Annotated in this window: 53 protein-coding genes, 2 pseudogenes, 1 riboswitch and 1 other annotated feature (2 of these 57 only partly in view); of the genes and pseudogenes, 46 read left to right on the top strand and 9 right to left on the bottom strand. The window is 34.2% G+C overall.

Annotation, left to right across the window (positions count from 1 at the left end; all coding sequences use genetic code 11):
* Both HMPREF0446_RS07065 and HMPREF0446_RS07060 read right to left on the bottom strand, forming a co-directional pair.
* Positions 1 to 1,381 carry the 5' portion of a fibronectin-binding SSURE repeat-containing protein gene (locus HMPREF0446_RS07065; RefSeq protein WP_020991427.1) on the bottom strand. It extends 242 nt beyond the left edge of the window, so 1,381 of the gene's 1,623 nt are visible here — the first part of the coding sequence; it begins with the start codon at positions 1,379 to 1,381; the stop codon falls past the left edge of the window.
* A gap of 220 nt (positions 1,382 to 1,601) precedes the next feature.
* Complete coding sequence (locus HMPREF0446_RS07060) at positions 1,602 to 3,389, bottom strand: glycerophosphoryl diester phosphodiesterase membrane domain-containing protein (RefSeq protein WP_006703181.1); 1,788 nt, start codon at positions 3,387 to 3,389, stop codon at positions 1,602 to 1,604.
* A 169-nt stretch (positions 3,390 to 3,558) separates the two neighbouring features.
* Here HMPREF0446_RS07060 and HMPREF0446_RS07055 point away from each other — a divergent pair, with 169 nt between their 5' ends.
* The 8 genes from HMPREF0446_RS07055 (at position 3,559) to HMPREF0446_RS08520 (ending at position 9,693) form a co-directional block, all read left to right on the top strand.
* On the top strand, positions 3,559 to 4,695 hold the full coding sequence (locus HMPREF0446_RS07055) for an acyl-CoA dehydrogenase family protein (RefSeq protein ID WP_006703182.1): 1,137 nt from the start codon (positions 3,559 to 3,561) through the stop codon (positions 4,693 to 4,695).
* Positions 4,696 to 4,807: 112 nt separating this feature from the next.
* A riboswitch (PreQ1 riboswitch) is annotated at positions 4,808 to 4,854 on the top strand.
* Positions 4,855 to 4,859: 5 nt separating this feature from the next.
* A complete protein-coding gene (locus tag HMPREF0446_RS07050; protein WP_006703183.1) occupies positions 4,860 to 5,369 on the top strand; it encodes a QueT transporter family protein in 510 nt (169 codons plus the stop codon).
* A 167-nt stretch (positions 5,370 to 5,536) separates the two neighbouring features.
* Complete coding sequence (locus tag HMPREF0446_RS07045) at positions 5,537 to 6,175, top strand: MBL fold metallo-hydrolase (RefSeq protein WP_006703184.1); 639 nt, start codon at positions 5,537 to 5,539, stop codon at positions 6,173 to 6,175.
* A gap of 21 nt (positions 6,176 to 6,196) precedes the next feature.
* Positions 6,197 to 6,979: a TatD family hydrolase gene (locus HMPREF0446_RS07040; RefSeq protein ID WP_006703185.1), complete on the top strand. Its 783-nt coding sequence runs from the start codon at positions 6,197 to 6,199 to the stop codon at positions 6,977 to 6,979.
* Positions 6,976 to 7,527, top strand: coding sequence for a ribonuclease M5 (rnmV, locus tag HMPREF0446_RS07035; protein ID WP_006703186.1), 552 nt, complete (start codon positions 6,976 to 6,978; stop codon positions 7,525 to 7,527). The genes HMPREF0446_RS07040 and rnmV overlap by 4 nt, the downstream gene beginning before the upstream one ends.
* Positions 7,528 to 7,531: 4 nt before the next feature.
* A complete protein-coding gene (gene rsmA / locus HMPREF0446_RS07030) occupies positions 7,532 to 8,416 on the top strand; it encodes a 16S rRNA (adenine(1518)-N(6)/adenine(1519)-N(6))-dimethyltransferase RsmA (protein ID WP_020991426.1) in 885 nt (294 codons plus the stop codon).
* Positions 8,417 to 8,487: 71 nt separating this feature from the next.
* Positions 8,488 to 9,477 (top strand): YeiH family protein, encoded by a 990-nt coding sequence (locus HMPREF0446_RS07025; RefSeq protein WP_006703188.1) that lies wholly within the window; start codon positions 8,488 to 8,490, stop codon positions 9,475 to 9,477.
* Positions 9,478 to 9,498: 21 nt separating this feature from the next.
* Complete coding sequence (locus HMPREF0446_RS08520; protein WP_020991425.1) at positions 9,499 to 9,693, top strand: hypothetical protein; 195 nt, start codon at positions 9,499 to 9,501, stop codon at positions 9,691 to 9,693.
* A gap of 290 nt (positions 9,694 to 9,983) precedes the next feature.
* On the opposite strand, the gene fni is transcribed toward HMPREF0446_RS08520, so the two are convergent.
* Genes fni through mvk form a run of 4 tightly spaced genes read right to left on the bottom strand, consistent with a single transcriptional unit; the run spans position 9,984 to position 14,244 of the window.
* Complete coding sequence (gene fni / locus HMPREF0446_RS07020) at positions 9,984 to 11,066, bottom strand: type 2 isopentenyl-diphosphate Delta-isomerase (RefSeq protein WP_006703189.1); 1,083 nt, start codon at positions 11,064 to 11,066, stop codon at positions 9,984 to 9,986.
* Positions 11,063 to 12,175 carry a phosphomevalonate kinase gene (locus HMPREF0446_RS07015; RefSeq protein WP_006703190.1) on the bottom strand — a complete coding sequence of 371 codons (1,113 nt, stop codon included), beginning with the start codon at positions 12,173 to 12,175 and terminating at the stop codon, positions 11,063 to 11,065. The genes fni and HMPREF0446_RS07015 overlap by 4 nt, the downstream gene beginning before the upstream one ends.
* 2 nt (positions 12,176 to 12,177) lie before the next feature.
* Positions 12,178 to 13,203 (bottom strand): diphosphomevalonate decarboxylase, encoded by a 1,026-nt coding sequence (gene mvaD / locus HMPREF0446_RS07010; protein ID WP_006703191.1) that lies wholly within the window; start codon positions 13,201 to 13,203, stop codon positions 12,178 to 12,180.
* Positions 13,204 to 13,215: 12 nt separating this feature from the next.
* Positions 13,216 to 14,244, bottom strand: a complete 1,029-nt coding sequence (gene mvk, locus HMPREF0446_RS07005; protein WP_006703192.1) for a mevalonate kinase — start codon at positions 14,242 to 14,244, stop codon at positions 13,216 to 13,218.
* Between the two features lie 168 nt (positions 14,245 to 14,412).
* Between mvk and coaA the strand changes: the two genes are divergently transcribed.
* The 12 genes and pseudogenes from coaA to rhuM form a co-directional block, all read left to right on the top strand.
* Entirely contained in the window at positions 14,413 to 15,336 is a 924-nt protein-coding gene (gene coaA / locus HMPREF0446_RS07000; protein WP_006703193.1) for a type I pantothenate kinase, read from the top strand.
* A gap of 176 nt (positions 15,337 to 15,512) precedes the next feature.
* Positions 15,513 to 17,066, top strand: coding sequence for a glutamine-hydrolyzing GMP synthase (gene guaA, locus HMPREF0446_RS06995; RefSeq protein ID WP_006703195.1), 1,554 nt, complete (start codon positions 15,513 to 15,515; stop codon positions 17,064 to 17,066).
* 150 nt (positions 17,067 to 17,216) lie between these two features.
* Positions 17,217 to 17,474 (top strand): DUF4177 domain-containing protein, encoded by a 258-nt coding sequence (locus tag HMPREF0446_RS06990; protein ID WP_006703197.1) that lies wholly within the window; start codon positions 17,217 to 17,219, stop codon positions 17,472 to 17,474.
* 196 nt (positions 17,475 to 17,670) lie between these two features.
* Positions 17,671 to 17,799 (top strand): annotated as a pseudogene (locus HMPREF0446_RS08880) (HTH domain-containing protein); the annotation flags it as partial.
* A 294-nt stretch (positions 17,800 to 18,093) separates the two neighbouring features.
* The gene (locus tag HMPREF0446_RS06980) at positions 18,094 to 18,861 is read left to right on the top strand and encodes a Hachiman antiphage defense system protein HamA (protein WP_006703201.1); all 768 of its coding nucleotides are present in this window, start codon (positions 18,094 to 18,096) and stop codon (positions 18,859 to 18,861) included.
* A 10-nt stretch (positions 18,862 to 18,871) separates the two neighbouring features.
* Entirely contained in the window at positions 18,872 to 21,319 is a 2,448-nt protein-coding gene (locus HMPREF0446_RS06975) for a DEAD/DEAH box helicase (protein WP_006703202.1), read from the top strand.
* Between the two features lie 239 nt (positions 21,320 to 21,558).
* The gene (locus HMPREF0446_RS06970) at positions 21,559 to 21,996 is read left to right on the top strand and encodes a GNAT family N-acetyltransferase (RefSeq protein ID WP_006703203.1); all 438 of its coding nucleotides are present in this window, start codon (positions 21,559 to 21,561) and stop codon (positions 21,994 to 21,996) included.
* 192 nt (positions 21,997 to 22,188) lie between these two features.
* Positions 22,189 to 22,446 (top strand): DeoR family transcriptional regulator, encoded by a 258-nt coding sequence (locus HMPREF0446_RS06965; protein WP_006703204.1) that lies wholly within the window; start codon positions 22,189 to 22,191, stop codon positions 22,444 to 22,446.
* Between the two features lie 194 nt (positions 22,447 to 22,640).
* Complete coding sequence (locus tag HMPREF0446_RS06960) at positions 22,641 to 22,841, top strand: MerR family transcriptional regulator (RefSeq protein WP_040507646.1); 201 nt, start codon at positions 22,641 to 22,643, stop codon at positions 22,839 to 22,841.
* Positions 22,834 to 23,598 (top strand): phospholipase D-like domain-containing protein, encoded by a 765-nt coding sequence (locus HMPREF0446_RS06955; protein ID WP_006703206.1) that lies wholly within the window; start codon positions 22,834 to 22,836, stop codon positions 23,596 to 23,598. Before HMPREF0446_RS06960 ends, HMPREF0446_RS06955 begins: the two co-directional genes overlap by 8 nt.
* Positions 23,599 to 23,630: 32 nt before the next feature.
* Positions 23,631 to 24,173, top strand: coding sequence for a GNAT family N-acetyltransferase (locus HMPREF0446_RS06950; protein ID WP_006703207.1), 543 nt, complete (start codon positions 23,631 to 23,633; stop codon positions 24,171 to 24,173).
* A gap of 144 nt (positions 24,174 to 24,317) precedes the next feature.
* A pseudogene (gene rhuM, locus HMPREF0446_RS08510) lies at positions 24,318 to 25,043 on the top strand (RhuM family protein); the annotation flags it as partial.
* A 137-nt stretch (positions 25,044 to 25,180) separates the two neighbouring features.
* On the opposite strand, the gene HMPREF0446_RS06940 reads toward rhuM, so the two are convergent.
* Positions 25,181 to 25,465: a hypothetical protein gene (locus HMPREF0446_RS06940; protein ID WP_006703210.1), complete on the bottom strand. Its 285-nt coding sequence runs from the start codon at positions 25,463 to 25,465 to the stop codon at positions 25,181 to 25,183.
* Positions 25,466 to 25,681: 216 nt separating this feature from the next.
* Here HMPREF0446_RS06940 and HMPREF0446_RS06935 point away from each other — a divergent pair, with 216 nt between their 5' ends.
* From HMPREF0446_RS06935 to tyrS, 4 genes are all read left to right on the top strand, one after another.
* Complete coding sequence (locus HMPREF0446_RS06935) at positions 25,682 to 26,458, top strand: EcsC family protein (protein ID WP_020991423.1); 777 nt, start codon at positions 25,682 to 25,684, stop codon at positions 26,456 to 26,458.
* Positions 26,459 to 26,928: 470 nt separating this feature from the next.
* The gene (locus tag HMPREF0446_RS06930; protein ID WP_006703212.1) at positions 26,929 to 29,298 is read left to right on the top strand and encodes a phosphoketolase family protein; all 2,370 of its coding nucleotides are present in this window, start codon (positions 26,929 to 26,931) and stop codon (positions 29,296 to 29,298) included.
* 213 nt (positions 29,299 to 29,511) lie between these two features.
* Positions 29,512 to 30,357, top strand: a complete 846-nt coding sequence (locus HMPREF0446_RS08175) for an N-acetylmuramoyl-L-alanine amidase family protein (protein WP_169816069.1) — start codon at positions 29,512 to 29,514, stop codon at positions 30,355 to 30,357.
* Between the two features lie 51 nt (positions 30,358 to 30,408).
* Positions 30,409 to 30,605, top strand: a binding site (T-box leader).
* Positions 30,606 to 30,683: 78 nt separating this feature from the next.
* Entirely contained in the window at positions 30,684 to 31,949 is a 1,266-nt protein-coding gene (gene tyrS / locus HMPREF0446_RS06920) for a tyrosine--tRNA ligase (RefSeq protein WP_006703214.1), read from the top strand.
* Between the two features lie 187 nt (positions 31,950 to 32,136).
* On the opposite strand, the gene HMPREF0446_RS08385 is transcribed toward tyrS, so the two are convergent.
* Positions 32,137 to 33,500 (bottom strand): IS3 family transposase gene (locus HMPREF0446_RS08385; RefSeq protein ID WP_156902340.1). Its coding sequence is split into 2 segments (ribosomal slippage): positions 32,137 to 33,059 and positions 33,059 to 33,500, totalling 1,365 coding nucleotides; the frame shifts between segments, so codons are not numbered across the junction.
* A gap of 285 nt (positions 33,501 to 33,785) precedes the next feature.
* On the opposite strand from HMPREF0446_RS08385, the gene HMPREF0446_RS08170 reads away from it, so the two are divergent.
* The 16 genes from HMPREF0446_RS08170 (at position 33,786) to HMPREF0446_RS06835 (ending at position 47,417) form a co-directional block, all read left to right on the top strand.
* Positions 33,786 to 35,087 carry a coiled-coil domain-containing protein gene (locus tag HMPREF0446_RS08170; RefSeq protein WP_020991422.1) on the top strand — a complete coding sequence of 434 codons (1,302 nt, stop codon included), beginning with the start codon at positions 33,786 to 33,788 and terminating at the stop codon, positions 35,085 to 35,087.
* Between the two features lie 345 nt (positions 35,088 to 35,432).
* Positions 35,433 to 36,644, top strand: coding sequence for a tRNA epoxyqueuosine(34) reductase QueG (gene queG / locus HMPREF0446_RS06900; protein ID WP_006703218.1), 1,212 nt, complete (start codon positions 35,433 to 35,435; stop codon positions 36,642 to 36,644).
* Positions 36,634 to 37,143 (top strand): tRNA (uridine(34)/cytosine(34)/5-carboxymethylaminomethyluridine(34)-2'-O)-methyltransferase TrmL, encoded by a 510-nt coding sequence (gene trmL / locus HMPREF0446_RS06895; protein ID WP_006703219.1) that lies wholly within the window; start codon positions 36,634 to 36,636, stop codon positions 37,141 to 37,143. Before queG ends, trmL begins: the two co-directional genes overlap by 11 nt.
* A gap of 12 nt (positions 37,144 to 37,155) precedes the next feature.
* Positions 37,156 to 37,338 carry a hypothetical protein gene (locus HMPREF0446_RS06890; protein ID WP_006703220.1) on the top strand — a complete coding sequence of 61 codons (183 nt, stop codon included), beginning with the start codon at positions 37,156 to 37,158 and terminating at the stop codon, positions 37,336 to 37,338.
* 13 nt (positions 37,339 to 37,351) lie between these two features.
* A complete protein-coding gene (locus HMPREF0446_RS08505) occupies positions 37,352 to 37,522 on the top strand; it encodes a hypothetical protein (protein WP_006703221.1) in 171 nt (56 codons plus the stop codon).
* 119 nt (positions 37,523 to 37,641) lie between these two features.
* Positions 37,642 to 39,312 (top strand): glycoside hydrolase family 13 protein, encoded by a 1,671-nt coding sequence (locus tag HMPREF0446_RS06885; protein ID WP_020991421.1) that lies wholly within the window; start codon positions 37,642 to 37,644, stop codon positions 39,310 to 39,312.
* Positions 39,313 to 39,540: 228 nt separating this feature from the next.
* Positions 39,541 to 40,020, top strand: a complete 480-nt coding sequence (locus HMPREF0446_RS06880) for a hypothetical protein (RefSeq protein ID WP_006703223.1) — start codon at positions 39,541 to 39,543, stop codon at positions 40,018 to 40,020.
* 50 nt (positions 40,021 to 40,070) lie between these two features.
* Entirely contained in the window at positions 40,071 to 40,547 is a 477-nt protein-coding gene (locus tag HMPREF0446_RS06875; RefSeq protein WP_006703224.1) for a hypothetical protein, read from the top strand.
* 12 nt (positions 40,548 to 40,559) lie between these two features.
* Positions 40,560 to 41,771, top strand: coding sequence for an efflux RND transporter periplasmic adaptor subunit (locus tag HMPREF0446_RS06870; RefSeq protein WP_006703225.1), 1,212 nt, complete (start codon positions 40,560 to 40,562; stop codon positions 41,769 to 41,771).
* Positions 41,764 to 42,456 carry an ABC transporter ATP-binding protein gene (locus tag HMPREF0446_RS06865; protein ID WP_006703226.1) on the top strand — a complete coding sequence of 231 codons (693 nt, stop codon included), beginning with the start codon at positions 41,764 to 41,766 and terminating at the stop codon, positions 42,454 to 42,456. Before HMPREF0446_RS06870 ends, HMPREF0446_RS06865 begins: the two co-directional genes overlap by 8 nt.
* Complete coding sequence (locus HMPREF0446_RS06860; protein WP_006703227.1) at positions 42,446 to 43,669, top strand: ABC transporter permease; 1,224 nt, start codon at positions 42,446 to 42,448, stop codon at positions 43,667 to 43,669. The genes HMPREF0446_RS06865 and HMPREF0446_RS06860 overlap by 11 nt, the downstream gene beginning before the upstream one ends.
* Positions 43,670 to 43,769: 100 nt before the next feature.
* Entirely contained in the window at positions 43,770 to 44,264 is a 495-nt protein-coding gene (locus HMPREF0446_RS06855) for a hypothetical protein (protein ID WP_006703228.1), read from the top strand.
* A gap of 28 nt (positions 44,265 to 44,292) precedes the next feature.
* Complete coding sequence (gene rpiA, locus HMPREF0446_RS06850; protein WP_006703229.1) at positions 44,293 to 44,973, top strand: ribose-5-phosphate isomerase RpiA; 681 nt, start codon at positions 44,293 to 44,295, stop codon at positions 44,971 to 44,973.
* Positions 44,974 to 45,322: 349 nt separating this feature from the next.
* Positions 45,323 to 45,796: an S-ribosylhomocysteine lyase gene (locus tag HMPREF0446_RS06845; RefSeq protein ID WP_006703230.1), complete on the top strand. Its 474-nt coding sequence runs from the start codon at positions 45,323 to 45,325 to the stop codon at positions 45,794 to 45,796.
* A gap of 52 nt (positions 45,797 to 45,848) precedes the next feature.
* The gene (locus HMPREF0446_RS06840; protein WP_006703231.1) at positions 45,849 to 46,724 is read left to right on the top strand and encodes a MetQ/NlpA family ABC transporter substrate-binding protein; all 876 of its coding nucleotides are present in this window, start codon (positions 45,849 to 45,851) and stop codon (positions 46,722 to 46,724) included.
* A 3-nt stretch (positions 46,725 to 46,727) separates the two neighbouring features.
* Positions 46,728 to 47,417: a 5'-methylthioadenosine/adenosylhomocysteine nucleosidase gene (locus HMPREF0446_RS06835; RefSeq protein ID WP_006703232.1), complete on the top strand. Its 690-nt coding sequence runs from the start codon at positions 46,728 to 46,730 to the stop codon at positions 47,415 to 47,417.
* Positions 47,418 to 47,469: 52 nt separating this feature from the next.
* Here the strand turns inward: HMPREF0446_RS06835 and HMPREF0446_RS06830 are convergent, their stop codons facing one another.
* On the bottom strand, positions 47,470 to 48,627 hold the full coding sequence (locus tag HMPREF0446_RS06830; RefSeq protein WP_006703233.1) for an aminotransferase class I/II-fold pyridoxal phosphate-dependent enzyme: 1,158 nt from the start codon (positions 48,625 to 48,627) through the stop codon (positions 47,470 to 47,472).
* 217 nt (positions 48,628 to 48,844) lie between these two features.
* Here HMPREF0446_RS06830 and HMPREF0446_RS08500 point away from each other — a divergent pair, with 217 nt between their 5' ends.
* The 6 genes from HMPREF0446_RS08500 to HMPREF0446_RS06800 all read left to right on the top strand — a co-directional run.
* On the top strand, positions 48,845 to 51,601 hold the full coding sequence (locus HMPREF0446_RS08500; protein ID WP_020991419.1) for a DEAD/DEAH box helicase: 2,757 nt from the start codon (positions 48,845 to 48,847) through the stop codon (positions 51,599 to 51,601).
* Between the two features lie 248 nt (positions 51,602 to 51,849).
* Positions 51,850 to 53,238, top strand: coding sequence for a tRNA uridine-5-carboxymethylaminomethyl(34) synthesis GTPase MnmE (gene mnmE / locus HMPREF0446_RS06820; RefSeq protein ID WP_020991418.1), 1,389 nt, complete (start codon positions 51,850 to 51,852; stop codon positions 53,236 to 53,238).
* 33 nt (positions 53,239 to 53,271) lie between these two features.
* Positions 53,272 to 53,751: an NUDIX hydrolase gene (locus HMPREF0446_RS06815; RefSeq protein WP_006703236.1), complete on the top strand. Its 480-nt coding sequence runs from the start codon at positions 53,272 to 53,274 to the stop codon at positions 53,749 to 53,751.
* Positions 53,752 to 53,766: 15 nt separating this feature from the next.
* Complete coding sequence (mnmG, locus tag HMPREF0446_RS06810; RefSeq protein WP_006703237.1) at positions 53,767 to 55,665, top strand: tRNA uridine-5-carboxymethylaminomethyl(34) synthesis enzyme MnmG; 1,899 nt, start codon at positions 53,767 to 53,769, stop codon at positions 55,663 to 55,665.
* 9 nt (positions 55,666 to 55,674) lie between these two features.
* On the top strand, positions 55,675 to 56,388 hold the full coding sequence (gene rsmG, locus HMPREF0446_RS08630) for a 16S rRNA (guanine(527)-N(7))-methyltransferase RsmG (protein WP_006703238.1): 714 nt from the start codon (positions 55,675 to 55,677) through the stop codon (positions 56,386 to 56,388).
* Between the two features lie 208 nt (positions 56,389 to 56,596).
* A protein-coding gene (locus HMPREF0446_RS06800) for an N-acetylmuramoyl-L-alanine amidase family protein (RefSeq protein WP_006703239.1) crosses the window boundary here: on the top strand, positions 56,597 to 57,671 show its 5' portion. It continues 14 nt past the right edge of the window; the window shows 1,075 of its 1,089 coding nt (coding positions 1–1,075); the start codon lies at positions 56,597 to 56,599; its stop codon lies beyond the right edge, outside the window.

The following is a 57,671-nucleotide window of genomic DNA, read 5'->3' as shown; positions in this document are numbered from 1 at the left end:
TCATTTGTTGAGAGTGCTCCATAGTTGTTGGTTTCATCTCATCTTTTGCAGCATGTTCTTCTTTCATTGTAGATGTAGTATTTGTAGTTGAAGAAGATTGATTGGTTGCCATGCTTTCTTTATGCAAAGTAATACGAACTTCACGTGTAGCAATAACATTAGATAAATCAGCTTTACCGTCTTTATTACCGTACACTTTTACAGTAGCTTGATAAGTTTGAGTACCATTGGCACGAAGTTGATCAAGAAGAGCTTGTCCTTCTTTACCAGTAGTGTTTCCGTTTAAGTCAACTTCATAGAAATATTGCCCTTTAGTAAGACCTTCAAGAGGAAGTAATGCAGGATTTTTAGCAGTTCCATTATCAGACCAAGGTGCATTTTCAGAAGATTTAAGTAATAGACGAGTTAACATACCGTCACCACCGAAAGCTTCGTAAGGAATCACTTGGTTAACCCCAGCAAGGAAAGGTCCAGGAACATTTGCTTTTTCAAGATAGCTAGCAGGTACTTCAGTTTGAGCTTTAATATTGTTCGTTACAGATTCGTTTACTTTTTGAGCAGGAGTTAAGCCGTTTAAGGTAACTGAAATGTTTTTAGTAGCAACAACATTAGATAAGTCAGCTTTACCATCTTTATTACCGTAAACTTTAACAGTAGCTTGGTAAGTTTGAGTACCATTAGCACGAAGTTGATCAAGAAGAGCTTGTCCTTCTTTGCCAGTAGTATTTCCATTTAAGTCTACTTCATAGAAATATTGACCTTTAGTAAGACCTTCAAGAGGAAGTAATGCTGGATTTTTAGCAGTTCCATTATCAGACCAAGGTGCATTTTCAGAAGATTTAAGTAATAGACGAGTTAACATACCGTCACCACCGAAAGCTTCATAAGGAATTACTTGGTTAACCCCAGCAAGGAAAGGTCCAGGAACATTCGCTTTTTCAAGATAGCTAGCAGGTACTTCAGTGTTTGGTTTAATATTATTTGCTACGGAATCCTTTACTTGTTGAGGTGAAGTAACAGGAGTAGTTTCAGCTGGAGTTGCAGCTCTATTTTCTGAGACTTCTTTTGGAGTATTTGCAGCATCTCCTTTATTTTCAACAGCTGGTTTGTTATTGCTGCTTTGAGATGTAGTTTCTTTTGGTGCAGCTAAAGCTGTATCAACTGCTTTATTGATAAGTTGATTCACATCCTCTTGTTTGTCCTTTTGACTTTTTTCGGCTTTCGTTTGAGAAACCGGTGTAGCAGCAACTTCATTTGCTAGAACAGACTGTACTGGAGAGGTAAGGATAAAAAATCCACTAGCAACGACGACGGATGCTACACCGACACTTAAACGACGAATTGACCAACGAGTATAATTTTGATGAACATTATTTTTCATAGTAAAACCTCCTAAGTTTTGTATGTGTTTACTATAAGAGGTAAAAATAAAGTGAGTATAATGAAAAGTTAAAATAATTCTTAAATATCCGTTATGAAATACTTATATACGAAAAAAATAGTAGAAATAATGCTGGAATAACTTTATTTAGAGAATAGAATAGGAGTTTTTCTAACTAAAAAAGGAATTAACAAAGTATATGCATGTTAATTCCTTTTTCTTATTTTTTCACACTAACATTAATAGCATCTAACACACGTTCGACAGGAGTACTTTCTTCGAGTAAGTGTTTTTGTTCTTCTTTTGCAATATCAGGGTGGTCAGTAATGATGCCTGAAACGGAACTATGAAGATATTTATTAATTTCGTCTGGTTCATTAATTGTCCAAACATAAACTTCATGACCTTGTTGCTGAGCAGCAATAGTTGTTAAGTCATGGTAAGAGAAATCTTCTACCACGTAAAAGTCTACTGCAGGGTTTCCAAATCCACCGAATTGGAGCGGAATGACATATCCGGTGTCCATCTCAGGAGCTTTTCGTTCAATTTCTTCAATAACGTTTAAGTTGATAGACATTACTTTATAAGTTTGGTCAACACCTAATTCTCTCATTTTTGCAATAAAGAGGTCGGTGTAGTCAGCTCCTTCAAAACCATGTGGTTTTAATTCAACGAGTAGTTTGACATTGAGCTCTTTTGCTTTTGCAACAAATTCTTCAAAAGAAGGAATGTGACTTTCATACCCGTTTTGGTAAATTGGAAGTCCAACGAGTTCGTCATAAGTCATATCTTTTACTTTTTTATTGAGATGCGCTAGTCGCTTCAAATTATAATCATGCATGACAATAAAGCGATTATCTTTTGTGAGTAAAATATCCATTTCGACATAATCAGCACCTTCTTTTGCAGCAGCTTCTAATGCCTCAAGAGAATTCTCTACTCCGTATTCGGTAAATCCGCGGTGAGCGATGATAGCAGCTGACGAAGAGTTTTCCCAGTGATATTTTGTAATAGCTTCACTAGAATAGTAAATCGTTAAACCAATAAAAGCAGCCACTGTAATAATGGTACTTTTAAAAGGAATTTCAGGAATATGATGCTTGATTGTTACATCTACAGCATCTTGATCATCTGCTAGTTTTACTAAAATAATAATAAGCGCAATTTTTGTATAAATTGCCATAAAGAAAATAACTAGTTTCGATAAGACAAATAAACTTGTTACAATAAAGACATTATCCATTATAGAAGATAAGTAGCCTAAAGTAATCGTAAGAATAAACGTCACTAAAAATCCGATAAGGGATAGGACGATTTCAACAAGTAAGAAGATACCAATATGTCTCCATAATTTCTTCTTTGTGAGAGACCAACTTGTTTTCAGATTTTCTAAAAAACAATGGTTCGTCAAAATTTGTAGTGGAATAGCATAAATGAATCGAAGATGAAAATATGCTAGTACTACAAATAAAAGGATAGAACCGATAGCTCCAGCAGTCGTTTTTTGAATTTCTTCTGTAATAAAGTTTGGAATATACAATTGTTCGGTTAAAAACGAAGTCATTCCAAATTTTCCTAGAGGTAATAGTGTTAATAAATACAATAAGAAATAAATAAATTGGGGGCTAAAAAACTCTCTCACTTCTCCAAATGCATTTTTTAAACTGGTTCGCCATGAGAAATGTGTTTTAGAAATCGTTCCATAAACCATAAAGGTAAGAATCGAAAATTCAATAAAGACAAATAAAATGACGGCAAATAAATACGCAATAAACGCTAAAATAATAATGGGTGAGGAGAAGAATAATTTCATATTGCTGAAATTAAAATTACTTTGCCCCGATAAAAAAATAATGCCTTTAAATAAGGTTGATAAAATTCGAAAGCCAACAAAGGATACAAAAAATTGTAAGAAGGCAGCATTTCGAACATACATAATTTTGTTGGAAAATAAATTATTCAATACGAATCGAACGGTTTTCCAAACAGGTAAAGTTTGATTTTCCATAAAGCCTCCTTATAGAAAGATTGAGAATATTGTAGCACAGATTATAAGAAAATTCTTGTAGAAATTTGCAAAAGAAGTCCTTAAGAAAGATGCAAGCTTTCTTCATTGTAACAAGAGGAAGATTGCCGTATACTTAAAGCGTAGTTATGATTTTATTAGGAGGGGTTTTATGTTTTTATCAGAGGAATTACTCGAACAAATTCATCAAAGAGCAGCACAATATGATTTGGAAAATGCGTGGCCAAAGGAAGATTATGAGGCATTAAAAGAAGCAGGGTATTATAAAGCTTTTGTGCCAAAAGAATATGGGGGATATGGCTTATCTCTTCAAGAAATCGCCCAAGAACAAACTAGATTAGCAATGGCCGCACCAGGAACAGCGCTTGGGATTAATATGCACCAAATTATTGTTGGGTTAGCCAAACATATGGTTCGATTTGGCAATAAGAAGGGTGAACAAATTTTACGAGATGCAGCTGATGGGAAGTTATTAGCGTTTGGTATTTCTGAACCAAGTAATGACCGAGTTTTATTTGGATCAATTTCAAAAGCGGAGCCACAAGAAGATGGAGGCTATCGTTTTTATGGAAAAAAAGTTTTCCTATCAATGGGAAAGTATTGCGATAAATTAGTTTCATTTGGGTCAGATACTTCTGGAGAATCTCCATTGTCTGTCTTTGCTTATTTAACACCTGATGCAGAAACATTCGAAGTAAAAGATGATTGGAATACATTAGGAATGAAAGCAACTCAATCAAATACTGTCGAATTAAAAGGTATTTATGCTGCAGAAGAGCAAATTTTAACAAAAGTAGCTCCTGGTCCAAGTTTTGATCCAGTTGTGTTTGGTATTTTTGCTTATTTTGAAATTTTATTAGCAGCTACTTACCATGGAATTGGAAAACGTGCGTTAGAAATCGGAATTGAGACGGTAAAAACTCGTCATTCTGTATCGAATGATGCGCCGTATTCTCAAGATAAAAATATTCGTTGGAGAATTGCTGAAGCAGCTATTATTTTAGATGGCATTCAACCACAAATTAATGAATTAAGTCAAACATTGGAATCAAGCGAAGAATATAGCTTTATTTGGTTACCACGTTTATCATCAATTAAAAATCGTTCGGTTGAAGTGTCTAAAAAGGCAGTGGAAGAAATTGTACGTGCTAGTGGAGGAAGTTCTTATTATAATACAACAGAACTTTCACGCTTATATCGTGATGTATTAGCTGGTTTATTCCAACCATCTGATCAAGAATCTCTTCATGATGCATGGGCAAATATTTTATTAGGACCTATTGTGTAGTTAGTTGGCAGGAGAATGAGTTTTGTTTGAATTTCTTCTCTTTCAATGGTTCACTTAGGATAATCCTAGTATTTTTAAGAGGTTTATAGTATAATCGTTCGTGGCGTTTTGAACGCTCGAGGTTCGCAACCATCCCTCGATTCAAAAAACTAGGAGGAAAAGAAATGAAACAAAACAATGTAAAAGTATTGATTATCAATGCGATTGTAGCAGCATTATATGTGGTAATTACAACAGTATTTGCCTTTATGTCTTTTGGGAATATCCAATTCCGTATTTCAGAAATGTTAAACCATTTATTTGTCTTTGATAAAAAGTATGGGTATGGGATCATTGCGGGTGTTATTTTAGCCAATACTATTTTTATGTCTAGCTCTGGTTTAGGAGTGTATGATTTAGTATTTGGTTTAGGACATTCTATTTTATCTTTAGTGATTGGTTCATTCGTGTTCCGATTTGCTAAAGATTTAAAAGGCAAAATGTTATTATTATCCATCGTATTTAGTGTGATGATTTTCTTAGTAGCTATTGAGTTAAAACTTGTATTAGAATTACCATTTTGGTTAAGCTACTTTGAAACTTTTGTTGGTGAAATTGTCGTTATGCTAGTGGGAATTCCAGTCATGTTAGTAGCCGACAAAGCAATTGGTTTTACAAAACAAATGAATGCATAATTTATGTTTTAAAAGGTATATTCGAGAAATCGGGTATGCCTTTTATTGTTGTGGAAAAAGTTGCTGGTTTGTTGATTAAAAAAGGCATTTCGTAACCTCATGACTTGTAAAAAAGCATAAAAGCATCTAAACTATAGTAGACTATGAATCAGAAAAGAGGAATTTCAATGGAATTATTAAGTTTAACAGTAGGACGCCTACAAGAGAACGTGTATTTTTTAATTGATGAAAATAAAGAAACATTAATTTTTGACCCAGGTGCACAAGCAGAGGATATTAAAGAATTAATTGAAGAAGAAGGATTGAAGCCAATTGCGATTGTGTTAACACATGCGCATGGAGACCACATTGGAGCAGTAGATGAATTAAGAAAAGCATACAATATTCCAATGTATATGAATGAAATTGAAAAAGAATTTTTAACGAATACAGATTTCAATCGTTCATTATATTCAAACGAAAATATTACGGTAGAGCCTGCTGACGGATACTATCCGGCAGAATTAGGAAAATGGAAAATTGGAAGTTTTGAACCTGAATTAGCGTTAATTCCAGGACATTCTCCAGGTAGTACAGTCTTTATCTTCAAAGATAATGGATTTGTGATCGGAGGAGACGTTTTATTTAAAGGTAGCGTAGGACGTAGCGACTTCTCATATGGTAGTCATATGACATTAATGGAAGGAATCGAACGTTATTTATTACCATTACCAGGAAATACAGTTGTGTTCCCAGGACATGGTGAGCCAACAACTTTACAAGATGAAATTGCAAGTAATCCGTTTTTAAATGGAGCAACTAGATAGAACTCAGTAGGAGAATTCAAAATGATTTTTGACACACATACACATTTAAATGTAGAGCAATTCGAAGGAGAAGAAGCAGAAGTTATTAAACGTGCAAAGGAATTAGCCGTTACTCGTTTTGCGGTTGTCGGATTTGATACACCAACGATTGAAAAAGCTCTCCAATTAAGTGAAACATTTGAAGAAGTAGTGGCGATTGTAGGATGGCATCCGGTTGAAGCACATGCCTATACACCAGAAATTGAGAAAACATTAATCACACAATTAACCCATCCAAAAGTAGTGGCAATGGGGGAAATGGGATTAGACTATTACTGGGATGACTCTACACCTGAAGAACAAGAACGAGTATTCCGTCGTCAAATTGCCATTGCTAAAGAAATGAAATTACCGATTGTCATTCATAATCGTGATGCGACAGAAGATTGCTATCGTATTTTAAAAGAAGAAGATATTCGAGATATCGGTGGAATAATGCATAGTTATAATGGCGATGTGGAATATATGAAACGCTTCTTAGATTTAGGAATGCATATTTCTTTTAGTGGAGTTGTGACGTTTAAAAATGCTCCTCAAGTTCGTGAGTGTGCGAAAATCGTTCCACTAGATCGTTTTTTAGTAGAAACAGATGCCCCTTATTTGGCTCCTGTTCCGTATCGTGGAAAGAGAAACGAAACAGGCTATACTCGCTATGTTGTTGAAACAATTGCTAAGGAAAGAGAAATGGCTTGGGAAGAAATTGCTAAAGCATCGACAGCAAATGCAATGAAGCTATTTCAATTTGAAGAAAGAGGATTAAAATGAATCCAATTATAGTAGTAGAAGGGCGAGATGACACTCGTCGATTAAAGGAAGTTTTTCCAGAAATTGAAACGATTGAAACGAATGGTTCAGCTATTGATGATGAAACACTTGCATTAATTAAAAAAGCAAGTGAAATTCGAGAAGTCATTGTGTTTACAGATCCAGATTATCCAGGTCAAAGAATTCGTTCGATTATTCAAGAAGCGATTCCGACGGTAAGTCATGCTTTTATTGAAAGAGAAGAAGCCGTTCGAAAAACGAATCATAAAAGTCTTGGAGTAGAACATGCTAGCGATGAAAGTATTCAAAAAGCATTGGAGCATGTGTATAAGCCAGTAGCAGACCTTCAAGAAGAGATTTCTCAATCTGTGATTTTAGAACTAGAACTAATTGGCTATCCTCACTCGTCTTATTTAAGAAAAGAAGTGTCTAAAGAATTACGAATTGGACATACGAATGGAAAACAATTAACGAAACGATTGAAATTATTTGGCATTTCAGAGCAACAATTACGAAATGCGGTACAAATTGTACAGGAAAGGAGCTAAAAAGATGTTTGAAAAAGATATTGCTACACCGACTCGAACACGTGAAATTATGGAACGCCATGGTATAAAAGTGAAAAAGAGTTTAGGGCAAAACTTTTTGATTGAACCGAATATTTTAACGAAAATGTTAGATGTGGCAGATGTTAATAAGGAAACAAATGTCATTGAAATTGGGCCAGGGATTGGCGCATTAACGCAACGATTAGCAAGAGCTGCTAAAAAAGTGTTAGCCTTTGAAATTGATGGACGTTTAATTCCAGTATTAGAAGATACTTTATCAGATCATGATAATGTCACTGTGATTCATGAAGATATTTTAAAAGTTGATTTAGAAACAGTGATTCAAGAACACTTCGATGTGGAGGAGAGATTACTAGTCGTTGCAAACTTGCCGTATTATATTACGACACCGATTATTATGGATCTCTTAGAATCAGGCTTACCAATTGATGGGTTTGCAATGATGATGCAAAAAGAAGTGGCAGAAAGAATGACGGCTCAACCAAATTCAAAAGCTTATGGCTCATTAACGGTGGCGATTCAATATTGGTGCCATGCCAAAATCGGATTTATTGTTCCTAAAACAGTTTTTAATCCAGCACCAAATGTAGATTCAGCCATTTTAGTATTGGAACGTAGAGAAGAACCTCTAGTAACAGTGAAAGATGAAGCGTTCTTCTTTGATTTAGTAAAAAATAGTTTTGTCCAACGTAGAAAAACATTATGGAATAATTTGGTAAAAGCTTATGTGCCAGGAAAACTAACAAAAGAACAAATTCAAGAAGCATTGGACTCTGTTTCGATTGAACCAAATCGTCGAGCAGAAACACTAACCATTGAAGAATTTGCAGCCTTATCCAATCAATTACAACAATTTGTAGGAGAGTAACAATTGTTCACGGAAAAAGAACGAAGACGTGATACATTTGTGTGTAATTGTTTTTGAAAGGATGGAGAAAAATGGAACAATGGGTTCAACGAAGTAAAGGAATTTTATTAACTTTTGGATTAGCAGTATTAGCTGTTATTTTAGGAGATGTAATGCCGGTTATTGGAAGTGCGGTATTTGCGATTATTTTTGGGATGTTAGTAAGTAATTTCTATACATTACCAAGTGATTTTAAACCAGGAATTAATTATTCCGCTAAAAAATTATTACATTATTCGATTATTGCATTAGGGTTTACAATGTCATTTGCTCAAGTGCAACAAACAGGATTAGAGTCTTTACAAGTAACGCTTGTTACGATTGTGGCAGCTTTCTTAACAGCAGCTCTTGTAGGAAAATGGTTAGGCTTGTCTGATCATTTACGAACATTAGTAGGATTTGGGACAGCCATTTGTGGAGGTTCTGCAATTGCAGCAGCTTCGCCAATTATTAAAGCAGATGATGAAGAAATTGCTTTATCGATTTCAACGATTTTCTTATTTAATATTATTGCAGTTTTCTTATTCCCGTTTTTAGGACATGTGTTACAAATGACAGATGCACAATTTGGTTTATTTGCAGGGACAGCAATTAATGATACTTCAAGTGTCGTCGCAGCTGGTTATAGTTATAGTAGTGGAGCAGGGGATATTGCTACCATTGTAAAATTAACCCGTGCGTTAATGATTTTACCAGCTTGTTTAATTTTGTCACTTATTGAGGCAAGACGTCAAAAGAAATCTGGGGAATCTGTAAATTGGAAGAAAATTTTCCCAATGTTTATTTTATGGTTTTTAGTTGCTTCTGTTGTGACAAGTGTGGGAATTTTCCCTAAAGAATTTATCCCATATGCAAAATTAGCTTCTAAATGGTTAATGGCAATGGCATTAGCAGGAATTGGTTGCCAAGTATCATTTAAGAGTTTCCGTGAAGCGGGAGCTAAACCGATTGCTACAGGGTTGGCAACTTGGTTTGTGGTAGGAGCGACTAGTTTATTTATTCAATATTTTGTAATGAAGTAATCCCTGAATAAAGGAGAGTTTATGAAGCGCCTATTAAGTTTAGGATTTTGGATAGGTTTGATTTATATTTTGATTTTTACGAAAGTAAATGCGGTTCAATCGTTTGTAAATACTTCGATGGTTGGAGTTTATTTGCATGTGGTGATGATTTGCTTGTTGATAATCGGATTTTTCGCCTATCTATTAAGAATCATTCATTTCTTATTTGTGTCGTAGAATAGAAAAACAAAAAAATTGTTATGAGTAGCAACGGACGCCAGCAGCTTCGCAAAAGCGAATCTCATGGCTAAAATTTGAGCCTGAGGTCTCAAATTTTCCGGTAACTAAAACCGCTATTGCGGTTTTGGTTGCTTGTGCTATTATGACAATTTTTTTGTTTTTCTATTTACTTTTTGAAGTAGCAACGGACGATGGCAGACTTGCGAGTCTCATTGCTAAAATTTGATCCTAGGTCTCAAATTTTCCGGCAACTAAAACTGCTAGTGCGGTTTTAGTTGCTTCTGCTATTATGAAAAGTTCTTTGTTTTTCTATTTGCGAAGGTTGTCCAGTCTATGTGGCGGGCGTTGCACCAGTGAGCGGTTGTGTGTGGAAGAATGATGTCTGTTTGACGTAATGCTTCGGTTTTTGAAACGCCTAATAAGGTGTAAATATTCTTCAATTGATTCTTCCAGTCATTAACGGTTTGAATGGCTGTTGGGAGGGAGTCTTGTGGGCGAATTAAGTGTAAAAATTCTCCAGACATTCCTACAGCACTTGCTCCTAGTGCAAGACATTTTACGATATCTAATGGTGAATGAATGCCCCCAGAAGCAATGAGTTCACAAGGTAAATCATAACCTTCTACTAAGGACTGAACCGTTGTTTGTCCCCAGTCTTCTAATTCATCAAATAAAGTATCTTCTCTTCGAGCATTTTCAATGGCTGCAAAATTTGTGCCTCCACGTCCACTAATATCAATCGTTTGAACTCCGATATTGATTAGTTCTTGCATGGCTTCTCTACTAAATCCAAATCCGACTTCTTTAACAATAACAGGAACGTCTACATGAGAGACGATTTCCTCAATATTTTTTAACCAATGATGGAAAGAGCGATCGCCTTCTGGCATCACTAATTCTTGTAACGTATTCACATGAATTTGAATCCCATTTGCTTCAATAAGGTCAATTGCTTTTTTAGCAGATTCAACGGTATAATGTGCTCCTAAATTCGCCAATACAATTCCGTTAGGATTTTCTTTTCGAATAATGGTGAAGCTTTCTGCAGTAGAAGGGTCTTTCATGGCAATACTCATCGATCCAGTTGCCATCGCAATTCCTGTTTCATGCGCCAATTGCGCTAGTCGTTGATTAATAAGAGTTGTTCGAGGACTTCCACCAGTAATCGCATTAATGAAAAATGGAGTTTCTAAAGTGAATCCTGCCATTTTTGTTTGAAGAGAAACTTCATCTACAGCCATTTCAGATAGAGGATGATGGACAAAACGAGTTTGTCGTAATTCTAAATGCGACTGTGATTGATATTGTTGAGTCGCATGCCCCACATGTTCATCTTTTCTTTTCATTTGTTGTGTATAGGCTTGTGTCATGAGAGCTCCTTTCTAATAGCACCTTTTGTAGGGGCTATTTCTAAGTTTAGTGGAAGAATACCAGCTTTTTCCCATTGGGTCGTAATGGATTCTTCTTGTTGAGGTTTTGTAATAAAGCAAATTCCACAATCGCCTCCGCCAGCTCCAGAAGTTTTGGCACTAGCATTTTCTTGAAGCCCAATTTGGCAAAGTTTTGTAAGAGATGGAGTTTCGAGGATGATATTCATCTCTTTAGCAAAGTCTAATAAGAGAGCTCGGTTATCCGTAATTCCTTGTAGAAATGCTTCTGTATTTTCTTCTGTTAAAGCAGTCGTTATCTGGTTTAAAATGGTTGTGTTTTGTTTTAAAAATTGTTGGTAATACGCATCCTTTTCTGCTTGCGTTCTTGTATGAGTGACAGATGATACGAACGAAGAAGTGTCGGCTTTTTCCTTTGTCCATCCAACAAGCATTTTTAGAGTTGTTGGTAAAGATAATGGTTGAATGACTAAGCCTGTCCATTCTTTGTTGACAACTTCTGCAATGGAATGCTGTTGCAATTGTTCTTTGATCCATGTTGTATCTATTCGCTGATATAAAATGATGCCACCAAAGGCACTGGAAGCAATATCTCCTAAGGAACCGTTACTGCCGAGAAGAGTATTCGTAATAGCTGCTAATTTATAAACGAGTAGAGGTTCAACAGGAATATGATGCCACTGTAAAATAGCGTCAATAGTTGCGACAACGACAGCTCCACTAGAGCCGAGACCAAATTTGATATTCGAGTGAACATCGTCTAATTGGCTTGTGACTTTTAAATGATAGAGTTCTTCATTCCAAGAGTTTCGTTGTTTCGCATAAGTTTCAGCAACTTCAATCGCAGTAGTCATCAAGGTAAATGGATGATTTTCTTCGATGATTTGTAAAAGTCCTTGTTTTCTTTTCCAATGAAGCGTCAAATCCGGTTGTTGAGTGGAATAAATTGTTCCAACTTCTTCAAGGGAAAGAGTTAAGTCAACCGTTAAATAGCGATTGACCGCTGCAATGAGTGCCGGTTGTCCTGGAGTAACGACTGCGTATTCACCAGCGATAAATAATTTTCCAGGAGCTGTAGCTTGTATATTCATAGTTAAAATCCTTTTTGATTGAAATGTTGAATGCTTTCTTGCCATTCTTCTTCTGTTAAAGTTCTCATTGCTTCTCCTGGATGAGAGGTAATAAGTTTTTCAGAAGCAAAATACTGTTCGAAATGGTCACGGACTTTGTCTAAATCACTCGCTTTACAAAGCACTTTTATATTCGGACCAGCATCCATTGTGTAATAAGCAGGAATTCCTAATACTTCACGTAAGTAAACGACTTGTTGCTGAGCAATCAGGCTATCTGGTTCAAAATAACAAAATGGAGGTTGACTTGCAAGCATTGTCGCATGCATTTTCATTCCGTTAAATTCGGCAATTTCTCCCATTCGAGTAAAGTTTTTCTCTTGGATGGCTATTTTAATCTCTTCTAAATCAGTTTTTGCACTTTCTACCCATGCAGGATAGAAAGGAGAAGTGGCAACTGTTTGTTCCATTCCAACTCGACTAGAGATTTTTTTAGCAGCACCATTAACAACGACGATGAGCATTCCAATATCCCAAGAAGCATCGTCAATCGGAATTGCCATACTATCTTCTGAATTCGTTCCTTGATTCCATTCAACGAAGCCACCAAATAAACTTCTCGTAGAACTTCCACTTCCACGACGAGCATATGTTGATAATTCACTTCTTGATAAATCCCATCCCATTGCTTGATGCATCGCTCCTGCTAAAGCTGCAAAAGCTGAAGCAGAACTTGCTAAACCAGCTGCAGTAGGAACAAAGTTATAACTCTCAATACGAGCAAATCGTGTTTCCTTTGCAGGGATACGGAATAAATCTAAAAATTTTGAAATTTTTTGTATTTCAGCTTCTTGTTGCAAAACATTATTTAAATAAAATTCATCTTTTTCTAAAGTTTTATCTAAAGTAATTTTTGTATCGGTATAAAAAGCCTCTAATGTGAGGGATAAGCTACTATTCATTGGAAGAAATAATGCTTTATCTTTTTTTCCCCAATATTTAATCAGTGCAATATTTGTATGCGCACGTGCAATTCCTGTTGTTTTCATATAAGCTCCTTTTTATTCATTGGAAAATGAATGTATCCATGTTTGTACAGCTCCGGCTTGTTGTAAAGCTACAGCAATTTTTTGTGCTTCTTCGAGACTTGCTGCAAGAGCAATCATACAGCCACCTAGTCCTCCACCTGTCATTTTGGCACCAATCGCTCCATTTTCAAGAGCCGTTTGAACAAGATGGTCTAACGTTTCGTTTGATACTTCTAATTGTTGAAGAAGTGTATGGTTTTGAGTTAAAAGACTTCCTAATGTATGAACGTCTCCTTTTGCTAGACAAGTTTTAGCAGTATGTACTAGTTCTCCAATTTCTTCAATGATTTTTTGAGTAGAAATAGGTTCTTGTTGGATTTTTTCTTGTACAGCTTGAACAGCTTTTAGTGTTTGTCCTGTAATACCCGTATCTGCCACAATTAAAGTACCTTTTAGTTGAATAGACAGAGGTTGTAAAGCTTCTCCTTTTATAAAAAATACAGCTTCTTTTCCACTAGTCGTTGAGGTATCAATACCACTTGGATTTCCATGAGCGATTTTTTCAGAAGCTTGTACAATTTCGAATAATAATGGTTCGCTTAAAGGAACATTGTAATAATCAAACAATCCTCTCACTACCGCTACTGAAACAGCTGCGCTTGATCCCATGCCACGTTCTGCAGGAATAGAAGAAGTAATCGTAATCTCAATAGAAGGTGCTTGTACGAAGGATGCCTCTCCTTTTTCTACTTTCCCATTATTCCAATACGAACGAGTAGTAGGCGTAATTCCTAATTCAGGACGAAGTTGTTCAATTTGTTTCAATGCTTCATGGATTGTAAATTTTAAACTTTTCAATACTTCCGGCATTTCATAAGCTAATCCACTATAAAAGTCGCAATGAATGCTTAGTGGATGAGAGCTTGGTTGAATTTTTGCTTGAACTGATACACCGGAAAAAGGAATGGCAATCGCAGGTTGATGATGGACGACTGCATGTTCCCCCATTAAAATGACTTTTCCAGTAGACTGTCCCATACCGGAAGCTGTTGTATATTCCATGATAAAACTCCTTCATAATTTCTCTTATTTATCATACTAAAAACCACTAAAGGTGTAAACGAACAAGCGAGGATTTAAAGGAAATTTAAAGACACAATCGTTAGTCATACTAAAAAAACTATGGTAAAATACGCAAGAAAAGGAATTCAACAAAAGGAGAGAATCGTTGTGACAGACACATCGACGTATTATCATATTAGCCGAGATGAATGGAAACAATATCAAAATGCCCATCACTTAGCATTAACATTACAAGAATTAGAACATTTAACATCATTGAATGATAGAATTTCATTAATTGACGTACAAGAAGTATATGCACCCTTATTAGATTACTTTGATATCTATTATCAAAAACATGGACAAATTCATGAACAAGAACAATATTTCTTAAAACAACCGAAGAAGAAAGTTCCCTTTATTATTGGAGTTTCAGGAAGTGTAGCAGTTGGGAAAAGTACAACAGCACGTTTAATGCAAACAATGCTCCAACAAAAATATCCAGAATTAACCGTTGAATTGATGACAACGGATGGATTTTTATGGCCAACAAAGGATTTAGTGGAAAAAGGAATTTTACATCGCAAAGGATTCCCAGAAAGTTATGATATGGAATCATTAGTGAATTTCTTACTGGATATTAAAACAGGAGAAGAAGCTGTTGAAGCACCTGTTTATTCTCATGAAATTTACGACATTATTCCAAATGAAAAACAAGTTATTTATCCACCAGATATTTTAATCGTGGAAGGAATTAATGTATTACAATTACCGCCAAATCGAGAAATTTACGTGAGTGATTTCTTTGACTGGTCGATTTATGTTGATGCAGAAGAAAATCTCATTGAAAAATGGTATTTAGAACGTTTTGAATTATTAATGGAACGAGCAAAAACTCAGCCCGATAATTTTTATTACCAGTTTGCGATTGGAGACCGAGAAGAAGCCATCGCTATGGCAAAAGATGTATGGAAAAAAACGAATTTGAAGAATCTAAAGGAATACATCTTACCAACAAAAGGACGTGCAGACTTTATTTTGCATAAAACATACGGACATCATATTGACTATGTCCAAGTGAAAAAATACTAAAGAATGGAAGAAGAACTCGCAGGATAGACGTCTCTGTGGGTTCTTTTTTGGAATAGAAGGATAACACATGAAAAATGAGAAAATTTAATAAAAATCCGAACGAATTTTATAAATATTTAAGGTAACTTTCGTGATTTTCTGATACAATATAGGTAATAAAACTAAGGAGGCTTTTTATGTCAACAAGAACCACTTCGTTAGAAAAAATTATTGTGTTAGATTTTGGAAGTCAGTATAACCAACTGATTACACGTCGTATCCGTGAGTTTGGTGTATTCAGTGAGTTACTTCATAATGATATTACGGCAGAAGAAATCAAAAAGCATGGCAATGTAAAAGGGATTATTTTCTCTGGAGGACCTCATAGTGTTTACGAATCAGGAGCTTTTACAGTAGATCCTGCAATTTTTGAATTAGGAATTCCTGTATTAGGAATCTGTTATGGAATGCAGTTGACAACTCATTTATTTGGAGGAACTGTTGAATCTTCACCGACAAGAGAATATGGTCCTGCTAAAGTAGAAGTATTTAATACAGATTCAGGAATTTTCGAAGGATTATCTGCTTCAGAAGAAGTCTTAATGAGTCATGGTGACAGAATTACAGCTATCCCAGAAGGGTTCACTGTAACAGCTTCAAATGAGCATACACCATTTGCAGCATTTGAAAATCCAGAACGAAATATTTATGGAGTGCAATTCCATCCAGAAGTACGTCACAGTATTCATGGAAATGATATGTTGAAAAACTTTGTGTTCAATATTTGTGGTGCAACAGGTGATTGGACGATGGCAAACTTCATCGAGATGGAAATTGAAAAAATTCGCGAAAAAGTTGGCAATAAAAAAGTATTATTAGGTTTATCAGGCGGAGTTGACTCAAGCGTTGTAGGTGTCCTACTACAAAAAGCTATCGGCGACCAATTAACGTGTATTTTTGTAGACCACGGTTTACTAAGAAAAGACGAAGGTGACCAAGTAATGGAAAGCTTATCGGGAAAATTTGGCTTAAATATTATCCGAGTGAATGCCCAAGAACGCTTCTTATCCAAACTAAAAGGTGTTAGTGATCCAGAACAAAAACGTAAAATTATTGGAAATGAATTTGTCTATGTATTCGATGATGAAGCAGCAAAATTAACGGATGTGGATTTCTTAGCACAAGGAACTTTATATACAGATATTATCGAATCCGGAACAAAAACAGCTCAAACCATTAAGTCTCACCACAATGTGGGAGGACTACCAGAAGATATGCAGTTTGAATTAATTGAACCACTAAACACACTATTCAAAGACGAAGTCCGTGCCTTAGGAACAGCATTAGGTATGCCAGATTCAATCGTATGGCGCCAACCATTCCCAGGACCAGGACTAGGCATTCGAGTACTAGGAGAAGTAACCGAAGAAAAACTAGAAATCGTACGAGAAAGTGATGCCATCTTAAGAGAAGAAATTGCTAAAAACGGACTTGAAAGAGACGTATGGCAATACTTCACAGTCTTACCAGGAATCCGCAGTGTCGGAGTAATGGGAGATGGAAGAACATACGATTACACAATCGGCATTCGTGCAGTGACAAGTATCGATGGTATGACAAGTGACTTCGCTCGCATCCCATGGGAAGTCTTACAAACGATCAGTGCAAGAATTGTGAACGAAGTCGGACATGTAAACCGAGTGGTGTATGATATAACAAGTAAACCACCTGCTACGATTGAGTGGGAGTAACGGTACAAAATAGGTTACAGTATATAAATTAATGGGAATACTGGGATTCAGTGATGTTGTTTTAATAAAATTCTTTATAAAGAAATATAAATCAGTTTTGAAAGAGAATTTTTAATTTTAGATGAAATTTAAAAGATGGAGGTTTTAAACATGTCATGGGATAATATTACGGGAAAAGCAGCTACTGGTGGTGGTGAGAAGTATGTAGTTCTTCAGGTTGTGTTGACAGAGAAATTTTTAGGTACAGGTTCAGGGACTGCTAGTTTGACTAATCTTCAAGCCGCAATTAATAAGCAGGCAGCTTTGGGCTATAGATTACATACAATCTCAACAACTTCTTCCGGTTCTAAAGGTTTTCTTGGAGGGGATAAGATTCAAGCAACTATGGTATTCGAGAGAATTGATTAGATGAATATATTTTGGGGAACTAGTATAGTTTTATAATTTTTTGCATTTTGTTAAATAAGGTGGATGGATTTTTTCATCAGTCCTATAAATTATACAACCCCAAAAAGGTTCTTAACCTTTCTTTATGGAAATGAAACATAAAAAGACGACAAAAAATGTTGTTTTAAATGTCACTTTGAATTAGACTGAAAAGAAAGTAATAGAACTTTTGATAGAAAATCCAAGTGTAAGATCAGTTGAACTTGCAGAAATAATAGGTGTAACAAAAAGGACTATCGAAAGAACATTTAAATCTTTGCAAGAAAAAAATGATAGAAAGAATTGAATCAAAGAAAGATGAAAATTGGATTGTAGTGAGATAAAAATGTAATCTCAGCTTTTAGGTATAGAAAGATAATTCCATACAGTAAGGATGAAGAGATATTACAGGTATGAAGATTATTTCAAGGATACAGATTCTCTGAAGAAGATTATTGAAAATAAAGTTAAGTATAAGTATTTGTATGAAGTATTTGATAAGTACCATGAAATGCCATTAGAGACAGTATATTGGTATGATGGGATGATAAAAGCGGCTACAGGAGAGTATAAGTCTTAATTACAATAAAGGAAAAGTATAATGAATGATGTAATTGAAAGAAAAATTGGAGAAAGTATTATATTAGAAATCCATAATTTAGGTGATGAATTAAAGAATAAAATAAAAGAGCAATTGGTTGAAATTTGTCATGGAGAATATGCTCTTGTTTCAGGACTCAATTATCATTCATTTGATGAAACTGTAAAAGAATTGGTAAATCATAGAATTCCAAGTAATATAAATAGAAAAGTAGGAGTGATAGGTGAGTTATTGCTAAATGTGTTGATTAGAGAATTTACTGATATTAAAATAGTTTCACCATTTTTTAATTTAGAAGAAAGACATGTAAAAAAGGGTTTTGATATTATTGCTGTTGATTCTAATAAAGATTTATGGATTATAGAATCAAAAGCAGGAGAATTAGGAAAACTACAAACTTCTACTGAAAAGGTATGCGAAAGAATCAATACTGCTAAAAGAGATTTAGAGGCACGACTGAATATGCACAATTCACAATTATGGTTAAATGCGGTGAATAGCGTTAGGAGTGCATTGGATGATACTAGTGAAAAAAATACTATAGTTAATATACTTAATAAAAATAGCAGCTCATGTTTAAGCAACGATAAAAATGTTATTTTAGGTGGTACTGTGTTTTGCATATTTAATTCTACAATAGATTCAATAGAACTAAGAAAACTGCACGATTCAATATTAAGCTCTAATAAATTTTCAAAATTGAAATTAATTGCAATACAAAAACAAACATATCAAGCAATAATAGATTTTTTAGTGACATTAGTATAGGAGGTTTGAAGTGGATAAATTAACATTGAGAAAGCTTTATAACACTGAATTTCCAGAACTATATAAAAAGTTACAGATAGGTATAGAGTTATCTGATGAAGAGCTAGAAAAAATATTATCTATAGGGATTTTTTTGACTGGATTGGATAATAAAAATCTACAAAGATTAGGATACAGATTATTTTTATTGTATAGCAAAATAACGGATGATTATAAACCACTATACGAATTAAGTTTGAATAAAGGGCTTATTCCTATATCAAAATTTATAGAAAACAATCTAAATTATTCAGAGAAATATGGGAATATCTATACTGAAATAAATAGTATAGAGAGTGATGAATTTAAATGGAATAATTCGTATCAAACAATAGGGCAGTTTGAATTATTTAAGGAAGCTAAAAAATCAAAATTAAAATCGCAGATTATTGTAGCTCCAACATCGTATGGGAAAACGGAATTGATATTATCATTTATTGACCACACTAAATTTAAAAAAATATGTATCATTTCTCCTACAAAATCTCTTTTAGCGCAAACAAAGAAAAGGATTATAAATAATTTTGGATATAGGAAAATAATAACATATCCAGAAATGTATAGCGATAAAGATAATGAAATAATTGCTGTGTTAACTCAAGAGAGACTGTTGAGATTGCTACAGAACAACCCAAACTTGAAATTTGATTTATTAGTTATTGATGAAGCACATAATATATTAGATGATTTTTCAGATGAAAATAGACGCAGTGTGATCTTGGCTTCTGTTATTATTATTTGTAAAAAAAGAAAAAAAACCCTTGTTTGTAAATATTTAACACCATTTTTAAGATCTAAAGAAAGTTTAAAGATTGAATATCTACCGAATGTTGATGAATGGTATAGTGTTGTTGAAAATGTTAAGTCAGAAATATTTTATTTTTACGATTTAGAGAACAATAAGAAAGTTTTATTAGATCAATATTCGACGGCGAAGGACAAGTTGATTGATTTACAGGTCAATGAATTAGGAGACGACGAAGATGTTGTTATTACAAATTGTGATAACAAAAATATAATATATTTAAACAGCCCTAAGAAGCTTGAAAATTTTGCGTTTAAACTATTTTCTAAACTCCCTGAAAAACAAATACTTAGACTTAATAAAGCTGCTAGTGATTTGAGGGAATATGTACATGAGGATTATAAATTAGCTGATTATATTGAAAAAGGGATTATTTATCATCATGGTTCAATACCAGAGCCAGTAAGGTATTTTATAGAGGACTTATATGTTGATGTGCCAGAAATAAAAATGCTTATTGCTAATTCTACATTGCTTGAAGGAGTAAATATTCCTGCAACAAAGATGTTTATATTAGATCCTTGTAGAGGAAATAGTTATTTATCGCCATCGTCTTTTAAAAATTTAATTGGAAGGGTATGTAGATTTGGAGAGATTTTTAATAATAGTACGGGAGATTTAAAATACTTGTTGCCAGAAATTCATATTGTTAAAGGTGGATATTGTAGACAAAATTTTAAAGTAGAAAATTTTGTCAAAGGACGAAAAATATTAGTTGAAGATTATGATAAAATTGTTGATGATATAAAAAATCCACTGTTAGTTAATTCTGATTCTGATGAAGCTAAAAAGAAAAAGGCAGAAGATATTCTAGAAAATATTTCTCATAGCGATGCTATAACAGTCAATAACTCAAATAAGGCGAAAACAAAAGTTGGGCAGTTATGTTTTGAAAATAATATTAATATATTCAATATACTTGAAATAGAGAAGAAAATAAATAATGAGATAGAAAACGTAAATATAGCTCAAAGTATAGATACAGTTTTTAATATAATAGACTATTTATTTTTTTCTAAAATAAATGATAGTAACGGAGAATACAATAATTTAAAGCGTTTGAGAGAACATGAAGCACAAAATTTTTACAAAATGCTAATTAACTGGAGAATAATGGGATTTACCATGAAAGTAATGACAGATGAGGTGGTTGGATATTGGAATACGCTTAGAGAAGAGCGATCAAGAATTGTTTATGTTGGTAAATGGGGGGATAAAACCAGAGGTGGACATAGAGAGTATTGGACTGACATTACAGAAAAAGATGAATATGAGAAGGTTAATTTAGCTATCGTAAGATTAAAAGAGGAATATGATTTTATAGACAATGAAATAGTAAAATATATAGAAGTACTATATTCTTTAGAACTTATCGAAGAGTCGCTTTATTTAAAAATAAAATACGGAACAGATGATAAAACTAAAATTGCGTTATTGAACTGTGGCATTAGTAGTATTCTTTCCAAATTGTTGCAAGAAAAATATTCGGATATGTTTGAGGTTGATATAGGTAATAGTACTGTGACCTTTTCTAAAAATTTGATTTCTGAAATGTTAAAAAATAGTGAAAATGGTATATTGATTTCAGAGGTAAAAATGAATGCTAAAGAATAAATTGGAGTTCCATGCTTGCAATATGCTTGCAAAAAATCGGATAAACAGAAATAAACTGGATAATAAGACTAGATCCGATAATAAAAACCTTGATTTTATGCGATTTATACAAAACGATATCAATGGACATATCGAGTGGGAGTAGGAAATAATATCTAAATATCCTTCAATTTATCCCCAATATATTTGGGAATAAGTTGAGGGATAATACTTCTATGATAACTATGGAGGAATAGAGTATGATTAGAAATATAAAAATAGAAGATGCAGAAGCAATACAAAGAATATGTCATATTTCTTTAGGGTATTCAGTATCTATAGAGACAGTCATGAGACAAATACAAAAACTGTCAGAGGATGTAAATCATCATTATATCTATGTATATGAAGATGAAAAGTTACAGAAAGTAGTTGGATTTGTGCATGCTGAAGTATATGAAAGTCTTTATTCTTATGCTGGTTTGAACATTTTGGGATTAGCTGTTTTACCAGAGTTTCAAGGTAAAGGAATTGGCAAAGAATTGATGAATCATTTAGAATTCAAAGCTAAAAATGATTCCGTTTCATTTGTTAGACTAAACTCAGCAGACTATCGTGTAGAAGCACATAAATTCTATGAGAGTATCGGATATGTATGTGATAAAACTCAAAAGAGGTTTATTAAGAGGTTGGATTAGATAGTTTTTGGGTTATTGGATAGGTTATAAATGAAAAGCGCACGGCTTTAAGAGTAGCATCTTTTAGTTGTGTGCTTTTTAGGCTCTTTGTCAAATAGTTGAGGAAATAATGTTATAATAACTTCGGAAAATCAGAGGGGGTTAAAGTGAACATAGAAATTAACGCACACCACAATAAAGGAGTTGAATGTGATGTCTCATTTCATTTTGTACCATACAGAAGATGGAAAGGTAAAAATTAATCTGATTCTAGAAAATGGAACGATATGGTTAACTCAACTTCAGATTGCGGAATTATTTCAAGTAAGTAAACAAACCATCCGTAAACAAATCAAAAATATTTTGGAAGATGAAGAATTAGATGAAAAAGTGGTTGTTAACTATCAGTTTCCAGCCACTAATCATGTCGAGAGTGTCGTATTGATGTCAAGAGTTGCACCCACTAAGTAAATAAAGTATAGAAAATAAAGGCTTATTTATAGGCTATCGTTAAACTGTTTTGTGGCTAAGCCAATTGTCCCACAAGTTGTATTGATACTGGTTCGTGTCACAAATGTTTGTGTTTCTTAGATGATTTTATTCGTAGTTTGGAATATACTATTGTTAACGAGTGTAACTGTAAAGCTATTTTCGGAGAGATTATGATGGAATATTTATCAATAAAGCAAACATCAGAAAAATGGGGTATTACAGTTAGAAGAATACAGATCCTCTGCATAGAGGGACGTATACCTGGTGCCACAAAGATTGGATCATATTGGGCTATTCCTGCAGATGCTGAAAAACCAAACGATAAAAGAATTAAGAGTGGTAAACATATAAAGAAAGGTGATATTAATGGATAGAAGTGCTTTCATTAAGATTCTGACAGAAGTATTGAAATATGATAAAAAATATAAATCAATTGAATCAAGAGACCAACTGTTGAGGCTGTTAGGTAGAGCAAGAGTTAATTTTGTTCCGCAATATGGATTTGCAAATCATGGGCGCTCCTATCAACATTGGGAGATTGTGGAATTACGAGTTCCAGTTCCTTTGTTAGAAATCGCAGAAGAAAATGAGAAAATTCTAAAAGAGTTAGTAGAGTATGTATATGAGGAGTCTGATGATTATGCTTTACATCACGTTGAAATACGTCCACAGGTAATTGATACACCAGATGAAGTAACAGAGCATAATGTAGTTTTTGATGCAATTCAAGATGAAGTAATTCAGGGAATTAGAGATGCTAAATTTATAATTTGGGCAGCTGTTGCATGGTTTTCTAATGAAGCTATTTATCAAGAGTTATTAGCGAAAAAGAAGCAAGGATTAAATGTAAGAATAATAGTTTCGCAGGAAGACTCAAATATAAATATGATTTCAAAACTGAGAGAGAATAAGTTCGATGTTGTGGTCATTCCGAGATGGGGAAATAAAGGATATAACCGTATGCATGATAAGTTTTGTATCATAGATATGGACTATGTAATGCACGGATCATATAATTGGACACCAACAGCTAATAAAAATGTAGAAACTTTAGTAACTGCACTTGATCATGAACTTGTCAAAAAGTTTGCTAAAGAGTTTATGGAATTATATAGTGGGATTTATTTTTAAACAAAGACAAATTTGAATTTAAGGAGGACAAAATGATTTTAGAAACGGAAAGATTGATTCTTCGTCCATGGGAAGAAAGTGATGCAAATGATTTATTTCAGTATGCCAGTAATCCAGAGGTTGGTCCGATTGCAGGTTGGCCTGTACATACCAGTGTTGAAAATAGCAAGGAGATTATAAAAAGTGTTTTTTCAGCACCTGAGACATACGCCATAGTTTTAAAAGAAACGATGCAGCCAGTGGGTAGCATAGGATTGATGATCGGCTCTGTAAGTGATAAAGGTATTCCTGATACTGAGGCGGAGATTGGTTACTGGATAGGAGTTCCGTATTGGGGTCAGGGTCTGATACCAGAAGCAGTTCGTGAGATTATGAGACATGGATTTGATGACCTGAATCTGGAGAAAATGTGGTGCGGTTATTTTGACGGCAATACAAAGTCAAAGAGAGTTCAGGAAAAATGTGGTTTCCGTTATCATCATACAAAAGAAAACGTTCTATGTGCATTCGAAGGTATTCTTCGCACAGAACACATAACCTGTCTATCAAAGGGAGAGTGGCTGTCGACTAAGTAAATCCCAGTTTGTCTAGGTAATACCTTTTAACGATAACCCTACTTATCGTTAAAAGGTTTATAGATATGTTCCCACATACGAACGCAACTACTTGACATACTTAGTGTTCACTCGTTTCAAGGTGAGATAGAAGATGGACTTCCAAAGAGAAAAGTAGCTTACTACAATTTAGATATGATTTTAGCGATAGGTTATCGTGTGCAATCCCCACGAGGAATACAATTTAGAAAGTATGCTTCTACAGTTTTAAAAGAATATTTCATTAAAGGTTTTACTATGGATGATGAACGGTTTAAAAATTTAGGGGAAGACAATTATTTTAAAGGACTTTTAGAACGAATTTATGATATTCGTTTCAGTGAGAAAGTATTTTATCGTCAACTGTTAGATTTGTTTGCAATGTCCGTTGATTATAATAAGGATAGTGGTGAAGCTAAAAGATTTTTCACTACAGTTCGAAATAAATTACATTTTCCTATTCATCAATAAACAGCAACTGAATCGGGTGATAATAAGGGAGTAAAATTTGTTAAAGGAGAACTTCCAACATATTCTGACTCCAAAAGACATTTAATTGAAAAAGAATTGAGTAGTTTTAATCAATTAGTTTCACAATGTTTGGATTTTGCAGAGAAACAAGCAAAACAAGAATGTACGATGATGATGAAAGATTGGAACTATCATATTGAGCAATTACTATGTAAAATAGATGATGATATAGAGATTGATGAAAGACTGTTTAGTGAATTAACAGAAATAAAAGGTGAAACAAAAGATATAAATGATGCTGAATATACTTTAAACCAAGTTGAAAATGACTGCTTAGGGGAATTAAAGAAGATAGAAAGTCTCATAAAAAATATAAAATAATGTTTAAAAACTCCTGCTGAAAATTTAGTCAGTAGGAGTTTTCAGTTCGGGTTAATCTACAAGGTCAATAGTTTGTAAAACCTAAAAAAATAATAGTCCCTAATAATGAGATTTCCTTAAATTTTTATAATGAATAATTATCCAATCCTCACATTACGTTCATAGCTAATATTGTTTTGCTTACAAAACTCTTCGAATTTTTTAGAGACGAAATGTTTCCCAAATTCTTTTTGTAATTGTTTTTTAGTATTCTGATTTGATGGAATATTTAGATGATGCAAGAGATTCGTAAAGTTTTTCGCATCTAATAAGTAAGTGACTTCATAATCGTCTCCATCAAAAATATCGACATCATAATCTTCGTATCCAATCATCGCTGAACCATCTGGATTAAGTGTATATAAAAATGCGCTGTCTGTCATAAAAGAAATCCCTCCTGATAAGTTAATTATATCAATTCCGAAATAACCTAAGCAACAAAAGTTATGTGATATAAAAAATAAAATTTGCTATCGTCCCTTGCCACAATTTAAAAGAAAAGTCAGGTTTATGACGAAGTTTAGGGATACCTATTTCTGATTTAATAAACCTATGCTATAATCAGTCAAACCCATAGAACAAAAATGAGGAGAATTACTTTGAAATTATTAAAAATTGATCGATTATTAGTTGAAACAGCAAAACTCCCTATGGTCAAAATTGATAGAGAGTTATTTTTAAGAAAAGAATTAAGAGATCGTTATCGTCCTGAAGTGATTGAATTAGCGATTCAATATAATCCGGCATATGCAGGAATTCCAGTAGAAGACATTAATAAAATTGCCAAAAGTTGTATTAAAGGAGAAGCGACTCAAGTAAGTACGATTTCAGCTGCAGCAGGACTGCCAGGTGGGTTTGCGATTCTTGGTTCACTTCCAGCAGATTTAGCGCAATATTTTGCTCATATTTTGCGAGTTTTACAAAAATTAATTTACTTATATGGTTGGAGTGAATTAGGATTTGATACAAAAGAAATGAATGATGAAACGAAAAATTTACTCATCTTATTTATCGGAATTATGTTTGGAGTTAATAGTGCGGTGAATACAGTTCACGCAATAGCTGCCCAAGTAGCAAAAAAAGTGGCAAAAAAACTTCCTCAAGAAGCGATTACAAAAGGTTTTATTTATCCTGTTGTTAAAAAAATTGCATCCATTCTTGGAGTTCAAATGTCTAAAAAAATCTTTGCCAATGGAGTGTCCAAAGTTGTTCCAGTTGTCGGTGCAGTAACCTCTGGTGCATTAACGTACATTACTTTTAATGCAATGGCAGAAAAATTAAGAAAACACTTAGCAAAAGATGATTTAGCAAATATTGAAATTTATAAAGAAAAATCAGACCCTCTAGTAATTGATGCTGAATTTATAGAAGAATAATTGAAAATTTCGTCCCTCTGTCGAATGATGGAGGGATTTTTTCGCTATATAAATCATGAAGCAAATATATTGCAATGATAGCGTTTGAATGATATGATGGAATACCTGTTGTTAATGGAATTTAATAGATTTTTTGATAGAATTTTTTATTTTAAAAATTTATGTAAATTTCTATTGAATACTCTAGCAAAGGTCTTAAAAAATTGTATCATTCCACTAAAGAAATTTGTAGCCAAACAGTCAAATAAAAGTGGTTATGAACGTTTTCAAAACTCAAAATGATAACTGTTTTTTCGGAATAAATCCTAAAATGTTTAGAAAATAGTATAAAATAATGATTGATTTTTAAAATTTTCTTGACAAGCAAAAAAAGATATGTTAAATACTTGACGGTTATTTTTTGAAGGATTTTTGAAACGCCATTTTTCAAATTTTCTTTGGAAGAGAAAACTAGAAGGGAAGAATTATAAATGACACAATTTGATACACCAGAATATTTAGCAAAAGTGGATGCGTGGTGGCGCGCAGCTAACTATATTTCAGTAGCACAAATGTACTTGAAAGATAATCCACTATTACGTCGTCCTGTACAAAAAGAAGACGTTAAATTACATCCAATCGGACACTGGGGAACAATCGCAGGACAAAACTTTATTTACGCACACTTAAACCGTGCTATTAACAAATATGACTTAGATATGTTCTACATTGAAGGTCCTGGACACGGTGGACAAGTAATGGTATCTAACTCTTACTTAGACGGTTCTTATACTGAATTATATCCAAATATTACGCAAGATGAAGCTGGCTTCAAACAATTGTGTAAAATTTTCTCATTCCCAGGAGGAATTGCATCACACGCTGCTCCTGAGACTCCTGGTTCTATTCACGAAGGTGGAGAATTAGGTTACTCATTATCTCACGCAACAGGTGCAATCTTAGATAACCCTAACGTAATTGCTGCTGCAGTTATCGGAGATGGAGAAGCAGAAACAGGCCCATTAGCAGCTGGTTGGTTCTCAAACACATTCATCAACCCTGTAAATGATGGTGCTGTACTTCCAATTCTTTACTTAAACGGTGGTAAAATCCACAACCCAACAATTTTAGCTCGTCGTACTGATGAAGAATTAACTCAATTCTTTAACGGTTTAGGATGGGATCCAATTTTTGTTGAAGGAACTGATCCTGAAAAAGTTCACCCATTAATGGCTGAAAAATTAGACGAAGCAATTGAAAAAATTCAAGCAATCCAAAAAGAAGCTCGTGCTAAAAAAGCTGAGGAAGCAACAATGCCTCATTGGCCAGTATTAGTAGTACGTACACCAAAAGGATGGACTGGTCCAAAAGAATGGAACAGCGAACCAATCGAAGGTGGATTCCGTGCTCACCAAGTTCCAATTCCAGTATCAGGTGAATCAATGGAACATGTCGATGCATTATTAAACTGGTTGAAATCATACCGTCCAGAAGAATTATTCGATGAAAACGGAAAATTAGTAGAAGAAATTGCTGCTATTTCACCAAAAGGTGACCGTCGTATGAGCATGAACCCAATCACTAATGCAGGGGTTGTAAAACCAATGGAAATTACTGATTGGACTAAACATGCAGTTGATACTTCAACTCCAGGTGCTATCCAAAAACAAGATATGATTGAATTTGGTAAATTTGCAGCTGACTTAGTAAAAGCTAACCCTGAAAACTTCCGTATTTTCGGACCAGATGAAACTAAATCTAACCGTCTAAACGAAGTATTTAAAGCAACAAACCGTCAATGGGTTGGTCGTCGTGATGAAAGCTATGATGAATGGATTTCACCAGTTGGTCGTGTTATCGATTCACAATTATCAGAACACCAAGCAGAAGGATTCTTAGAAGGTTATGTTTTAACAGGTCGTCACGGATTCTTCGCTTCATACGAATCATTCTTACGTGTAGTAGACTCAATGATTACTCAACACTTCAAATGGTTACGTAAATCTAAAACTCACGCTCCATGGCGTAAAAACTATCCATCATTAAACTTGATTGCAACATCAACAGTGTTCCAACAAGACCACAATGGATATACTCACCAAGATCCAGGTTTATTAACTCACTTAGCTGAGAAAAAACCAGAATTCGTACGTGAATATTTACCAGCAGATACAAACAGCTTGATGGCAGTTATGGCTGAAGCTTTAAGTTCAGAAGATAAAATTAACTTAATCGTTTCATCTAAACACCCACGTCCTCAATTCTACTCAGTAGAAGAAGCTAAAGAATTAGTAAGCGAAGGATACAAAGTAATTGACTGGGCTTCAACTGTTAAAGATGGCGAAGAGCCAGATGTAGTTATTGCTGCTGCAGGTACTGAACCAAACTTAGAAGCATTAGCAGGTATTTCAATCTTGCATAAACAATTCCCAGAATTGAAAATCCGCTTCATCAACGTTGTAGATATCTTAAAATTACGTTCTCTAAAAGTTGACCCTCGCGGTTTATCCGATGAAGAATTCGATAAATTATTTACAGCTGACAAACCAGTAGTATTCTGCTTCCACGGATATGAAGGTATGATTCGTGATTTATTCTTCGATCGTAACAACCACAATGTTCATATCCACGGTTACCGTGAAAACGGAGATATTACAACTCCATTCGATATGCGTGTTCTTTCTGAAATGGACCGCTTCCACGTTGCAAAAGATGCTGCAGTCGCTGTATATGGTGACAAAGCTAGCGAATTTGCTGAGAAAATGGATGAAACAGTGGAATTCCACCACAGCTATATCCGTGAACACGGTGAAGATATTCCAGAAGTAGTAAGCTGGAAATGGGAAAACGTTAATAAATAATAACGATTTTGATTGAATAGGGCAGTCGTCTGACGATAGATTTCTATCTGAGGGCGAGCCCTATTTTTGTATAAAGATGAAACGAACTTCGAAACATAACGATTCGCTATTTTAAAATGAAAAATATACTTCTTTATTATATGTTCATCGGATATAGACAAATAAAAGAAGAGTTTGCTATAATATTCACACAAGTAAAGGGGAGTGAAAATGATGAGTAAAATGAAGTTTTTATTAGGTGCGATGGCGTTATCAACTTTTGTAGCAACAAACAATGTTCAAGCTGCTGAAAATGAAGGGATCATTCCAAAATGTGTAGTTCAAGAGAACGCTCTTGTTAAAGGGGATGCACATGTACCTGTATCGAAGTGTGGACAACCATTTAGATATAGTACGCCTGAATGGAAAGTTGAAAAAGATGGCAGCAAAGTATTATATCGTGATGGAAAACGTGCGTTAAAATGGCAAGCAGTCGATAATACTTGGGTATTTATTGGAGATAACTTTAAACCATTAAAAGGTTGGCAAGTATTACCAGTTGTTCAACAAGGTTTGATTAATGTTGTTGAAGGCGATGATATTCATACATCTGTACCAGATAAAGGTTATTTTTACTTTAATGAACAAGGCTATTTACAAGAAAAATGGGTGTTCGATGATGGACATTGGTACTACATTCCAGAACGTGGTGTTGTTTCAAAAGGTTGGGTAGAAGTAAAAGATAAATGGTATTATTTCGATACATCTGGAAGAATGCAAACAGGTTGGAAAATGCTGAATGGAGTTTGGTATTACTTAAATGAATCTGGAGCAATGGAAACTGGCTGGGTTCAAGTAGATGGAAAATGGTATTACTTCAACACTTCAGGTGGCATGCAAACAGGTTGGGTGCAATGGAATGATGCTTGGTATTATTTTGCACCATCAGGCGAAATGAAGACAGGTTGGGTTGAGTCATCAGGAAAATGGTATTTCTTAAAAGACAGTGGTAAAATGGCTGTTTCTGAAAAAACATCAGATGGTTATCAAGTAGATGCAACTGGAGCTTGGGTTCGCTAGGAAAGCAGTTGACAGTTTCAAGGATTGTCAGTATACTGATAACAAATTAAATCGAGAGCAATGATCAAGCGCAGTAGAGACTAGCATCGGAGCAAAAAGAGAATTGTCGGTAGGTGCAAGACAATCCAACCTAGAATCGAAGTACACTTGAGAGCAAACTGTGACAAACAGCGTCTATCCGCGATAAGGATTTGAGAGGTAGTTTTTAACTACAATATGGGTGGTAACACGGCAAAGTCGTCCCTAATAGCTTTTGGGCTATTAGGGACTTTTTTATTTGCTAGAAAACTGTGTAAGAAAATTGCAACATTATAAGGAGGATTTGTATGAATATTATTGATGATTTAATGTGGCGTGGTGCCATTAATCAAATGACAGATGAAGAAGGTTTGCGTCAATTAACGCAAGAAAAAGCAGTCTCACTATACTGTGGTGTGGACCCAACAGGAGATAGTATGCATATTGGACATTTAATTCCATTTATGATTTTACGTCGTTTCCAATTAGCAGGGCACCGTCCAGTTATTGTTATTGGTGGAGCAACAGGTTCAATTGGAGATCCAAGTGGACGTACAAGTGAACGTGTTCTGCAAACAAAAGAACAAGTACAACATAATGTAGAAAAATTGACAGCTCAAATGAAACGTTTATTCTTAACAAGTCAAGAAGACCAAGAAGCAGTTCGTTTAGTGAATAACTATGATTGGACAAAAGAACTATCATTATTAGACTTCTTACGTGATTATGGAAAACATTTTAACTTAAATACAATGTTAGCAAAAGATGTTGTCGCAAGTCGTTTAGAAGTAGGGATTTCATTTACAGAGTTTTCTTACCAAATTTTACAATCCATCGACTTTTTACAATTGTTCCGTAAAGAAGATGTTCAAGTGCAAATTGGTGGGGCTGACCAATGGGGAAATATTACAGCCGGTTTAGAATTAATTCGTAAAGTGGAAGGAGCAGAAGCTCGTGCGTATGGATTAACAATTCCACTGATGCTGAAATCTGATGGTACTAAATTCGGAAAATCAGCTGGTGGTGCAGTATGGTTAGATTCAGAAAAAACAACTCCATATGAATTCTACCAATTCTGGTTAAACCAAGATGACCGTGATGTGATTAAATATATTAAATACTTTACATTCTTAGAAAAAGAAGAAATTGAAGCGTTAGAAGTTTCTGTACAAGAAGAACCACATAAACGTCAAGCGCAAAAACGTTTAGCAGAAGAAGTGACACGTTTTGTACATGGTGAAGCAGCCTTACAAGATGCCTTGAAAATTACAAATGCTTTATTCACTGGAGATGTTCAACAATTAAATGCGGATGAAATTGAACAAGGGTTCAAAAATATGCCAACATTTGAAAGTGAAAAAGTAGAACAAAACTTAGCAACATGGTTAGTAGATTTAGGAATTGAGCCAAGCCGTCGTCAATCTCGTGAAGATATTCAAAATGGTGCCATTTCTATTAATGGAGAAAAAATTACAGATTTAGAACATGTTTGGGCTCCAGAACAATCCTTTGAAGGACGTTTTGTACTAGTTCGTCGTGGGAAGAAAAAATATTTCTTAGTTAAATTAAAATAGCATTTGCTGAAAAGGTTAGAGAAATTGAAGTGACCCCAAAAAGTTAGACTTATTTTGAGACGACTTAAGTCGTCTCTTTTTGATTAATAGAACAAAATATATCAATAACTCCCTAGGGAGTTCGCGCCAAAATTTTTGGCGCGTTTTTTCTTAGATAGATTATCAAACTTTCAAATAGATTTACTAGTTAAGCAATACAAGCAGAGTTTGAATGAGTTATTCTGTAATTTACAGGACTTAGCCCATCCAGTTTAATTTTTATACGTTTGTTGTTGTAATAATCAATATAATCTATAATAGCTTTCTCTAATTCCTCAAGAGACTTAAATTCCTTTTCAAATCCATAAAACATTTCTGATTTCAAAATACCAAAGAAAGATTCCATCATACCATTATCTGCACTGTTTCCCTTACGCGACATAGATGGTAGTATACCTTTGCTCTCTAAAAAATGATGATAAGAATCATGCTGATATTGCCAACCTTGGTCGCTATGGAGAATAGTATTCTCATAATTTTCATCTGCAAATGCCTCATTTAACATTGTCTTTACTTGTAGTAAGTCAGGTGACCGTGAAAGATTGTACGCAATAATTTCACTGTTAAATCCATCTAATACTGGTGATAAATATAGTTTTTGTTCGCTATTCGGAATGGCAAACTCCGTTACATCTGTGTAACATTTTTCCATTGGTTTAGTCCCTTCAAAATCACGTTGAATCAAATTATCTGATCTCTTACCAACATCTCCTTTGTGCGAATAATACTTGAGTTTACGACGAATACGAGCCATTAAACCAAGAACTTTCATTAAGCGTTGTACCTTCTTATGATTCACTTTAAATCCACGATTTCTCAATTCTAAATGAATTCTACGGTAACCATAGTTTCCCTTATGTTCGGTAAAAATGGCTTGTATTTCATCTTTAATCTGTTGATCCTTATCTGGTTGGTTCATTTGTTTTAAATGGTAATAGTATGTTGAGCGAGCTAATTTAATCACTTTAAGAAGAATATCTAATGTAAACTCACCGATTAATTCTTGAACAATTTCAGTCTTTCTTCTTTCGCTTTTTCCTCCTTCAATCGGAGTTCTCTCAACTTTTTTAGAATTGCATTCTCCGCTCTTAAGTATTCATTCTCTAGTTGAAGACGTTCTAAATCTGTCATTTCTTCTAATTTTTTCTTTGGTTTACGTCCCATTGTACTTGGTCTCCCTATTGTTTTCTCAACAATAGTATATCCATTTTTCTTATATTGTGCTAGCCAATTCGAAAGTAAACCCCAATTTGGAAGTGCATAATCAATAGATACACTTGATTGTGAACGACCTTCTAAAAGAACTTTATTCATTATTTCCTGCTTTAGTTCTGGTGAATAGTAACGATTTTTTTCTTTTTTAACAATTTCTATTCCATATCGATCAATCAATCGAACTAAGTATTTAATATTAGAAACGGCAATATCGTATTTCTGTGAAAGTTTCTTTAAGCTTTTACCTTGTTTTCTTAGTTGATAAATTTCTATTTTATCTTCATAAGTTAATTTCATAAAAAAACACCCCAAAAGTTAGATTTTTCATGTCTAACTTTTGGGGTGCAGTACAAAATCTAGCCTTTTTTATGTAATTGTCATGCGAAATATGACAAATCAGGAGTTAAAAAAAGCGATTATATCAGCTATAAAACGAAATGTTACAGTTTTGTTACAATGAAGATACAATTCTGCGAAAATTAACATAAGGCTTTAGTCCTATGTTATGATGATACCAGTCAAGATTATAAGCACTTTCATACAGTGCCTTTTATATAAATAAAACCGTTTGGAGGGAATCATTTGAATAAGAGGTTATTAACTTTCGTAGTAACAGGAACAGCGTTAGCATTAGGTACATTAGCACCTTCAGTAAACGCTCAAGATATTGATTCGCAAATTAGCTCAGCAAATTCACAAATTCAAAATTTAAATAATCAAAAACAAGCAGTAGCAGGACAAGTTGAACAATTATCTCAAGATTTAACAAATGTACAATCAAGAATTAATTCAGTTCAAGCAGAACAAGAAACTGCTAAAGCAAACTTAGAAGTATTAAAAGCAGAAATTTCAAAACTTGAAACATTAATTGCAGAACGTAATGAACGATTAAAAGATCAAGCTCGTGCAGTTCAAGTAAACGGTGCGCGTTCATATGTTGACTTCTTACTAAATGCAGACTCTATTACAGATGTAGTAAATCGTATTGGAGTAATTGTTGACTTAGTAGGTGCAAACCGTCAATTAATGCAAGAACAAGCTCGTGATAAAGAGCAAGTTCAAACAAAAGAACAAGCTCAAAAAGATAACTTAAATCAACAAAAAGCAAATGAAGCACAATTACAAAATTTACAAACTGAATTAAGTGCAACATTTACAAAACATAAAGCAACTTTAGCAAATCTTTCAAATGAAGAATTAGAAGCAATCGCAGCACGTGATGGTTTAGTTCAAGAAAAAGAAAGATTAGCAGCTGAAAAAGCTCGTGCAGATGCTGAAAAAGCAGCAGCACAAAAAGCAGCAGAGGAAGCTAAAGAAGCAATGTTGAAAGCAACAGAAGAAGCAGTTGCAAAAGCAGCAGCAACTCCTGCAGCAGCAACAGCAGCAACTCCAGCAACAATTGCAGCTAAGAGTGAAGCAGCTTCTACAACAGCAGTAGCTACAGCGGCAACAACTCCGGCTCCAGCTAAAGCAGCAAATATCGTGGTAGGTGGCTCATTTGCAGCTCCAGATCCATCATTTGTAGCAGCTTTAAATGGTGGATATTTCGGACAATGTACTTACTATATGTATAACCGTTTCGCTCAATTAGGATCACCAATTAGAACTACAGCATTAGGAAATGCAGCTGAATGGCCAGCAAATGCTGCAGCAGCAGGTTACGGAGTTTCTTCAACTCCTCGTGCAGGTACAGCAATTGTATTCCAACGTGGTGTAGGTGGAGCAGATCCTGTATATGGTCACGTTGGATTTGTTGAACGTGTAAATGCAGATGGATCATTATTCATCTCAGAAATGAACGTACAAGGTGTAAACGTAATTTCAACTCGTACAATTCCAGCAAGTGTTGCAGCTCAAGCAACATATATCAACTTCGGATTATAATATGAATGAAAGGATGGATTCCGTTAAGGAATTCATTCTTTTTTTGTCTTTTATGGTGGGGATGGTAGCGTATCTGTGAAGTGTCAGTAGTGGATTTGAGGGTGAGTGGAATTTTTTAAAAATCGTAAAAGATTTTTTATAAAAAATGTTGATTTTTTTATAAAAAAAAGTTAAGATAAGTTCATCGCTTTATTTAGTAAGTATTTGCTAAATAATCGACTCTCTAGACTAACGTTAACTTTCGCCGTGATTGACACCGAAGGCTAGCGTTTTTTTTATCGTTTTTTTGTGGAAAATGAGTTACAATAAGAAAAGTAATCAATGAAGGTGAAAGGAAGTGAATCGATGGATACAGCTCTTTTAAAAGAAAAAATTCAAAAGAAAAGTAAGGAACTTGGTATCGATAAAATTGGATTTGCTTCTGCTGCACCCTTTGATCATTTAGCTCAAGGAATGCAAGAATCTAAAGAGTTAGGGCATACAACAGGATTTGAACATCCGATTTTAGAAGAGAGAATTTACCCAGAGAAGATTTTTGATTCTCCTAAGACGATTATTTCAATTGCCCTTGCATATCCTACTTTACCAAGTCAGAAACCTGAACGTGTAAAAGGTGAGCGACGTGGAGCTTTTGCGAGAGCTTCTTGGGGAGAAGATTACCATTTTATTTTATCTAGAAGAATGGAAGCTTTAATTGAATATATTAAAAGTGAAGTGAATCAAGAAGATGTTGCGTTTAAACCAATGGTGGATACAGGAGAGTTAATCGATGTCCGTGTTGCTGAACGAGCTGGGATAGGTTTTGTTGGAAAAAATGGTTTATTAGTGACAAAGGAATTTGGTTCCTATGTTTATTTAGGTGAATTAATTACGAATATTGAATTTCCAGTGGATGCTCCCGTTGATTATGGCTGTGGAGATTGTACACGTTGCGTAGATTTTTGTCCGACGAATGCCTTATTAGGAAATGGTAAAATGAATGCCCAACGTTGTTTATCGTACCAAACACAAACGAAAGGCTTTATGCCGAAGGAATATCGTAAAAAAATGGGGCATGTTATTTATGGTTGCGATATTTGCCAGCAAGTTTGTCCGTATAACAAAGGGAAAGATTTTCATTTACATCCTGAAATGGAACCGTCTGTGGAAGAAACACATCCATTGTTAAAACCATTAGTGACGATTTCGAATAAGGAGTTCAAAGAACGGTTTGGAAAGATGGCTGGTTCATGGCGTGGGAAGAAGCCGCTACAGAGAAATGCCATTATTGCGCTAGCAAATTACCGTGATAAGACTGCAGTTCCTCTATTATTGAAAGTGATGAAGGAAGATATGCGACCTGTTATCAAAGGAACGGCGGCTTGGGCTGTGAGTGAGATTATTAGTGAGTCGAGTGAAGAACTAATTCATTATTTTACAGAAATGTTAGAAAAAGCACAAAAAATTGAAGCAACAACGAAAGAAGAAGCAGACTTAGTTGTTGAATTAGAAGAAGCGATTCAAACATTGCACGAAAAATTACCAAAAAATCCTGAGGAGGGATCTTATGACGATTAATCATATTGTATTATTTGAACCACAAATTCCAGCGAATACGGGAAATATTGCACGTACTTGTGCTGCAACGAATTCACCGCTACATTTAGTGGGGCAATTAGGATTTTCAACAGATGATAAGCATTTAAAACGTGCGGGTCTAGATTATTGGAATGATGTGGATATTACGTATCATGATTCGCTAGAAGCATTTATGGAGTATTTAGGCAATCGTCCTATTTATTTAATTACAAAATTTGCTAATCATACTTATGATGAAGTCGATTTGGCAAAGGATGAAGAGCAATTTTTCATTTTTGGAAAAGAAACAACAGGATTACCAGAAGAATTTATGCGTGAACATGAAGAAAGTTGTTTAAGATTACCGATGAATGATACTCATGTTCGTTCCTTAAACTTATCGAATACAGCAGCAATTGTTGTTTATGAAGCATTAAGACAGCAACAGTTTAAAGGCTTAGAATTAGTTCATACCTATGAACATGATAAATTGAAATAAGGAGACAGGCAGATGAAAAACATTCCTTTGTATTTATGGAATACGATTATTTATGCATTATGTACTCTTTCGTTTGCATTACTAGCAGTGATAGATAATAAATGGTATGCATTAGTCGCTGCTTTATTTGGAATTTCTAGTGCTTTTAATGCGTATCGATATGTTAAAAATCAACAGAAAAAAGAAGAGAAGTAATGGAGGTGTGAGGATGAAAGATTTAGTTTATGCATTAATCATGTTTATAATAGCATGTGCCTTTGTTATATTAACGGTTGTACATAATAAATTATTTGCTATTTTAGTGATTTTCTATTTATATCGTACTGGCGTTTATGCTTATAGATATTATCAATATCGTAAATATAGCAAGCGTTTATAAGACAGCAATCATTTTTCAAGAGATAGACGGAAACAATCGTTTATCTCTTTTTTGTTGCTTGACAGTATGAGGGAATTGTATCAGAATAAAGTCATTAATGATTGTGAAGGAGGCTACCGATGGTGGAAAAAGATTGGTGGAAAGGCAAAGTAGCTTATCAAATTTATCCAAAAAGTTTTAATGATAGTAATGGAGATGGAATTGGAGATTTAAAAGGAATTACCGAAAAGCTCGATTACTTACAAAGTTTGGGAATTGATATTTTATGGTTGTCTCCTGTATATAAGAGTCCGTTTGTCGACCAAGGATATGATATTGCAGATTATTATGCGATTGATCCACAGTTTGGAACAATGGAAGATATGGAAGAACTAATTGCTGAAGCAAAAAAACGTGGTATTTCAATTATTATGGATTTAGTAGTCAACCACTGCTCTGATCAACATGAATGGTTTCAAAAAGCATTAGCAGATCCAGAAGGCCCTTATGCAGACTATTTCTACTTTATTGAAAGTGAAAAAGAACCAAATAACTGGGAAACTTATTTTGGAGGTAGTGTGTGGGATAAAGTTCCTGGAACAAATAAATATTATTTACACTCATTCCATAAAGGGCAACCCGATTTAAATTGGCAAAATCCTGTCGTACGTGAAGAAATTTATACAATGATTAATTGGTGGTTAGAAAAAGGAATCGGAGGATTCCGTATTGATGCCATTATTAATATTAAAAAGGATTTAGAATGGCGTTCATTACCATCTGAACAAGAAAATGGACTTGTTCCTGTTCGTTATTCATTAGCGAATGCGCAACCAATTGAACCGTTTTTACAAGAAATGAAGGAAAAAACATTTGCGCGCTATAATGCTTTTACAGTAGGAGAAGTATTTAATGAAACGGATGAAGAATTACATTTCTTTATTGGTGAAGAGGGAGTATTTTCGTCTATTTTTGATTTCAAACAAACGATTTTAGGACAAAAAGGAAATGGTTGGTATAGCCATGATTTACCTACTGCAGAAGAATTAAAAGATAGTATTTTCAAGGCGCATCGTCGTGCGGATTCCATTGGTGTATTATCAACTATTATTGAAAACCATGATGAGCCACGTGGAGTTTCTCATTATATTCCTGAAGGCGAAGTGACAGAAATTAGTAAAAAAGCTCTTGCTACAGTGCAAATGCTTCGTAAAGGAATTCCTTTTATTTATCAAGGGCAAGAGATTGGGATGGAAAATCAAATTTTCGAATCGATTGATGAGTTTGATGATATTAATACATTAAATGAATATCATGTTGCTAAAGAGGCAGGGCTAACGGATGAAGAAGCGTTGAAGGCTATTTCAAAATATAGTCGTGATAATGCTCGTACGCCAATGCAATGGAATGGTGAAGAGAAGTTAGGATTTACAACTGGAAAAGCTTGGCTTGTTTCAAAACAGCCGCAAAGAGAGATTAATGTAGAGGAACAGGAAGAGAATCCACAATCTATCTTGAACTATTATAGAGCGCTAACTGCTTTGTATCGTGATGAAGTTTATGGATCAACCATTCGTGAAGGGGAATTTGTTCCTGTTTTAGAAGAAGTGAAAAACATAATTGCTTATGAGCGATGTGGGGAAAAACGTGTGCTGGTATTAGTTAATTATCAATCAGAACCTCAAACAGTAACTTTACCAACGCCTGTAAGAAAAGTATTGCTAGCCAATATTCCAGCACAAATGAATGGACAAGGAGACCAACTCTCTCTTGCTGGCTATCAAGCGCTTGTCTGTGAATTAGAAGGTTAAATAGAGTGAAGAAAACGTTCTTTTTGAAAGGACGTTTTTTTGTAAATCATAGATCCTTAAGAATGATTAAATAAGAAAAAATCTATATAAAAACGGAAACAACCGGTGTATAATGAGCATAATAAAAAATAAAGAAACTTATTGACAAAAAAGATTACTAGGTATATAGTTAGCTAAAAGAGTAACTAACCTATTCTTTTTAAAAAAAGTTTTGAGGAGGAATGTATCATGGATACACAAAAAGTTGAACAATATGCAGGAGTTATAAGAAAAGTTTCTAAGGGGTTAAAAATTTGGAATATTATTGGGATTGTTGGAAATGTTTTGGGTCTTTTAGGAATGGCAATATTATTAATACCACAAGTTCAAGAAGAATTAGCAAAAGTAAAAAATCCATATCTCACAAAAGAAAACATTGGATTTGGAATAGCAGTTCTTGTAGTATTTTTATTAATATGTATTTTTTCTCCAATTTTATACCATAAAATTGGAGAAAGTGCTAAAGCTCAAGTATTACCTGATAAAAATTTATTACATTATGCGATTGGGGTTTTTGCGTTTTCAATTGTGATGCAAGTTGTGAATCAATTGATGAGTGGATTAGGATTTGATATTACTGCATATATTTTCCCTGCGATTGTTGCTGGATTACTAGCATGGGTATATGTGATTTATCAAAAATGGGCACAAGAAGTAGCGAAACAATAAAAAAATGTGATTTTTAGAATTTTGAAAATAACCGTTAGGAGGAATAAAATATGGATACACAAAAAGTTGAACGCTATGCAGGGCTTGTTAGTAAAATTGCTACCGGCTTAAAAGTTTGGAATATTATTGGAATTTTTGGGAATCTCTTTGTATTAATTGGAGCAGCGTCTACTTTTGTTCCAAGTGTGCAAGAAGAATTAGCAAAACAAGGTGTAGAACATAGTTATGAAACGGCTGGAGTTGGAGTAGCAGTTTTCCTATTATTCTTCCTATTATGTATTTTTGCAACAATTTTATATCATAAAATTGGAAAGAGTGCTAAAACTCAAGTATTACCAGATAAGAATTTATTCTTTTATGCAATCGGAATTCACGTCTTTTCGATTTTAATGCAAATTGCTAGTAATATTTTCAATCATCAAGAGTTTAGTCTAGCTACTTTTGTCGTTCCAGCGATTATTGCTGGGGTACTTGCATGGTTATATGTGACTTATCAAAAATGGGCACAAGAAGTAGTGAAACGTTAAGGAGAGTTATCAATGAGTAAAACATTAAAATGGAGCATGATTAGCGTAATGGTATTAGGAGCCATTGCCGTTATCGTATTAGGATTTTTAAAATTACACTCTCCGGAAAAGAAAGAAGAACACCATTATACAATTATGGAGTTAACGGAACAGGAGCCTTTAGTATTAGATGGAAATATTGAAACGGCTAAAGAGCAAAGCTATCATGTGGATCCTCAAAAAGGGCAAGTCGCTCAAGTAAAAGTAACAGATGGTCAAGAAGTAGAAGCAGGCGATGTGCTATTTGAATATGATAATGAAACGCTTAGTGACGAAGTTGCCGATTTAAATCGACAAGTGAGTCGTCTAGTTGCTGAACGTGATCGTCTATATCAAGAATTAGAAACACAAAAGAATCGTAAAGCTCAAGCAAAACAAGAGTTAGAAAAAGAAGTTCCTACTCAAAATCAGCAAGGTACTGCTAATCAAACAGCTCATGTAGGAACTATGGATACGACAGCCTTTGACCAAGCCATCGAGGGAACTCAAAAAGCAATTCGTGATATGAACAATAATATTGAAGATGTAAACACAAAAATCGAACGTCTTTCTAAAAAAACAAGTTCAAGTGTAACAGCAGATATTGCAGGAACTATTAGTATTAATCCAGAAGGAAAAACAAATGTACAATTAGCCTTCATTAAAATTACAAGTAAAGATAGCGAAGCGAAAACAACTGTTTCTGAATATGATTATGAATCAGTTGAAAAGGGAGCTTCTGTAACAATCTATGTGAAAGCTCAAGATAGAGAGATTAAAGGAACGATTTCATTTGTTTCTACTGATCCGTCAGGAAGTGGTGCTAATCCAGTACCATCTTTGCCAACTTCTCCAAGTGCAGCTTCTAGTGGTGGAGGTCATAGTGTTGCTCGTTATGATGTAATTGTAAAACCAGAAATTTCTCTTCCAAATGGATTTACTGTTCAAGTAAAAATCCCTCAAAAAGGATTAGTATTAACAGAACAAGCGATTCAAAAAGATGGAGAACAAGAATATGTTTATTTATATGATAATGGGGTAGCTAAACGTAAAAATATTAAACGTGTGAAAAAAGGATTCCAATGGATTGTTCAAGAAGGATTAAGTATTGGAGATAAAGTGATTGCAAATCCAGATTCAGACATTACAGATGGAGCAGCGGTGTCTTCTACACAATTGGAAGAGTCGGTGAAGTCCCATGATTAAACTAGAACATATTCATAAATATTATAAAGTTGGAGATGAGCAGTTACATGTATTAAATGATGTAACGGTTCGTATTACTCAAGGAGAATTTGTTGGAATAATGGGACCTTCTGGTTCTGGGAAATCTACCCTCATTAATATATTAGGATTCCTAGATTCTAAATATGAAGGAAAATATTCTTTTAATGATGAGTCTGTTTCCAATTTGAGTGATAACCAAATTTCCAAAGTACGCAATTCTACTGTTGGCTTTGTTTTTCAAGATTTTAACTTAATTGAACAAGCAACAGTCGAAGAAAATGTTCGTCTACCTTTATTATATCGTGGATTAACGCCTCGACAAACTCATTCAAAAGTAAAACAAGCTCTTGAAAAAGTAGGCCTAGGAGATAAATTAGAAAAATATCCTCGCCATCTTTCAGGTGGTCAAAAACAAAGAGTGGCAATTGCTCGGGCATTAGTGAATAGTCCAAAATTCATTATTGCTGATGAACCAACAGGAGCATTAGATAGTAAAACTTCTGCCAGTATTATGGATATTTTATATCGTTTAAATCGTGAAGATGGTGTAACGATTGTAATGGTGACGCATGATCCGACTTTGACGAAGTATTGTTCTCGTGTTATTCATGTAATTGATGGTGTGATTCATGAACAAAAGGAGGGGATTCCATATGAAATTTAGTGTATTATTAGGGTCCGCTCTGCATTCTTTAAAAGGAAATGCTCGTCGTACGATTTTAACGATGTTAGGAATTATTATCGGAATTGCAGCTGTTATTACGATTATGAGTCTGGGGAAAGGATTCCAAAAAATGGCTGTTTCAGGATTAGCTGGTGAAGATAATGGGAAAGTCACTGTACAATTTTTCTATCAACCTGATAATCCACAATCTGTTCGAAAAGTAGAAAAAGCTTTTTCAAAACAAGACCGTATTGGTGTAGAAAGTATTGAAGGAGTTTCGGGAACAGAAATTCCTGAAACAAAGGAACAAAATTATATTTTCGGTGTTTCTATTCCAACAAAGAAATCGACAGAACATGTTGTACTGGGGTTAGAAAAATCTGCAACAAAAGAATCTTTGACGGTTGGAGAAAACATTTCCCAAGTAGATATTGATGCGAATAAAAAAGTAGCAATTATTGATGATGAGTTAGCAGAATTGTTATTTTCTAGTCCAAAACAAGCACTAGGACATGGGGTAACGATTGATGGAGAAGTGTATTATATTAAAGGTGTGAAGCCAACTAGTAAAGTTGATGCGCTGCAAGCCATTTTTACTGGTGCAGATCCTTATAAAGCTGTCCATATTCCAGCTACTACTCATCAACATTATCATAAAAAAGAAGAAAACGTGAATGGACTAAAAGTGTTTGTTAAACCAGGCTATGTCGCAAAAGATGTTGCTAAAAAAGTGGAAACTCATTTGAATGAAGTGGGTTCAAAACATACTTCAGGGAAATATACTTTTATTGACGTAGCAGCTCAAATGGATATTATTGGAAAAGTGTTAGATGGACTAACTTATTTTGTTTCAGCAGTAGCCGGAATTTCTTTATTCATTGCAGGTGTAGGGGTAATGAATATGATGTATATTTCAGTATCTGAACGCACAAAAGAAATAGGGATTCGTCGTGCAATGGGAGCTACTAAAGGTTCAATTCAACTACAATTTTTATTAGAAGGAATTATGATTACTTCTATTGGTGGAATTATCGGATATGTAACAGGTGTCTTGATTGCGATGTTGATTTCGAATTTCTTACCATTTAAAATTTATACCGACTGGATAGCAGTAGCTTTAACAGTTGGAGTATCTGTCTTTATCGGAATTGTATTTAGCGTATTTCCTGCTAAATCTGCTGCGAATAAAGATGTCATTGAAATATTACGTTAAAAGGTTGGAGAAACTCCAGCCTTTTTTTTGAAATGATTGAAAGTAGAAAGAGAAACTTGTACTATAGATATGGCAATAAAACGAAGAAAGAGGTGAGCGCATGAAGATTTCAGAAGGGGATTTTATATTTGAATTAAAATTTTTAGCTATCCATCCTCAAACTCACAATATTCAAACAGATGTTTTCTTACAAGTTTCTCATCAAGAACAAGCTTATCAAGAAATAATAGACTTATTATCTGTAGCACAATTGGAAGAATGTCTGGAGGCGATGAAGAACTTATTAGAAAAAGGAGAAGAATATTCTTCAGAATTTGAACAATCCAGATTAGCTGTATTATTAGAGAAAGTGGAAGATGAGTATATTATGACATGGGTCGTTGCTCCGGAAAATATTTTAACAACGGCTTCTCAAGTGATTGGAATTGACTTGGCTCAATTGGATGAAGAAGAAGTCTTTCTTTATCAAGAAGAAGAGCAGAAGGAACAAACGAAAACGGTTGAAGTGGAATTGAGTTTATCTGTTGAAGAAATGCGACAAATCTATGAACAATTACAAGAAGATTTGAAACGAGTAAAAGAATTTATGTTATAATAAGGATAGTTGAATCATATTGGAGGGTATGCGTGTGAACATGAAAGAGATGGTCGGCAAACAGGCCGCAACTTATATTGAATCAGGTATGACAGTAGGTCTAGGAACAGGTTCTACAGCTTATTATTTTGTAGAAGAAATTGGTAGACGTGTGAAAGAAGAAGGTTTAGACATTATTGGTGTAACAACTTCAAAACGTACAAAAGAACAAGCTGAAAAGTTAGGAATTCCATTGAAGAGTGTAGACGAAGTAGATTTCATTGATGTAACAGTTGATGGAGCAGATGAAATTGCTCCTGATTTTTCAGGAATTAAAGGAGGCGGTGGAGCCTTACTATTTGAAAAAATTGTTGCAGAACAATCAAAGCGTATTATTTGGATTGTCGATGAATCTAAAATGGTAGATTATTTAGGACGCTTCCCACTTCCGGTAGAAGTGATTCCGTATGGTTCAGAACAATTATTCAAAAAATTTGAAGCAAAAGGCTATCGTCCAAAATTCCGAGTATTAGAAAACGGAGAACGTTATTTAACAGATAGTCAAAATTATATTATTGACTTAGATGTATTCCCGATTAAAGATCCTGTGACATTCGGAGCAGAATTAAAAGCTCTAACAGGAGTAGTGGAACAAGGATTGTTTACAAATATGACAGAAACAGTTTTAATTGGAACACCGGATGGTGTCAAAGTGCAAACTTTAGGATAATAGAGAGAATAGGCCTGGGATTTGTCCCAGGCTTTTTTATTTTGAGCTAATTTAAAGAGAAAGTGAATACAAAGTGTTGGTGAGGTCAGAGGTAAACTAAATTGTATGTTCAGTATCATTCACAAACAAATGATATAGCTGATTTGTATAGGGGTTATACAGGTATAACTAAAATGAATAACGAACTATATTAATTTAGTATAAGGGAAAGTTCGTTTTTACATTGAATTTCAAAGAGGACTGCTGTATCATTTCGATATAACTTAATTGAAATGATATGAAAAAAAGAGTGGAAACGTTTTTTTGCTAGAAATTCTATTCTTTTTTATCATGACAGGAGGAATTCAATATGGCTGAAGTAGAAAGCTTTACATTAGATCACAATAAGGTGATTGCACCTTACGTGAGATTAATTTCAAACGAATACGGAAAAAAAGGAGATGTTATTTCGAACTTTGATATTCGCTTTTTACAACCAAATAAGCAAGAAATGCCGACAGGAGTGATTCATACATTTGAACACTTGTTGGCAGATTTACTACGTGATCGTATCGATGGGATTATTGATATTTCACCATTTGGTTGTCGTACAGGATTCCACTTAATTCTCTGGGAAGAACGTTCCGCAGAAGATATTGCTCGTGCATTAAAATCAACTTTAGAACAAATTGTTGAAAAAATTCAATTTGAAGATATTCAAGGTATATCTGCTGTTCAATGTGGCAATTATCGTGATCACTCTTTATTTGGAGCAAAAGAATATGCTAAACAAGTACTAGAGCAAGGAATCAGTATTGATCCATTTGAACGTAAAGTAATTTAATGGCATTTATTTATTCAAGAATTAGTAAATATATAGACGGGGGTATTGCCTTATGAACTTAAAAACTATTACAAAATCTTTATTTGCACTTTCTGCAGTTGTAGCATTAGCTGCTTGCAGTAATCAAACTACATCAAATTCAACCACTTCAAATTCAAAACCAGAATTGAAAACAGTGAAAGTTGCTTCTGTTGGTTCTGATGCGGATATTTGGAGACATATTGCAGAATCAGATCAAGCGAAAAAAGCAGGATTAAAAATTGAAGTCGAAGAATTAAATGGGGGTGTACCATTAAACCAAGCAGTTGCTGAAGGTTCCGTAGATGCAAATGCTTTTCAATCGATTGGATATTTACAAGGATTTAATGAATCCAATAGTTCTAAACTAACACCAATTGGAACAACTTATATCGAACCAATGGGACTTTATTCGAAAAAAGTAAAATCATTAAATGACCTGCCAAATGGCGCTAAAATTGCAATTCCAGATAATCCTTATAATACAACACGTGCACTACGTTTGTTAGAAACAGCTGGTTTAATTAAGTTGCCAGCAGATTTCAAAGAAGGTACTGGTACTCCAAGTGATATCGTAGAAAATAAGAAAAACTTTGAATTTTTATTAATTGATGATACTACAAGTATTCGTGTGCTAGATGATGTAGATTTAATTGCTATCGGAAATACTATTGCCCTTGAAGGTGGATTAAATGTATTGAAAGATGCTTTATTCTATGAAAAAGCAGATGAATCTACTATTACAAGTATTAATGTGATTGTTGTGAAGAGTGGAAATGAATCTAATGATGATTATAAGAAATTAGTAGATTTATATCATGATGCAGATGTTCAAAAATTCATTTCAGATAAATTCCAAGGAACAAAAGTAGAAGTGAAGAAACCTATTTCTGAAGTGTGGGGTAAATAATCGATGAAAATAGCGATTGTTGCTGCAATGAAAGAAGAGCTTCATCCATTTGAAGAACACTACGTACCAAGAAAAGAAGTTTTCTCAAAAGGTCCGATTCGAATTCTTGAAGTTCATGAGAATCTCTATCTTGTTCAATCCGGTATTGGAAAAGCGAATGCTGCCGCTACAGCAGCTTGGCTTTGCGATAAAGTTCAACCTGATTTGATTATTAATACTGGAACAACGGGTAGTTTTAATGAAAACTTCGCACTAGCAGATGTTATTGTTTCAACAAAATTTGGATATAGTGATGTGGATGCGACAGGTTTCGATTATGCATGGGGGCAAGTTCCACAAATGCCAGAATTTTATCCAGTGGATCAAGCATTGAACGAAAAAGTTGTTCGCATTTTACAGGAGCGTATTACAACATTTGGGATTCATAATGGCTTTATAGCAACGAGTGATTCTTTCATGAGTTCGATTGAGACGGTACAAAATATTCGTAAACATTTACCGGATATTGTGGCAAGTGATATGGAATCAACACCATTAGCACAAGTCGCTCATTTCTATAACATTCCCGTGTTGAATGTTCGTGGGGTGAGTGATTATGTTGGTGGGGATGCGCCAGATACATTTGAAGCAACGCTTGAATTAGCTTCAAAACATGCATTTGAAGCAGTTTGTACGCTTGTGGAAGAGTTATAGAATGATGATGAATACAAAGTAAAAAGGCTGGGATGAATCCCAGCCTTTTGTATTATGCTAAATATTTTTCTAAACGAGCGACTACTTCTGTTAAGTTTTCCATTGAAGCAGCGTAACTGAATCGAACATAACCTTCTCCACCAGGTCCAAATGAAACTCCAGGGATTAATGCTACTTTAGCATTTTTTGCAAGATCACGAACGAATGCCCATGAATCTGTTCCGCATTTTGCAGGAATTTTAGCAAATAAATAGAAAGCTCCATCAGGACTTGCTACTTCGAAGTCTAAGCGACGTAATTCTTTTGCTAGATAGTCACGACGTTGTTGGTATTCTGCTTTCATAATATCGCAGTCGCCTTGTCCGTGTAACATCGCAGCTAAAGCACCATATTGGCTTGAGCTACTTGGAGAAGTAACCATGTATTGGTGAGTTTTAACAACTTCATTAATAAATGGAACTGGTCCAAGGATATACCCAATTCTCCATCCAGTCATGGCATGAGATTTAGATAAACCTGTAATCACGATTGTTTGATCTGGTAAAAATGAAGCTAATGAAGTGTGAGTTCCGCTATATGTTAATTCTGCGTAAACTTCATCACATAATGCCCATAATCCGTATTCTTTTAAGACTACGCTTAAAGCTTCTAATTGTTCTTTAGAATAAGTTACCCCTGTTGGGTTACTTGGATATACTAATACAACTGCTTTAAATGTTTTTTCTGGATGTGCTTCGATCGTAGCACGTAATTTTTCTGGAGTTAAAATAAATCCATCTTCACTAGTGTCTACTGTAATAAAGTTCCCTTGGTTCACCATTGTAATTGGCATATATAATGGGAACACTGGAGTTGGAACAATAACTGTATCTCCAGGGTTCAAGATAGCTTGGAAGCTAGCGTTAATGGCTTCAGTAGCTCCGATAGTAGTAATCACTTGCTCAGGTGTATAGTTTAAATTGAATTTTTTGTTATAGTATTCTGCAGTTGCTTTACGCAATTCAGGAATCCCAGCATTTGGAGTATAGTGGGAATGATTATCACGAATTGCTTGAATCGCAGCTTCTTTAATATGTTCTGGTGTGTTGAAATTTGGTTCACCTAGTGTTAATTTGATGATTCCAGGAATTTGAGAAACTTCTGCATCAAATTGACGAATATCTGAAACGGCAATTTTTTCAACGACTTGATTGAATGGATGTTCTAACATTGATTTACCCCCTAGTAATAGATAGGTAAATTGTACCTTTTTTATCAAATATTGGCAATATGGAAGTGAAAAAAGTCGAAGGAATACTCAATTCAGTAAATTGAAAATAATTTAAAGAAACTTTGTGAAGGATGTGTTATGATGATTTTGTTATTGGATTTTTTGAAAATAGTTATTTAAATATAGAATTGAAATGGAATAAAAGGGGAAATTCTAATTGAATAAAAATGAGGCAAAAGAATTACTAAGTATTATTCAACCGAATATAAAGAAATTAGAAGAAGAAAGTTTACCAGATTTAGAGGGAAAGATTAGATCCATCATTAAAGATAAACAGAAAACATTTTTTGAACAATGGGAAAGTCAATTACCATTTGGGTTATTGGACTTATTAGAGAGATATAATGGATTGTTGAGAAAGAAAAGTGTAAAAGAAGAAAGGTTTTATCCTTCTATTTTTCATGAGAAAGATAAATTATTAGGGAATTTATTTGTATCTTTTGAATCTTCATTAAAAGAATTAAAGCAGTATAAAAGCAATAATCTACATAAATTAAAAGTATTAGAAGAAAAATTATCTTTCATCGTAGAAAATGATGCTATGTTTTTGTTCATGCTATTTAAAAATAAAGATATAAAAACGAAATTATCTGAAGCAAAATATTTAGTAGATACGAATAAAAGTTTGTTAGATGACTTTTTGTTTAAAATGGGATATTTAGACAAAGAAAGTAGTAGCATAACGAATCCTTGGGAAGATTTGGTGATTAATTCTAAGCGATTATTTTCATTTTTTGAAGAAGATATAAACAATCATAGTGTTGAATCTGATGTGTTGAAAGAATTTCATCACAAGGTTAAAGAAAAACAAGAAATATTGGAGTTGGATAGCAAACGATACGTAGAAAAACAAATTATTGAAGATTGGGAAGAATTATTTAATCAACAGTTTGAAAAAGATTTATCAATGCTTTCATTTTCAACTATAGAAGATTATTATCAAAAAGAACAAAAAGTCGTTCCAATCAGTATTCAAAATGGCTATAAATCAATATCGACAATGATAAAATATGGAGAGGCTTTAAAGGATAAGTATGCTTTAACAGAAGAGGAGTATTCATTTTTATCAGCAGTATTAAATGACGTAGCTGATAAAGTGAAACAGTCCACTCGACCAAAAATTCGTGTGAATCAGTTGAGTTTTGAACAACGTAAATTAGTCACAGAATTATTTGTTTATAAAAATTATTCGAAACAAAGAGAAGAAGCTGAAAAAGAACTTTTTGAACAATTTACAAAGTGGTTTGAAGAGTATAATAAACTAATGATTTTAGCAGAAAATCGTTATGTTGCGGATACTTTGTTGGATGAAAAAGCTTTTTCAATATGGTGCGAGTTAGAAAAATGGTTATATGAGGAAATCTTAGAAATTGATCTAAATTTCAACAAATTATTCACCTATACGACTCTTAAATATGATGAAATTCTTTTTGATGTAGCAGAACGAGAATTTAAAGAAGAATCCGCCACTTATTATGCCTTGTTAGAAAAAATCACTGGAAAAGGATTAGATAATAGTACTTCGGACTTACCTAAATTTATTATTGAAAAAGTGAATCAAGTTCAAATTAATGAAAATCAATTAAAAGTAACGATGCGTCCATATCAAGAATTTGGAGCGAAATTTTTACTTTATCAAAAAAATATTCTTTTAGGCGACGAGATGGGGCTTGGTAAAACGATTCAAGCGTTAGCAGTAGCGAATCATCTATTTCAAGAACATCAAAGAAAATGTATGATTTTATTACCTTTAAGTGTGTTAGAAAATTGGAATAAGGAAATTCTTAAATGGACAGAATTACCGGTTTATCGATTCTCAGCTTCGAACAAAAATAAAATAAATGATTTTATAAAGTGGAAACAAGAAGGTGGGATTTTATTAGCGAACTATGAACAAGCTAGTTACTTTGTTCAAGAAATAGAGGGATTACAAATTGATTTATTAATTCTAGATGAAGCTCACTATGTTAAAAATGCTAATACTATAAGAGCACGAAATTCGATTGCACTTGCACAAAGAGCTAATTATAAATTATTTATGACGGGAACTCCGTTGGAAAATAATGTCAGAGAGATGCAACATTTAGTGAGTATTTTAAATCCTGATTTACCAGAAAGTGTGTTTAGAGAACGACCAGATGAAGATGATTTCAAAAAGGATCTAGCTAATGTCTATTTGAGAAGAAAAAGGGAAGAAGTGTTGGATGAATTACCTGAAATGGAAGTTGTTAATCTATGGTCAGAATTTTCGGATAAGCAAATTGAATTATATGAATCAGAAGCCTTTAGCGAAAAATGTAGTGTTATGAAGTTAAGACGTATGGCGTTCTTAGGAGAAGACTCTGAAAAAATTAAACAAATTATAGATATTTGTAAAGAGGCACGAGAGAATGGTATGAAAGTACTCGTATTTTCATTTTTTAAAACAGATGTTCTATATAGATTACGAGAACTTGTACCAAATACTGCTAGTGATATACTATCTGGAGATATTAGCCCTGCTAGAAGACAAGAAGTAATCGATGAATTTTCTAAAGATAGTAATCAAACAGTGTTGTTAGCTCAAATTGAGGCTGGTGGAGTAGGGTTAAATATTCAAAGTGCGAATATTGTTATTTTATGTGAACCTCAATGGAAGCCTTCTACGGAACAACAAGCGATTAGCAGGGTGTATCGAATGGGGCAAACGAGAGATGTTTTAGTGTATAGACTTTTAACGAAAGATAGTATTGATGAACCGATTATGGCATTAATACATAAAAAAGAAGTAGAATTTGATAAGTATGCAAAAGACTCTTTAGTGGCTGAGGCGTTTGTTGCTTCAGAGAAAATGACAGAAAAAGAAGTACAAAGTAAAATTATTGAAATTGAGAGAAATCGTATTTCTGAAAGAAAGAAAAAGAATATTGCGTAAGATTGATTTTGCAAAAGGAAACAGCCAGCATGACAAAGTGCTGGCTGTTTTTTATATTGAATTTATTTTAAATAGAAATGCGGCTTCTTTTTTACGGTAGAAGACCCCTTCTACTAGCACAAGTTCAAAAAGTATTGTATAATATCACTGAAATATAGGTAAGCAGTCAAAGTGCGAGCCACCCTTTTATCAATAAGGGGTGGAGTGTGCACTTTTTTTGTGCAATGAAGCCAAGAAAGGATATCAGTATGCAAACAGAATTTGATACGATTGCTGCGATTTCGACAGCACCTGGTGAAGGGGCTATTGGGATTGTCAGAATTAGTGGGGATTTGGCGATTTCAATCGCAAGTTCGATTTATCAATGTGGAACGAAACAATTAGAAGAACAAAAGACTCATACGATTCATTATGGGCATATTGTCGACCCAAAATCTGGAGAAGTCTATGATGAAGTAATGGTAAGTGTTTTAAGAGCTCCAAAAACATTTACACGAGAAGATATTGTAGAAATTAATTGCCATGGAGGGATTGTTGCGATTAATCGTGTGTTGCAATTAGTGCTACGGATGGGAGCAAGATTAGCGGAGCCTGGAGAATTTACGAAACGTGCCTTTTTAAATGGACGTATTGATTTGTCTCAAGCAGAAGCAGTGATGGATTTAATTCGTGCAAAAACGGATAAATCAATGCAATTAGCGATGCGTCAATTAGATGGTCAATTATCACATTTAATTCAAAATTTACGTCAAGAAATTTTAAATACATTAGCGCAAGTAGAAGTAAATATAGATTATCCAGAATATGATGATGTAGAAGAAATGACTTTGCAATTATTACGAGAAAAGACGCAACAAGTATTGCAAGGAATTCGTGCTTTATTAAACACAGCTAGTCAAGGGAAGATTTTGAGAGATGGTTTAAAAACGGCTATCGTGGGTCGTCCGAATGTTGGGAAATCTAGTTTATTAAATGTGCTATTAAGAGAAGAAAAGGCAATTGTAACTGACATTGCAGGGACAACAAGAGATACAATCGAAGAATATGTCAATGTCCGTGGAGTGCCTTTACAATTAATCGATACAGCAGGAATTCGTGAAACGGATGATATCGTAGAAAAAATCGGGGTAGAACGTAGTCGTAAAGCATTAAAAGAAGCAGATTTTGTATTGTTATTATTAAATCAAAGCGAAACATTACAAGAGGAAGATATTCGTTTATTAGAAACTACAAAGGGAATGAAGCGAATTATTTTATTCAATAAAACAGATTTGCCTTCAAAACTTTCAAAAGAGGACATTGCTCCTTATGCTCAGGTAGAAGAAATTGTCACAACTTCTATGTTAAATAAAGAAGGAATCGATCAATTAGAAGAAAAAATTGCAGGATATTTCTTCCAAGGACAAATGAATGAACGAGATGCGACTTACTTATCGAATACTCGTCATATTGCCTTGTTAGAGAAAGCAGAACAAGCATTAGTCGAAGTGCAAAATGGGATTGAAATGGGAATGCCAGTTGATTTAATTCAAATCGATTTTACAAGAGCATGGGATTTGTTAGGAGAAATTACAGGAGACAGCGTCCAAGATGAGCTTCTAACTCAATTGTTTAGCCAATTCTGTTTAGGAAAATAAGAGAAAGCCACTGTTGGAGAAAGGGAGTTTTGTATGACAAGATTAGCAACGATTTGTTATATCGATAATGGAAAAGAATTGTTATTACTAAAGCGCAATAAGAAACCAAATGATGTACATGAAGGCAAATACATCGGAGTAGGTGGTAAAATTGAAGCAGGTGAATCTCCAGAAGAATGTGCCATTCGTGAAATTTTTGAAGAAACAGGTTTGACGGTTCATCAAATGGCGTTAAAAGGGATTATTACTTTTCCTGAATTTACTCCCGAACATGATTGGTATACGTATGTGTTTCGAGTAACGGAATTTTCCGGGGAATTAATCGATTCTCCTGAGGGGACTTTAGAGTGGGTTCCTTATAATCAAGTATTGAGTAAGCCAACTTGGCAAGGAGATTTAATTTTTTTGAGTTGGCTATTAGAGAATCGTCCATTTTTCTCGGCTAAATTTATATATGAAAATGGTGAATACATTCGCCATCAAGTGGAATTTTATACAACGAATGAACAATAGAAAGTAGGAGGAAGTATGGTAACAACTTATGAAGCTGGTAACTATGATGTTATCGTAGTAGGTGCGGGTCATGCCGGAAGTGAAGCTGCACTAGCAAGTGCTCGTATGGGTGCTAAAACATTATTATTAACAATGAATTTAGAAATGGTGGCATTTATGCCTTGTAATCCGTCTGTTGGAGGCCCTGCAAAAGGAGTCGTTGTGCGTGAAATTGATGCACTAGGCGGAGAAATGGGAAGAAATATTGATAAAACCTATATTCAAATGCGTATGTTAAACACAGGGAAAGGCCCTGCAGTACGTGCTTTACGTGCGCAAGCAGATAAGCATCTATATGCGCAAGAAATGAAAAAAACCATCGAACAACAAGAAAATCTTGACTTAAAACAAGGGATTGCGGAACGTTTAATTGTAGAAGATGGTGTTTGTAAAGGAGTCGTATCTCATACAGGGGCGATTTATCGTTCAAAAGCAGTTGTTTTAACAGCTGGAACATCTTCTCGTGGTCAAATTATTATTGGAGAATTGAAGTATTCTTCTGGAGCTAATAATTCTCAACCTTCGATTAAATTATCAGAAAACTTATTAGAATTAGGATTTGAATTAGCTCGTTTTAAAACAGGAACTCCTCCGAGAGTGAAGAGTTCTTCGATTGACTATAGCAAAACAGAAATCCAACCAGGAGATGAAACGCCAAACTTATTTAGTTTTACTTCTAAAGATGAAGACTACCGTTATGATCAAATTCCATGTTGGTTAACATATACAAATGAAGGAACTCATGAAAAAATTCGTGAGAACTTACATCGTGCACCAATGTTTACAGGAATTGTAGAAGGAGTAGGAGCACGTTACTGTCCATCTATCGAAGATAAAATCGTACGTTTCAGCGACAAACCTCGCCACCAAATTTTCTTAGAACCAGAAGGAGAAAATACGGAAGAAGTGTATATTCAAGGATTATCGACTTCTCTACCAGAAGATGTTCAAATTCAAATGATTCATACGGTAGAAGGTTTGGAAAAAGCTGAAATGATGAGAACGGGTTATGCCATTGAGTATGATGTTGTCATTCCTCATCAATTAAAAAATACATTTGAAACAAAAATTGTTGAAAACTTATTTACAGCTGGACAAATGAATGGGACAAGTGGATATGAAGAAGCTGCCGGTCAAGGGCTTTATGCCGGAATTAATGCCGTTCGTAAAATCCGTGGAGAAGAATCATTTATTTTAGGTCGTAGTGATGCATATATTGGAGTATTAGTAGATGATTTAGTGACAAAAGGAACGACAGAACCATATCGTCTATTAACTTCTCGTGCGGAATATCGTTTATTATTACGTCATGACAATGCAGATTTACGTTTAACAGAAAAAGGCCGTGAATTAGGCTTAATTTCAGATGAACGTTATGCAGCTTTCCAAGAAAAACAAGCAGCCATTCAAGCTGAGATTAAACGTATTCAATCCATTCGTTTAAAACCAACGGAACAACTTCAATCATTCTTGGCAGAAAAAGAATCTGCAGAATTAAAAGACGGTATTTTATTAAGTGATTTATTAAAACGTCCAGAGTTATCTTATGATGACTTAATTGGTTTTGCAGAAGAAGAGGTAGTTGTTTCTCGTGAAGTGAAAGAACAAGTAGAGATTTCTGTGAAATATGAAGGTTATATCGCCAAAGCTATTGAAAAAGTAGAAAAATTAAAACGTATGGAAGCAAAACGTATTCCATCGAATATTGATTATGATGCCATTAATGGACTTGCCACAGAAGCACGTCAACGTTTGAAATTAATTCAACCTGAAACGATTGCGCAAGCAAGCCGTATTAGTGGGGTAAATCCTGCCGATGTATCGATTTTAATGGTGTATATCGAACAAGGAAAAATTGCGAAAGTTCAAGAATAGGAGAATTGTATGAAACCAGAAGAATTTTATCAAAGACTCCAAGAAGTTCATGGCATTACGTTAACAGATGTGCAAAAAAAACAATTTCATCAATATTTTCAATTATTGGTAGAATGGAATGAGAAGATGAATTTAACGGCGATTACTGATGAAGAAGGAGTGTATTTGAAACATTTCTATGATTCTTTAGCGTTAGGATTTCATCATGAGTTATCGAATCAAACATTGTGTGACGTCGGGGCTGGAGCAGGCTTTCCAAGTATTCCATTGAAAATTGTATTTCCTGATTTAAAAGTGACAATTGTGGACTCGTTAAATAAACGAATTACGTTTTTAAACACTTTAGTAGAAACGTTAGGACTAACAGATGTGCAATGTTTCCATGATCGTGCAGAAACTTTTGGACAAAATAAAAATTTCAGAGCATCTTATGATGTCGTAACAGCTAGAGCAGTAGCAAAATTAAGTGTACTAAGCGAATTTTGTATGCCATTAGTGAAGAAACAAGGATACTTTTTAGCGTTAAAAGCTGCTCATACAGAAGTGGAGTTAGAAGAAGCGAAAAAAGCGATTGCCATTTTAGGTGGAAAAGTGGAAGACGATGTGTCCTTTGATTTACCATATGAAGGTGGAAATCGTCATGTCGTAACCATCCTAAAAACAAAAGAAACTCCAAATAAATATCCACGAAAACCAGGGATTCCATTGAAGAAACCATTATAGAAAAAAAGACTTTTCTGTTGTAGCATAGTTAGCTTACGTTTAGCAACTGTTACAAAGAAGAGTCTTTTTTGTTACAAAAAAATTAAAGGAATGTTAAGAATGTGAAAAAAATATCTTTTTTAATTAGATGAGGAGTACAATAACGTTAGAGAGATTTTTGCAGAATTTCTTTGGATAAAATACCAATAAGTAAAGGGGAGATTTTCAAATGAAAAAGAAATGGTTTGGTAGTTTATTAGCTTCTACAGCTTTAGTAGCAGCATTAGCAAGTAGTCAAGTATTTGCTGCAACAAATGATGGTTGGGTCCAAAGTGGCAACCAATGGAATTTATACCAAGAAGGTAAATTAGTAAAAGATGGCTGGGCTAAGGATAAAGGAACATGGTATTTCTTTGATAATAATGGTGTGATGCAAACTGGCTGGGTATTCACTGGCGGAGCATGGTACTCTCTAAATGGAGATGGAGCAATGCGTACAGGTTGGTATCAAGAAGGAAATACATGGTACTATTTATCTGACCAAGGAGATATGCAAACAGGTTGGACAAAAGTAGGAGATAAATGGTCTTATTTTGAATCAAATGGTTCAATGCTAGCAGATCAACCGGTGAAAGCAAGTGATGGTCGTTCATATGTTATTGGTAAAGATGGTTATATGTTAACAGATACTCCTTATCACCTAGTGTCAGAAATTTATCGTATGGGTGGCGATGAATACTTACTTCATAAATCAAAAGACGGTGTCTATATTGCACAAAATGAATGGTTTGTAGAAAGTAATGCTCACCTAGGAAAAGCAGGTTATGACTTACTCGATACATTAGTAGATCATCAAGAACCTGGTGGAATGATTGATCCTAATTCAGTTGTTAAAGGATTACAACAATTTATGAATCGTTTCTACTTTGGTGAAAATGGAAAACGTGTGGAAAAATTACCAGAAATGTCGATTACTTCAACAATTGTTGAGAAAAACAATGAATTTATTATTGATCAATTCAACCCACGTTTAGTAATTTTAGATCACTTTACAATTGTGAATAATAAACTTTATGTACTAAAAAATCCTAATGAAGGTACATTACGTCCAGGTTACAAATTCTTGTTAGGACAAAGTTCAGAAAATGGTTATAACTTACTTGTTTTAGCAAATAAACAAGGGGAAGTTATTTCTATGAAACGTTTATCAAAAGATGTTTCAGATTTTAACAAGAAAGATATGGCTGGTTTAGCAAATGATCGTATTATGATTGATATTAATCAAACAGAAGATCAAATGGTTC

It is taken from the genome of Granulicatella elegans ATCC 700633, assembly GCF_000162475.2.
GTDB classification, from domain to species: Bacteria; Bacillota; Bacilli; order Lactobacillales; family Aerococcaceae; genus Granulicatella; species Granulicatella elegans.
This window is presented reverse-complemented; position numbering and strand designations above follow the sequence as displayed.

Coding starts and splice junctions, on each gene's coding strand:
- HMPREF0446_RS07060 (WP_006703181.1), bottom strand. CDS start 3,389: ATGGAAAATCAAACTTTACCTGTTTGGAAAACCGTTCGATTCGTATTG.
- HMPREF0446_RS07055 (WP_006703182.1), top strand. CDS start 3,559: ATGTTTTTATCAGAGGAATTACTCGAACAAATTCATCAAAGAGCAGCA.
- HMPREF0446_RS07050 (WP_006703183.1), top strand. CDS start 4,860: ATGAAACAAAACAATGTAAAAGTATTGATTATCAATGCGATTGTAGCA.
- HMPREF0446_RS07045 (WP_006703184.1), top strand. CDS start 5,537: ATGGAATTATTAAGTTTAACAGTAGGACGCCTACAAGAGAACGTGTAT.
- HMPREF0446_RS07040 (WP_006703185.1), top strand. CDS start 6,197: ATGATTTTTGACACACATACACATTTAAATGTAGAGCAATTCGAAGGA.
- rnmV (WP_006703186.1), top strand. CDS start 6,976: ATGAATCCAATTATAGTAGTAGAAGGGCGAGATGACACTCGTCGATTA.
- rsmA (WP_020991426.1), top strand. CDS start 7,532: ATGTTTGAAAAAGATATTGCTACACCGACTCGAACACGTGAAATTATG.
- HMPREF0446_RS07025 (WP_006703188.1), top strand. CDS start 8,488: ATGGAACAATGGGTTCAACGAAGTAAAGGAATTTTATTAACTTTTGGA.
- HMPREF0446_RS08520 (WP_020991425.1), top strand. CDS start 9,499: ATGAAGCGCCTATTAAGTTTAGGATTTTGGATAGGTTTGATTTATATT.
- fni (WP_006703189.1), bottom strand. CDS start 11,066: ATGACACAAGCCTATACACAACAAATGAAAAGAAAAGATGAACATGTG.
- HMPREF0446_RS07015 (WP_006703190.1), bottom strand. CDS start 12,175: ATGAATATACAAGCTACAGCTCCTGGAAAATTATTTATCGCTGGTGAA.
- mvaD (WP_006703191.1), bottom strand. CDS start 13,203: ATGAAAACAACAGGAATTGCACGTGCGCATACAAATATTGCACTGATT.
- mvk (WP_006703192.1), bottom strand. CDS start 14,244: ATGGAATATACAACAGCTTCCGGTATGGGACAGTCTACTGGAAAAGTC.
- guaA (WP_006703195.1), top strand. CDS start 15,513: ATGTCAACAAGAACCACTTCGTTAGAAAAAATTATTGTGTTAGATTTT.
- HMPREF0446_RS06990 (WP_006703197.1), top strand. CDS start 17,217: ATGTCATGGGATAATATTACGGGAAAAGCAGCTACTGGTGGTGGTGAG.
- HMPREF0446_RS06980 (WP_006703201.1), top strand. CDS start 18,094: ATGAATGATGTAATTGAAAGAAAAATTGGAGAAAGTATTATATTAGAA.
- HMPREF0446_RS06970 (WP_006703203.1), top strand. CDS start 21,559: ATGATTAGAAATATAAAAATAGAAGATGCAGAAGCAATACAAAGAATA.
- HMPREF0446_RS06965 (WP_006703204.1), top strand. CDS start 22,189: ATGTCTCATTTCATTTTGTACCATACAGAAGATGGAAAGGTAAAAATT.
- HMPREF0446_RS06960 (WP_040507646.1), top strand. CDS start 22,641: ATGGAATATTTATCAATAAAGCAAACATCAGAAAAATGGGGTATTACA.
- HMPREF0446_RS06955 (WP_006703206.1), top strand. CDS start 22,834: ATGGATAGAAGTGCTTTCATTAAGATTCTGACAGAAGTATTGAAATAT.
- HMPREF0446_RS06950 (WP_006703207.1), top strand. CDS start 23,631: ATGATTTTAGAAACGGAAAGATTGATTCTTCGTCCATGGGAAGAAAGT.
- HMPREF0446_RS06940 (WP_006703210.1), bottom strand. CDS start 25,465: ATGACAGACAGCGCATTTTTATATACACTTAATCCAGATGGTTCAGCG.
- HMPREF0446_RS06930 (WP_006703212.1), top strand. CDS start 26,929: ATGACACAATTTGATACACCAGAATATTTAGCAAAAGTGGATGCGTGG.
- HMPREF0446_RS08175 (WP_169816069.1), top strand. CDS start 29,512: ATGAGTAAAATGAAGTTTTTATTAGGTGCGATGGCGTTATCAACTTTT.
- tyrS (WP_006703214.1), top strand. CDS start 30,684: ATGAATATTATTGATGATTTAATGTGGCGTGGTGCCATTAATCAAATG.
- queG (WP_006703218.1), top strand. CDS start 35,433: ATGGATACAGCTCTTTTAAAAGAAAAAATTCAAAAGAAAAGTAAGGAA.
- trmL (WP_006703219.1), top strand. CDS start 36,634: ATGACGATTAATCATATTGTATTATTTGAACCACAAATTCCAGCGAAT.
- HMPREF0446_RS06890 (WP_006703220.1), top strand. CDS start 37,156: ATGAAAAACATTCCTTTGTATTTATGGAATACGATTATTTATGCATTA.
- HMPREF0446_RS08505 (WP_006703221.1), top strand. CDS start 37,352: ATGAAAGATTTAGTTTATGCATTAATCATGTTTATAATAGCATGTGCC.
- HMPREF0446_RS06885 (WP_020991421.1), top strand. CDS start 37,642: ATGGTGGAAAAAGATTGGTGGAAAGGCAAAGTAGCTTATCAAATTTAT.
- HMPREF0446_RS06880 (WP_006703223.1), top strand. CDS start 39,541: ATGGATACACAAAAAGTTGAACAATATGCAGGAGTTATAAGAAAAGTT.
- HMPREF0446_RS06875 (WP_006703224.1), top strand. CDS start 40,071: ATGGATACACAAAAAGTTGAACGCTATGCAGGGCTTGTTAGTAAAATT.
- HMPREF0446_RS06870 (WP_006703225.1), top strand. CDS start 40,560: ATGAGTAAAACATTAAAATGGAGCATGATTAGCGTAATGGTATTAGGA.
- HMPREF0446_RS06865 (WP_006703226.1), top strand. CDS start 41,764: ATGATTAAACTAGAACATATTCATAAATATTATAAAGTTGGAGATGAG.
- HMPREF0446_RS06860 (WP_006703227.1), top strand. CDS start 42,446: ATGAAATTTAGTGTATTATTAGGGTCCGCTCTGCATTCTTTAAAAGGA.
- HMPREF0446_RS06855 (WP_006703228.1), top strand. CDS start 43,770: ATGAAGATTTCAGAAGGGGATTTTATATTTGAATTAAAATTTTTAGCT.
- rpiA (WP_006703229.1), top strand. CDS start 44,293: ATGCGTGTGAACATGAAAGAGATGGTCGGCAAACAGGCCGCAACTTAT.
- HMPREF0446_RS06845 (WP_006703230.1), top strand. CDS start 45,323: ATGGCTGAAGTAGAAAGCTTTACATTAGATCACAATAAGGTGATTGCA.
- HMPREF0446_RS06840 (WP_006703231.1), top strand. CDS start 45,849: ATGAACTTAAAAACTATTACAAAATCTTTATTTGCACTTTCTGCAGTT.
- HMPREF0446_RS06835 (WP_006703232.1), top strand. CDS start 46,728: ATGAAAATAGCGATTGTTGCTGCAATGAAAGAAGAGCTTCATCCATTT.
- HMPREF0446_RS06830 (WP_006703233.1), bottom strand. CDS start 48,627: ATGTTAGAACATCCATTCAATCAAGTCGTTGAAAAAATTGCCGTTTCA.
- mnmE (WP_020991418.1), top strand. CDS start 51,850: ATGCAAACAGAATTTGATACGATTGCTGCGATTTCGACAGCACCTGGT.
- HMPREF0446_RS06815 (WP_006703236.1), top strand. CDS start 53,272: ATGACAAGATTAGCAACGATTTGTTATATCGATAATGGAAAAGAATTG.
- mnmG (WP_006703237.1), top strand. CDS start 53,767: ATGGTAACAACTTATGAAGCTGGTAACTATGATGTTATCGTAGTAGGT.
- rsmG (WP_006703238.1), top strand. CDS start 55,675: ATGAAACCAGAAGAATTTTATCAAAGACTCCAAGAAGTTCATGGCATT.